The following is a 56,358-nucleotide window of genomic DNA, read 5'->3' as shown; positions in this document are numbered from 1 at the left end:
ATCACCGCTGGTAACGCTGTGCGTCCCCGGCAGCGGATGCGTACTTTACGGATTCGCTGCCGTCTTGGCAAGGCCTATTTATAAATAAGTGCAAAAAAGTTTTAAGATAGGCCGTTGTGTGTTTGAAAGCGCTTCGACGGCACTCTCTAGACGGTTACACTTACCCTAGCTTTATAGCACGTAACGCCCACTCCATTTTGAGGTCCGTGATGAGCCAGCACCTATTAACTGTCGATTCATTACAGCGCGAAAGCGTTGACCACCTGCTACGCGTAGCAGCGCGTATGGAACCTATTGCCAGTCGCCGCCAAGTTACTCGGGTGCTGGAAGGTGCTGTGCTTGGTAATTTGTTCTTTGAGGCGAGTACACGCACGCGCGTGAGCTTTCATGCCGCATTTTGCCGCTTGGGGGGAAGTGTGTGTGACACCACTGGCTTTACCTTCTCTTCTATGGCGAAGGGTGAGTCGCTGTACGATACCAGCCGTGTGATGAGTGGTTACTGCGATGCGATTGTTATGCGCCACCCCGATCAAGGGTCGGTAGCGGAGTTCGCAGCGGCCACTAATGTGCCGGTAATAAATGGTGGCGATGGCCCTGGTGAACACCCAAGCCAAGCATTGCTGGACCTCTATACAATTGATAAAGAGTTTCAGCGACTGGGTAAATCGCTTAGCGGCGCGCATATTCTACTGACTGGTGATTTGAAATATGGCCGCACCGTGCATTCGCTAATCAAGTTACTATCTCTTTATGATCCGCTGCGCATTACCCTGGTATCTCCACCGGGTTTAGAAATGCCGACCGCCCTGATTGACCTAGTGACATCTCGCGGGCATCGCGTTGAGCAGCGCGATTCACTGGCTAGCGACTTCTCAGACCTAGACGTGGTGTACACCACGCGTATCCAGAAAGAGCGCTTTACTGATGAAATGAACGAGAGCTTTCAGGGGCTTTCTGACGACTTTATGGTGAACCGTGACTTTCTTGATCAGCGCTGCAGCCAGAGCACCATTGTCATGCACCCACTACCCCGTGATAGCCGCCCAGGCGCTAATGACCTAAACGTGAACCTTAACGGAGACCCACGTTTGGCGATTTTCCGCCAAACCGATAACGGGATACCGATGCGTATGGCCATTTTTGCCACGCTCTTAAAGGTAGATGAACTGATTGAGAAAGACCTGCGGCCAGTGCGCTGGTTTGTGCCATCACAGGTCGGCACGCTAGACCGTTAAGACACGGCATCAGATTTAATGGGTGCTTCGCCCACCGGGCAGTCCTTCCTGGTGGGCAAACCAGCCTTCTAGAATAAGCACGGCAGCAATGCCATCAACGCTCTCTTCTCGGTAATTACCACGATGCCCTGCAGCATGGGCAATCTGCTTCGCTTCGCGAGTGGAGCCACGTTCGTCGACCATTTCACAGGGCTTACCATAGCGCCCATGCAGGCGGTTGCCGAACTTACGTGCCCGCGTACTCATCGCTGATTCAGTGCCGTCCATATTCAGCGGCAAGCCAACGACAAATAGATCAGGCTGCCACTCTTCTACTAACCGTGTGACAACGTTCCAGTCAGGAATGCCATCTCGAGCGGTTAGCGGCGTTAGCTCGCGTGCACTATTCAACAACTCGTTGCCTACCGCGACGCCAATACGCCGAGTACCAAAATCAAATGCGAGTATTAGCCGTTGCCCACGTTCAGCCATGAAACTCAACCGTCATGTTAATTGTCATGCATGTCCGGCGTTGCGGGTCATCAGGTTTAAATCAACACCAAGAATGCCAGCCGCAGCAGTTAAACGCTCCGTGGGGGGAGTATCAAACAGTACGCTGCTTTGACTTTCCACAGTTAACCACGTGTTCTCTTTTAGCTCGTCTTCTAACTGTCCGACATCCCAGCCAGCACAGCCTAGGCAAACCAAAAAATCGTCGGGGCCTGTGCCATCGGCAAGTGCCTGAAGAATATCCATCGAGGTGGTAAGCGCAATACCGTCTTCCACCTGAACACTGGAGTCCCACTCCTGGCTATCACCGACATGCAAAATAAAGCCACGATCCTTATGCATAGGGCCACCATAATAGACCGGTGCATTACGGTGTGGGCTGTCATCTCCCCCTAATGAGAGCTGCTCAAATAGGGCATCCAAGGTGATTTCAAGTGGGCGGTTGGCGATGACCCCCATGCAACCATTGTGGTCATGGTCACACAGGTAGATCAGGCTGCCAGCGAAATTGGGGTCTTCCAAGTGGGGCATAGCCATCAAAAAATGATGCTTAAAACTTTGCATGCGTCTCCTACGGCTCGCTGAACACTCAGCGAGCCTCGCGTTAATTAGGCGAATAGAACGTTTAACGGCATCGATTAGTGAAGACGACGTTCAATGGCGTCCAGCAGCATTCCGGCAATGTTCGTGCCACGCTGATCGTCGATTTCACGTACACAGGTGGGACTGGTAACGTTAATTTCAGTGATGTAGTCACCAATCACGTCTAAACCAACGAACATCAGCCCTTTTTCACGAATCATGGGCTGCACCTGCTGAATCAACCAGTGGTCGCGCTCGGTGAGCTCGCGACTAACGCCACGACCGCCCGCGGCGAGGTTCCCCCGGGTTTCACCCGCCGAGGGAATCCGCGCCAGCCCATAGGGCACGGGTTCGCCGTCAACCAATAAGATGCGCGTATCGCCATCCTTGATCTCGGATAGGTAACGTTGCGCCATAATTTGTCGCTGGCCACGCAGCGTCAATTGCTCAATCACCGCACCTATATTGCGGCCATCGGGGCCAATATGAAAAATACCAGTTCCGCCCATGCCATCAAGCGGTTTAAAAATCACATCACCGTGTTCCGCATGAAAGGCACGTAGCACGTCATCTCGGCTGGCAACAACGGTGGGCGCGCAGCACTGGGGAAACTGCTGAGCAAACAATTTTTCATTACACTGTAATAAGGCAGCGGTTGGATTCACGACCAAGACACCCTCCCGCTCAGCAAACCCCAATAGATGGACCGCATTGGTAAAGTCGGCATCGACAGGCGGGTCTTTGCGCATTAACACAACATCTAGCTCCACCAGCGGGCGCTGGGCCGCTTCACCAAGGTCATACCAATGATTTGGGTCGCGATGCACCGTTAGCAGGCGCATGCGCGCATACGCCTGTCCCGCGTTCAAGAAAAGATCTTCTTGCTCCATGTAGTGCAGGGTGTAGCCGCGCTCCTGCGCCGCCCACAGCATCGCCATGGTGGTATCTTTCTTGTAAGCGATGTCGCTGATGGGATCCATCACCACACCGAGATGCAACGTTGATTGGCTCATCGGGGTAACATCCATACATAAACAATAGGTAAGCAGTATGCCGCACTGCTTGCACAGCTCCAACCGCCGCTAGCAGTTACTCGGCTTGCTCGTCGGTTAGCGCGCCAGGCACAAGCCGGATAGCGCCAGGCTCCAGCGTGATTAACTGCTGTTTATACAGTCGCCCTATGGCCTGCTTGTAAGCACTCTTGCTAACCCCTAGACGCGTTTTAATGTCATGTGCTGAGCTTTTATCACCTAATGCTAGATAACCACCGCTTTGACGCAGCGCCTGCAGCACCTTATCGCCCACTACATCTAGACGCGCCACACCTGGAGGGAGCAAACAGATATCAACCCGGCCATCTTCGCGGCGCTGCTTTACATAGCCTTTCAGCGACTGCCCGCGGCGCAGCGGCTGAGTAATATCATCTTGATAAATCAGCCCCCAATAGCGGTGATTAACCACTACTTTCATCCCAAGGTCAGTACGGTCAGCCACCACCACAGCCACCTCATCACCTTTTTCTAGCGCCCAGGCGTCATCTGTCAAAAAGCGATCCAAGCGCATGGTAGCCACAGGACGCCCTTGGTCATCGCTATACAGCATTACCAGTACCCGCTTACCGGGATCGGGGCGAAAGCGCTGCTCGCTATAAGGCAGCAGTACATCTTTGGGCTGCCCCCATTGCAGAAACGCCCCAGTGCTATTAACCGCAGTCACGGTTAAATAGGCTACGTCACCCAATTGGGCAGCAGCGTCGCTTGCGGAACGGGGAGAAGAGTGTGACTCACGGACCATGGGTACCGTCCTTACAAAAAGTAGACCTTCAGTATGGTGCCTTGCGAACGCAAGGCAAAGCGCGGCCGTTATCAATCAATTCAGCAGCACAAAATAGCGACTACTACCGCTTAACATGGCAGCAGCCGATCAGTAAGCACTTACTCACAAAAATCTTTAAGAAACAGCCCCTAAAAATAGGTTCTTAAGAGCAAGTCTTTAAACTATAAGCTCTTAAAATAGAACTTCTTAAAATAGAAGTTCTTAAAATATAGCTTCTTAAAAATCAGCTTTTAAAATCGAATACTGGAAAGCGAGCGCTAAAAAGTGAGTACTTACACATCACCAAAGTGGTGCTGCAGCAGTGTTAGCGCAACAACAGGCGCTGTTTCAGTACGCAATACCCTTGGGCCGAGTGTCAGCGGCGTAAAGCCACCGGCGGTGGCAGCATTAATGTCTGAGTCACTTAAACCACCCTCTGGGCCGATTAAGAGCGCTACGGAAGTGGGACATGGCTGTTGCGAAAATACGTTGCCTGTTGCTAAGTGAAGCATCAAACGTAGTGGCTCTTGCCGCTCGGAAAGCCACTCATTCAGTGCTTGTGGAGGATAAACGGGCGGGACAACCGCTCGCCCACTCTGTTCACAAGCGCTAGCTGCAACTGCCTGCCAATGAGCCAGTTTTTTCTCTTCACGGTCGCCCTTGAGACGCACATCGCCCCGCTCGGTGTAGAGCGGGGTAATCGCTGCAACGCCCAGCTCAACGGCTTTTTGGATGGCATAGTCCATCCGGTCGCCTTTTGAGATCGCTTGGCCCAGGTGTACCGCCAACGGCGATTCGCCACTACCCAGCCAAACAGCCTCGATGGTCACTGTCGTTTGCTTACGTCCAACATCGGCTAAGCGCACGCCAGCCTCTTGGCCGTTGCCATCAAACAACATCAGTGGCGCGCTTTCGCCCAACCGTAGCACTCGCGTCACATGCCTCGCCGGGCCGTCAGGTAGGGTAATGGTTGTGCCCACTGCAAACTCAGCGGGCACATAAAGGCGGGGCATTTTGCCGTGTAAGGCAACCCAGTCAGCAGCATGCATACTTAGTGAGTATTCTCGGCTGCTTGCTGAGCCTGCTGCGCTTCACGCTGCTTGCGCTGAGCGTACATGGCTTCAAAATTCACCGGCGCCAGCATTAGCGGCGGGAAACCACCACGATTGACAAGGTTATCAACGCATTCGCGAGCATAAGGGAACAGCAGATTAGGGCAGAACGCACCCAGGGTTTGTTCCAACTGCGCCCCTTCAATGCCAGAAATACGGAACAGGCCAGCTTGCTCTACTTCTGCCAGGAACGATGTAGTGCCGGTTTCACTGTCGTTGACCTGAGCTGTCACCTTTACAACCACTTCATACTGGTCGTCGGCTATTTTCTGGCTAGTGGTGTTCAGGTCCAGGTTCACCTTGGGCTTAAACGCCTGCTTGAATACAGAAGGAGAGTTCGGCGCTTCAAACGAAATGTCTTTTACGTAGATACGCTGCAAAGAGAACTTAAGCTGAGGCTTTTCACCTTCTGTGGCGCCTGCCTGCGGGGTGTTGTTATCTTCCGCCATGGAAATACTCCTAATTGTTCATCTGATAAAAAGATGCGCGACAGCGCATAGCTTACTTACTGTATGTTTAATTGATTTCTACTTTACTTTTTCACCACCGGAAGACCATCCGCCTGCCACTGCACCATGCCACCTCTCAACTTATTGACACGCTCGAAACCTGCCTTAGCAAGTTTTGCCTGTGCAGCACCAGAGCTCTGGCCGTGCTTACATACCACGATGATCGGCTGGCTTTTCACTTTCTCCAGTTCATTCATGCGGCTGTCGAGGCTGCTTTGGGGAATATTGCGTGCACCGGCAATATGTCCCGCTTTAAAGTCTTTGCTTTCACGGATATCCAGCACCACCGCGTCTTCACGGTTAATAAGCTGAGTCGCCTGTGTAGAGGTCACAGCGTGGGTAGCGGCACTGCGCGCCTCGTACGCCACCCATGCTATTAATACCAGCAAAAACGCCCCGACAAGTAGGGGGTGGTTCATTACGAATTCGAACAGCTGATCGATCATCGTGAACACAATCTCTTGGTCTATGCAGAAAAAAGCGGCTTAGCCGCCTCCAGAAACGCAACAAGTATACACGTCACACGGCATACCGCGCAGGCCATGACGCCCAACGGCTGCCTGCGTTATGATGCCCCATGCGCGCGCCTGTCGCGACCCTGATTATAAGGTGTTGTCTGAAAACTGTTTGAGCAATCTTCACCAACGTTTCAAACAACACCTCATGTCGCTTGGCTGATCAACATAACGAGGTTTTCATGGCTACAACTGCACCGCGCCCCGTGGCGCTTATCATTTTAGATGGCTACGGCCACAATCCCGATAGCGCCCACAACGCAGTGGCCGCTGCTAATACGCCCAACATGGACAAGCTGTGGGCCAATCGTCCGCATGCCTTTGTGCACACTGATGGTCGCCACGTGGGCCTGCCTGACGGGCAGATGGGTAATTCTGAAGTAGGCCATATGAACATTGGTGCCGGACGCGTTGTGTACCAGGACTTTACCCGCATCACCAAAGCAATTGAAGATGGCGACCTAGACACCAACGAGGTGCTGACCAAGCCCATCGACGAAGCCGTTGCTAATGGCCGTGCTGTCCACTTGCTTGGGCTACTTTCTCCCGGCGGCGTACACAGCCACGAAGATCACTTTATTGCCATGGCTGAGCTTGCTGCCCGACGCGGCGCGCAGCGCATTTTTATCCATGCATTTTTAGACGGACGCGATATGCCGCCGCAAAGCGCGCTTCGCTCGCTTGAGCGCGCTAATGCCCGTTTATCGGAGCTGGTGGGCGCTGATAACGGCTTTATTGCCTCAGTCATTGGCCGCTTTTACGCAATGGACCGTGATAACCGCTGGGAGCGTGTTGAGCAAGCCTATCGCCTGCTGACCGAGGGCCACGCTGATTTTATTGCTTCTAGCGCTGAAACCGCCCTGCGTGACGCTTACCAGCGCGGAGAAACCGATGAATTTGTTGCCTCTAGCAGTATTCCGCTAAGTGATACCGCCATTACGCTACAAGACGGTGATGCGGCTATTTTCCTCAATTTCCGCTCTGACCGCGCTCGTGAATTAACTCGTGCCTTTACTGAACCTAACTTCAACGGCTTTGAACGGCGCGTATGCCCTACACTGGCTGGCGACGGTTTAGTCACGATGACCCAGTACGCCGCCAATATTCCAGCACCAGCGGCCTTCCCCCCTTCGGATCTCACCGACACCTTAGGTGAAGTGGTTGCTAAACGAGGCCTAACTCAGCTGCGTATTGCAGAAACAGAAAAATATCCCCACGTCACCTTTTTCTTCTCTGGCGGTAACGAGGCCGAATACGAAGGCGAAGAGCGCATCTTGGTCCCCTCACCCCGGGATGTTAAAACCTACGACGAAAAACCTGAGATGAGCGCCTTTGAGATCACCGATAAGCTGGTGGAAGCTATCGACAGTGGTCGCTTTGACCTAATGGTGTGCAATTATGCCAATGGCGACATGGTTGGCCACACGGGTGACTTCAATGCAGCCGTAAAAGCGATTGAAACCGTCGACACCTGCGTTGGCCGGGTAGTGGAGGCCATTGAGCGAGCTGGTGGTGCTTGCTTGATTACCGCTGATCATGGCAATGCTGAGCAGATGGTGCATCCAGAAACTGGTGCACCACAAACAGCTCATACCACCTTCATGGTGCCGCTGATTTACGTAGGCGAGCGGGCTGGCAGCTTGGAAGACGGACGCTTATGCGATTTAGCGCCGACGCTGTTAACCATGATGAACCAGACACAGCCCGACGCAATGACAGGTAAACCACTGATTCATTTTGATTGATGCTTATGGGCTGGACATTAGTTATCACGCTCATGCTGGCGTTAGGTTATGCGCCAGCAAGTGTTGCTCAGCCAGATGAAACAGCAGCACGCAAGCAGTTGGATGCGATTGGCCAAGAGATTGAGAATCTGGCCCAGCGTCTCAGTGCGACTGGGCAAGCACGGGACAGCGCCGAGCGCGAGTTGCGAGAGGTCGAAACAGAACTTGCCGAGACCCACCAGCGTTTAGACCAACTCCAGGCCGAGCGCCGCCAACTGGCCGACGAAACCACTCAGCTTCGCCAGCACCGAGAGCGCTTGGAAGGTGAGCGTGAAACCCAATACGCTGCGCTAAGCCAGCAGCTAGCGGCCCTTTATCGACTGGGGCCAACGCCCCAGTTGAAGCTGCTTCTTAACCAAAGCGACCCTGCCGAGCTAGACCGAATGCAGGCCTACCTAAATCGATTCACTCAAGCGCGCCAGCAACGCCTTACCGATATCAGCCGCCTTGATAACGCGCTGGCAGATACTGAGCTGGCGCTGGGTGAGCGCCAAGCACGCCTTGCTACATTAGCCGATGAGCTAGAAGAGCAAAGCGCCCTGCTCGCCCAGCGAACCGAGCAGCGGCGGGGGGTCGTAGCGACCTTGGATGATCGTTATGGCAGCGAAGAAGACCGCTTGGCCGATCTTAACCAAAGCCGTGAGCAGGCCGAGCAGCAACTAAGAGCGATTCAAGCCGAGCTGGCCCGCTTAGCCGAACCAACACCTACCACCCACATTACTCGCACTCAGGGCGATTTACCCTGGCCCGTTCAAGGAGCGATTACAGCAACCTTCCAGCGTAGAGATGGCGTGCACTACAACGGTATCGTGATTCAAGCAGACCCAGGCAGCGCAGTAGCTGCGGTGCATACGGGCCGCGTGGTATTCGCCGACTGGATGCGTGGCTTTGGCAACCTACTGATTATTGATCATGGAGATCAGATCATGACGCTCTATGCTCACTTGCAACATTTTAGCGCTCGGCCTGGGCAACAGGTGAGTCGCGGCACTGAAATTGGACGCGTCGGCAATAGTGGCGGGCAGACCCGCTCCGCGCTTTACTTTGAAGTGCGACGTAGCGGTGAACCAATTAATCCACAACGTTGGATTGCACGCCGCTGACGGGATAAGCTGACTTATATGCATTAACAATCATGTCTCAACCTGAGCAGCACCTTTTGATGCTGCCTTTCGCCTAGCGGAGTCCGCATGACGCTATCTGTTACCGAGGTATCGGCCCCTGCCAAGCGCTTTTTGGCTACCTTACTTCCGCTTGTGCTGCTGTCGGTACCGCTTCCCTTAGTGGCCCAGCCTGCAAATAGCGTTGCTGATGACCTGCCCCTTGAAGAGATTCAAACCTTTGCCGAAGTATTTGAGCGCATTAAACGTGGTTATGTCGAAGAGGTTGACGATCGCACACTATTACGCAATGCCATGCGCGGTATGCTTAGCGAACTTGACCCTCATTCAGCCTATTTAGACGAAGAAGAGTACCAAAGTCTGCGCGAATCGACTCAAGGTGAGTTTGGCGGGATTGGCATAGAGGTAGGCACTGAAAATGGACAGCTAATGGTCATCACTCCCATCGATGACACGCCGGCTTCCCGAGCAGGGCTATTATCTCGCGATGTGATTGTGGCTATCGATGGAACACCAACCGACAGTTTATCGCTACAAGAAGCCGTTAATCTAATGCGTGGTGAGCCAGGTAGCCAACTACGTATTTCCATTTTGCGGTCGGGTGAAGAGTCACCGAGAGAGTTCACACTCACGCGCGAGGTGATTCGTAGCGAAAGCGTTAAGCACGAAGAACTTGAACCAGGCTTCGGCTACTTGCGCATCAGCCAGTTTCAGTCGCGAACCCCTGAACAGGCACGCAGATCATTAGAGCGCATGGCTAGAGAACAGCCGCTTGAAGGGTTAATCCTCGACTTGCGCAACAATCCAGGCGGCGTATTACAAGCCGCCGTTGGCGTCGCAGACCTTTTCCTGGATGAAGGGCTAATTGTATACACTGAAGGACGGCTTTCTGATACTGAAATGTCGTTTTCAGCATCATCAGAAACTCCCGCCAGAGACGTACCACTGGTAGTACTGATAAACAGCGGTAGCGCCTCGGCAGCTGAGATTGTCGCTGGGGCGCTTCAAGACCAACGTCGTGGGGTGATCATGGGTACCGAGAGCTTTGGCAAAGGCTCCGTGCAGCAAATCATGCCACTTGGCAATGGTGAAGGCCTAAAGCTAACGACCGCGCTTTACTACACGCCCAATGGACGTTCAATCCAAGCGCAAGGTATCGAACCTGATGTAGAAGTAGTGCGTGGCCGCCTGGAAGTGGCTGAAGGTCAGCGCCGAATCCGTGAAGCTGACCTTGATGGCCACCTAAGCGGCCAAAACGCTATACCACGTGAGCGTGCAGAAATGTCTCAGCGCCTACGCGATGACTACCAACTCAGTGAAGCACTGAACCTGCTCAAAGCGCTAAATGTGGTAGATCGCCGCCGCCGTTAACGGCATGATTGCGGCAGGCGCCCACGCTCTCCGATCGCCTGCCGCATCACCAACCGTTTCAACGGAACTAACTGATTCATACCACTCATGCCAATATTACGCGCCAGCGTCAGGGCAGGCACTTCGCTACCGAAGAGTACTTTGAACCCTTTCATCAGTCCTAACATAGCACTATTATCTAAGCGTCTGCGTCGTTCATAGCGACTCAACGTGGACAGCGCTCCCCAGGGCGCGCCTCGCTGCCATGCATTAACCACCTCTTCAGCCAGCACCGCTGCATCCATAAAGCCAAGGTTAACCCCCTGCCCTGCTAGCGGGTGAATGCTATGGGCAGCATCGCCCACCAGTGCTAAGTTGGGCTGCACATACTGAGCAGCATGACGCTGGATAAGTGGAAAGCGATAGGCAGCATCGACGGCACTCACCTGGCCTAAGCGATAATCAAAGGCATCACTTAGGGCCTGCCCCAGCGCATCAGAAGAAAACTCCGTGAGTTGTTTTGCATGCTCAGGTGTGGTCGACCAAACAATCGAGCAGTAGCGATCGTCACCATTCACCGTTAGCGGCAAAAAAGCCAGTGGACGGCCAGCGATAAAAGCCTGACGAGCCGTGTCCCCATGGGGTTTTTCACACCTTACCGTGGTAACGACAGCCTCTTGCTGCATCGGCTCTTCAGCTACCGATATTCCTGCCAGCTCACGCATGGTGGAGTGAGCACCATCGGCCGCAATGAGTAACGGTGTATACAACTGACGCCCATCCTTAAGTACTAGCCAACGACCGTTATCCGATGTTTGTAAAGCCTCCACGCCAACTCCAAAGAAAGTACTAACCTTTGGCAACGCTAATACCTGCTCATTTAACGCGGCTAATGTCACCTCGTTTTCAACAATATGTCCAAGTACGGGTGCACCTGCTTCATCAGCGGAAAACTGAATGCTACCGCTCCCTTCTGCATCCCACACCTGCATATAACGGTAAGGCGTTATCCGCGTATCAGCCATTGCAGGCCACGCCTTCAAGTGCGAGAGCAGGCGCTGAGAAACCGGTGTCAATGCACTCACCCTAGGGGCCGGTGGATGATCGCCGAAAGCAGCTAAACGAAGTGGCTCTGCTTTGGTTTCTACTAACGCCACCTGCATGCCAGCATTCGTTAATAGCCCTACTAGCGCCGTGCCTACCATGCCAGCACCCACAATTATCGCGTCAAAATGTTCAACCGACGCATCTAACCCCGCTGCTTGCGTTTTCATACCGTTTCCTTCGTTACCTTTCTGAGACAGCTGTCACGCTCTGAGTCAGAAGTGATTGTCAGGTTAGCGCTCTAGCCCCATCGCTCGGCGTGCCAAGCTGCGGCGAAGCGGCCCCACTAAATTTAACCCCACCAGCCCAGCTGCTCGGGCATGGGGAAGTAAAGGCAGCGAATAGCCAAATAACCGTACTAACCCATCACTAAACCGAATCACATTGGAACGGTCTTGAGCTCGACGTCGCTCAAATGACTGCAGCGTTTGCATATCACCAAGGGCACGCTGATTTTCGGCGCCCTGCGCCAGCTCCTCGGCCAAGTCCATCACGGAGCGTAGCGCCAGGTTGAAGCCCTGACCCGCTACTGGGTGTAGCGCGTGGGCAGCATTACCCAGTACCGCCAGCCCTGGTCGAACCGGTTCTTCTGCGGTGATCAGCGAAAGCGGGTAGCTGAAACGCTGTCCCACCCGAGTAAAACGCCCTACTCGATCACCAAAGGCGGACTGTAGCTGGCGTAGAAATGCCTGATCAGAGAGCGCTAGCCGCGCCTGTTCAGTGCCACTGGTATGCGTCCAGACTAACTCCATGGCTTGACCTGGTAGTGGCAACAAGGCGATCGGCCCTTCTTCTGTAAACCGTTCATACGCTACCCCCTGATGAGACTGACTAATACCCACGTGCGCAATCAGCGCGGTTTGCTCATAAGAGCGGCGGCGACTACTAATCCCCAATTGCTCCTTCAGGCCAGACCGGCCGCCATCGGCAAGAATAGTCAACGCTGCAGTCAGCTCATTACCATCAGAAAGAATCAGGTGATGGCCCTCTGCTTGTGGCGTCAGTTGTGCCACGGTCGCAGGGCAGTGCCACTCAATCGGCAACTGCTGAAGATGATGGTGCAACACGCGCCCCATCCAGGCATTAGGTATGACATGCCCTAATGCCGGTACCCCTAGTTCCTGGGCGCTCAATCTCGTAGCACCTAAACGCCCGCGCTCGCTAATATGAATACGCTTGATCGGCGTTGCTTCACTACGCATCGCCTCCCACACCCCCAATTGGCGAAAGCGCTGAGCAGAGCCTTCAGCAATAGCGCTAGCGCGTGCATCGAAGCTAGGTTGCCACGACACCTCCTGCGCGCTTTCAGGTAAGGCATTGGACTCAATAATGGCCACCCGCCACCCATAGCGCTCAATAAGAGGAGCCAACGCACAGCCCAAGCTGGCACCTACCAAACCACCACCCACAATAACGATATCGTGAGTAAGCGCTTGTTTCTGTTGGCCTTGATTTGCCTGCTGTACACCGTGCATTGGCATCTCCTACAGGTTAAGCACGAACTATACAAACCGTAATTTCGTAATGTAAATTACATAATTTATTATCAGTGCTAATTTACTGGTTATTTATTAGCCATTAACTGCTCTATATCAGCAATCTGCTTTGGTACGGCTGATGTAAGCACCTCATGCCCATCCTGGGTCACCACAACATCATCTTCGATACGAATGCCAATACCGCGGTAGGCCACAGGAATATCGTCGTCACAAGGGATATACAGGCCAGGCTCAACGGTAACGACCATGCCACTTTCAAGCGGGCGCGGGGTCTCTTCATTGAGGCGGTAGGTTCCCACATCATGTACGTCCAGCCCTAGCCAGTGTGATGTAGAGTGTAGGTAGAAGCGTCGGTAGCTCTCGTCGTCAATACGCGCCTGCTCATCGCCCTCTAACAACCCAAGAGCAATTAAGCCTGCGGTCAAATCGCGCACCACGCCTTGATGAATATCTGCCAGCGTAGTCCCTGGCTTGATAGCATGCACCGCACGCTCCTGGGCAGCTAGTACCACTTGGTAAAGCGCTCGCTGAGCGTCATTAAACTTACCGCTAACCGGAAACGTGCGGGTGATGTCCCCAGCATAGAGATCAAACTCCGCGCCAGCATCAATCAACACGAGCGTATCGGCTTTCAACATGTCGCTATTTTCAATGTAATGCAGTACGCAAGCGTTTTCCCCACCCCCCACAATGGTGCTATACGCTGGCCCGCTGGCGCCTTGCCAAGCGAACTCATGTTCCAACTCCGCTTGCAGCTGATACTCGCTTAATCCAGCACGGCAGCTACGCATCGCGCGGATATGCGCCTGGGCAGAAATAGCCGCCGCATGGCGCAGTAAGGCAATTTCAGCTGGGCTTTTAATAAGCCGCATTTCATGAACAAGCGGACGACTATCCAGCCATCCTTTTAGCGCTGGCTTACCGTGGCGCAGACCCGCCTGGGCATGGGCTAGCGCCTCTTCTGCAATACTTAGCGCCTCGGGATTATCTAGCGGCAGATAGAGCAGTTCGCGACCAGCTAATAGCCCCGGCAACTGCTCTTCCCGCTGAGCATTTTCAAACGCTTGATCAATACCATGTTGTGCCTCTACGCCCTGGGCACCTAAACGCCGACCTGTCCAGGCTTCCATAGTGGCGTCGCGGTCTTGGCAAAACACCACGCTTTGGCCTGCCTCACGGCCAGGCAGCACAACAAGCAACGCATCGGGCTCTTGAATGCCGGTCAAGTAGTAAAAGTCACTCTGCTGTCGAAACGTGTATTCGCTATCGTGAGAGCGAGTTACCAATGCAGCGCTTGGCACCACAAGCGCTGCATTGACAGGCAGTTGGGCGATGAGCGCTTCTCGGCGCTGGCGGTACTCAGCAGGTGTAATAGCAGCAGACCTAGGTAGTGTCTCAGGCAACATAGATAACTCCTGTATTAATGAACGGGGGCGTCGGACTGCTCGACCTGAGGCATCCCCGGGTGCTGCTCGGTATAAAGCAGCATGGCCGCCATACGCGCGTGCTCCGTCAAGGCAAATAAGTCATTTTCATTTTCAGGGCTATCGTCGATATCCGTTTCGATCTGTACAAGTCCCGCTAGGTCATCGATGGCCTCTTGTAGCGTTTTGGACCAGCGCTCGCGAAGCGTCTCATCAGCCACATCCTCGACAACTTCCATAAAACCCTGCGTCCACTCTTTTAGGCCCTGGGCTTGCTCGGCGAGTGAAAAAAGCTCATCAGGCAACAGCGGCGCGTAATTCAAATCGCTGGCGCTCAGTGCTTCAAGCGTTTGTCGTCGCCAACCTAGCAGGCGTTCAGCGCTAGCAGGATCCCGAGGCTGCTCGACACCTAAGCTTAGGCAAACCTCTTCTAGCCATGCTTCAGCCGTCACATCACGTAGTGCTAATAGACCACTTAAGCGGCCATCCAAAAAAGCGGGAGACTGCATACTTCCATGAAGAAGAAAAACATCCGCAACGTCAGAAAAATCCTGGCGCTCATTGATTAAGGACATGGGCATTGCTCGCTATACAAAAATGGGGGTGAAACCGTCATAACAACGTATCAAAAAGACTGCCAAACGGTGGAAGGATGCTAACAGCACTCGTGGCTGTGCGTTGACCCCACACAAGCCGCTCTCTTATAGTGAATGCTAGCTACCCTTCCTATGCAGTGATGTTAACGCATTGGTCACTAAAATGACCTGTGCCGGAGTTTTTGATGAGTAACGCGAAGCGGCCAACCAAAGAAATCACCCTACTGGGTCGCAGCTATATGATTGCTTGCGACACTGGCGAAGAAACCCAGCTTGAACGCGCTGCTCGCTATTTAGATCGCGCAATGCACGGCATTCATGCTCAAAGTAATACCCTTGGCAGCGAACGGGTGGCCGTCATGGCAGCCCTAAACATCACCCATGAATTGCTCGAGGTGCTAGATGAACACCGTGCGAGCGAAGCGAATCTTAGCCGTCTAAACGACCGCCTTGAACGGGCACTTGCCAGCACTCGCCAACAAAAAGAACCCTAAGAACCTGCCACGCCCCTTTGGCATTATCACTGGCTCTGTTAAGATGAAGATGTTCTCTGGGGTGTACGCCAGTCGTTATAGTCCCTCGAGCCTATGCGAAGTACCCAGGGGGCCAAATGCTAGCCAAACCCGTGTGCATGTCCGTGCGTCGGAAAGCCTGACGGTTTGGCTGCGGCCACCCACCTGAACCAGTAGGTTCAGGGCCAGAACGACAGCGGCATTCTGGGGAACTCTTAGTCTATTCTGCGGAATAACTTAGTTAGCTCGTTATGAGTAGCTCGTTATGAACGACACTGCTGTCTTCAGTATATCCGGCGATAAAGTTGCGCTTCGCCGCGAGCTTAGACGCAGACGCCGTATCCTTTCCCTAGATCAGCAAAAACAAGCCGCTGCCGCCCTTTGCCAGCGCCTTAAACAGCTGCCTGAAATTCGTCGAGCGAAACGCATTAGCCTTTATTTACCGGTTAATGGCGAGATAGACCCGACACACTTAATACCGTGGCTTCGTCAGCGAAAAGTAAGTATTTACTTACCTGTATTACGCCCATTCTCGACTAATCGTCTTTGGTTTGTTGCCTACCACGAGTCCACCCCTATGGTTAAAAATCGCTTTGGCATCGCAGAACCATGCTCACGATTTGCCGCCGAGCGGCGCAATCGCATGCCGGCTTGGGCGCTAGATACGCTGATTGTTCCGCTAGTAGGGTTTGATAAGCAAGCAAACCGTATGGGCATGGGAGGTGGCTTTTATGATCGGAGCCTTGCTTTTATGCGCTATCAAGGACCCGCTCCAACGTTGATTGGCGTTGCACACGCCTGCCAACAGGTGGCTACGCTGCCCCTAGAGCCTTGGGATATTCCGCTGGACGTGGTGGTTAGTGACACGATGGTCATTCGGCCAATAAAAACGGGCTGATCGTTAAGATCAGCCCGTTTTACTATCAGCGTCCACTCGCTAGGTGCAGCGTTTAGGCTGAAAGCGCTGTGACTAACTTGAGAAGTTAACTCCCCGACAGCGCTTGCGCATAGCCAGTGGCGAGTACCCCAAGTAAAAACACCACCGTTAGCGCCATCACCATATCAGGCTTTTTCCGCCGCATGCCTCATCTCCAACGTCTTTCACAGTTGCCGAATGCCCTAAGTGCGTCATCTAGGCAGTACGTATGAAAAGATGACACACCTCATTAATTTCGCCCACGACTATAGGGCCATAGGGGACAACTGACAACTGCTTTCAGCGCTATTTTTAACGCTCTATTAAACGTTTCTAAAAGTTCATATTTCTTAGCAGCCCTGTATCCTGGGGTTAGCGAACACTTACAAATATTTACGCCATAAAAAGCCGATACGCTGGATTATCACTCTCCTGCCAATAGCGGTAACCAATCGCATCCAAGTACTCAGCTACATGCGTTCGATCGCTACTGGGCACTTGCATCCCCACCAGCACACGACCATAGGCAGCGCCGTGATTACGGTAATGAAACAGTGAAATATTCCAGTCATGGGGCAACTGGGTTAAGAAGTTCATGAGCGCACCAGGGCGCTCTGGGAATTCGAAGCGGTAGAGTTCTTCTTCAAAACGCTCGCTAGGCCGGCCCCCACTAAGATGGCGAATATGTAGTTTCGCCAGCTCATTATCAGTTAAGTCTTCCACCTGATAGCCACCTTCACGCAGCTTATCAATCACGGCCTGACGATCTTCCCCACCTGGTTTGACCTGAACACCCACAAAAATATGCGCTTCGCTATTATCCGCATAGCGATAGCTAAACTCGGTGACCATTCGCTTCCCTAGTGTGCGGCAGAATTTTTTAAAACTGCCTGGCTTTTCTGCAATAGTCACCGCTAAGATCGCTTCTCGCTGCTCACCCAGCTCGGTTCGTTCCGCAATATGCTGCAAACGATCAAAGTTAGTATTCGCACCAGAGTTAATACATATCAGCGTCTCACCTTCAGCGCCGGTTTGCTGCACATATTTCTTCAGGCCTGCTAGTGAAAGCGCGCCTGATGTTTCCGCCACAGCACGAGTGTCCTCAAAAATATCTTTCACCGCGGCGCACATTTCATCGGTATTCACCGTGATAACGTCGTCGATTAAGTCACGCACTAATGAAAACGGCACCTCGCCGATTTGCGCCACAGCCACGCCTTCGGCAAATACGCCTACCTGATCAAGTATGACTCGCTCACCAGCTTCTAACGCAGCTTTGAGGCACGCGCTATCTTCCGCTTCTACGGCGATGATTTTGATATCTGGGCGCAGATATTTCACATACGCTGCGACACCGGCTATTAAGCCGCCACCGCCGACAGGAATAAAAATAGCGTCTAAACGGCCGCTATGCTGACGCAGAATTTCTACTCCGATAGTGCCCTGGCCTGCGACCACATCAATATCGTCAAACGGTGGAATATAGGTATAGCCATGCTCTTTAATCAGTTCTTGGGCATGCTCAGCGGCAGCGGCAAACGCATCGCCTTTCAAAATGACTTTTGCCCCGCGGGCACGCACTGCCTGAACTTTGATATCGGGCGTGATGCGAGGCATAACAATGACCGCTTTAACGCCCATAAGCTTAGCCGCCATCGCTAGGCCCTGGGCATGGTTGCCCGCCGATGCCGCGATAACACCCTTGGCCTTCTGCTCTTCAGTCAACTGGGCCATTTTGTTGTAGGCACCACGAATTTTGAATGAAAATACTGGCTGAAGGTCTTCGCGCTTAATCAAAATTTGGTTATTGAAACGACGCGACAAAAAGGGAGCGGGAGAAATAGGGGTCTCACAAGCGGCTTCATAGACGCGGGCTTGGAGGATCTTTTTGACGGTTGCTTCGAGCATGCGGGAATCCCAGAAAAATATCGTGACCCTGACGGGTGAGAGCAAAGCCTTTATTGGTAGCAGATTACGCCTAGCGTCGTCTAGCGGCGTTTCCATCGGCAGTTGGCGCGAAGGCCGTTATACTAGGGAGCACTGCCTAACCCTGACGCAGGAAAATATGATGACCCAAGATGAATTGAAAGCGGCCGTAGCGGATGTTGCGATTAAAGAGATTGAGCCTCATCTCGAAAAGGACACCGTGCTAGGCATTGGCACAGGCTCGACCGCGAACCTGTTTATTGATCGTTTAGGACCGCTAAGAGATCGTTTCAAAGGTGCCGTTGCCAGCTCAGAAGCCAGTGCTAAACGCTTACAGGCGCTAGGCATTGAGGTGTTTGAGTTAAATCATGTGGGCGATGTACCTTTTTACATCGATGGAGCAGACGAAGTAAATGCTAACTTACAAATGATTAAAGGCGGAGGCGCAGCGCTTACCCGAGAAAAAATCGTTGCTGCCTGCGCTAAACGCTTTATTTGTATTGCCGATGGCTCTAAATATGTGGCTCAGTTAGGCAACTTTCCGCTACCTGTCGAAGTTATTCCGATGGCGCGCTCCTATGTCGCTCGGGAGTTAGTCAAACTAGGCGCAGACCCCGTCTACCGCCAAGGTGTCGTCACTGATAATGGCAATCAAATTATTGATTGTTTCGACTTTATGATTGACGACCCAGCGTCTATGGAAGCGCGTATTAATGCCATTGTGGGCGTGGTAACGAACGGGTTATTTGCTCAACGCAGTGCTGATGTGCTGCTACTGGGTACAGAGAGCGGCGTTGAGCGCACAGCCTTACGTTAGCCACTGACTGAGCCCATCTAACGTGCGCGCCAGCGCGCCTCGGTGGGTTTCAACGACATCTCGCCCAACATGCCCAATGTGCTGGGCATGTTGTGGGTTTGCCAATAACTCGGCTAGCGCATCAGCCAAGGCATCCGGTGTTTCCACCACGCTTAATGCGCCTGCTGCTATCAGCGGCTCAGCTACATCGCTAAAATTCTCAAGCGAGGAGCCGCAGAGTACCGGCTTACCCAACGCCGCCGGCTCCAACACATTGTGGCCGCCAACGGGTACTAAACTGCCACCGACATAAGCCACACTGCCCGCTGCATAGAGCATTGCCAACTCTCCTAGCGTATCCCCCAGGTAGACCTGCGTTTGCGGCGTCACGGCCTCTTGCTGGCTGCGACGGCTTAGTACCCAGCCGCTCTGGGCACACAGCTTGGCTACGTCGTCAAAACGCTGCGGATGACGCGGCACCAATACCAATAACGCAGTTGGAAAGCGCTTCAACAGCTGGCGGTGGGCCTTCAAGAGCAGTGCTTCTTCCCCGTCACGGGTGGAGCCCGCCACCCATACAGGGCGTGCGCTCCAGTTTTGAAGTAAGTGCTCACTCTTCTTTAGAGTTTTTTCTTGAGAAGGTATCTCAAATTTTAACGAACCAACGACACAGGTTACTTCTGCGCGACAACCCAGTGCTTGAAAACGCTCAGCATCTTGCGCCGATTTAGCAGCTAACCACGTAACGTTAGCCAAAGCGCCAGCCATTAGCGGACGCAGCCGCTGATAGCGTGCAAAGGCTCGCGGCGATAGCCGCCCGTTCACTACCGCGACAGGTACTGCTTGTTGGTGGCAAGCATGCAGCAAGTTGGGCCACAGCTCGGTTTCAAACAGAATGGCAAGAGTGGGTTGCACGCGGGTAATAAAGCGCTTGGCCGCTCCCGGAAAATCTAAAGGGAGGAAGCAGTGAGCAAGCCGTACTTGGTCCGTTGCGGTTTGTTCACTGGCGATCGCCTGAACCTGCTGGGCACCCGTCGCAGTCATTGTGGTCAGCAGCAGGCTGTGCTGAGGGTAACGCGCCAGCAAACCCTCTATTAGGGGTCGGGCAGAACGTACTTCCCCCACCGAAGCACAGTGCAACCAAATTCGCGGCGCTGGGGGAAGCGTACCCAAACGCATCCCAAGTCGCTGTAAGCGCGAGTAAGTAAGCACTTGCTCACGCCAGATGCGCCAGCCAATCAACGGAGACAAAACATAGAGCGCCGCTGAATAGAGCAGCCTCGGCCACATCGGTGACGCCATTACCCTTCGCGATCCAGGATGGAGCTAATCATTGCGGTGGTCGATACGCCATCTTCAAAGCCAAGTACTTTCACGTCACCGCCGTTGGCGATAACGGCTTCGCCACCGGCAATATCTTCAGGGCGGTAATCGCCGCCTTTTACTAAAATATCCGGCAAAACGGCTTCAATTAACGCTTGGGGCGTATCGTCACTAAATGGCACGACCCAATCGACAGCGCCCAGCCCTGCCAGCACTTGCATACGACGATTAAGCGGGTTTATTGGCCGCTTAGGGCCTTTTAAGCGGCCAATCGAGGCATCGTCATTTACCGCAACGATAAGGCGATCTCCCAGGCGTTTGGCTTGTTCTAAGTAGGCCACGTGCCCTGCATGGAGAATATCAAAGCAACCATTGGTCATCACTACACGCTCGCCGCGCAGCTGAGCTGCACGCACAGCGTCGACCAGCGGAACTTGGTCAATCACCCCAAACTCAGCTAGTTTGTCGCCATGTAACGCGGTGTATAGCTCGGCTATCGAAAGCGTCGCTGTTCCCGGCTTGGCAACCACCAAGCCTGCCCCCAAATTGGCCAGCATCATCGCTTCCGGCAGCGCGTGCCCCGACGCTAGCGCGAGGCCCATCAAACCAATCACGGTATCACCTGCGCCGGTGACATCGAACACTTCCTGGGCTCGAGTGGGCAAATGGAGCGGTGCGTGACCTTCGCGAATGAGGGTCATACCTTTTTCGCTGCGAGTGATCAGTAGCGCTTCTAACTCAAGCTCGGCGCGCAACGCTTCTCCGCGCTGAGCCAGAACATCGTCATTGGCGCAGTGGCCAACTACCGCTTCAAACTCGGTTAAGTTAGGCGTAATCAAACTCGCCCCACGGTACTTACTAAAATCTAGGCCTTTCGGATCAACTAGAACTCGCTTGCCGAAAGCACGAGCCATCTGAACTAATGACTCGACCTGGTTAAGCGTTCCTTTACCGTAGTCAGAGAGAATCATCACATCGCAATCGGGCAGCGCTTTTTCGACCTGTTCCAGCAGTGCTGTGGTATCGACGCTATCGAGGCGCTGCTCAAAATCCAGCCGCAGAAGCTGCTGATTACGACTCATCACACGCAGCTTGGTAATCGTTGGTATCTCTGGGCTTCTTTGAAAGTAAGTACTTACATTTGAAGCCGCCAAACGCGATGTCAGCAGTGCGGCATTGTCGTCCTCTCCCACCACTCCAGCCAGGGCTGCATGACCACCGAGAGAGGCTACATTCAGTGCCACATTCGCCGCGCCACCGGGACGATCATCAGCATCCTCTACACGTACCACTGGCACCGGCGCTTCGGGTGAAATACGCGACGTGCCACCATGCCAATAGCGGTCGAGCATCACATCCCCTACCACCAGTACGCGGGCATGTTCCAGGGCGGTTAAATCAACTCTCATCCGAAGGTCCTGTTGTTGGCTGTACTGCTGTAGATGCCAGCAGCGCGTCTAGCTTAGCAATTACGTCGTCGGCCTTGATTAAATCCATAGCGTCCGCATGACGCACTCGCTGCCCCCAGCTCACCTCATCGACGGATTTATTTAGATATGTACGAACCGCTTCAGGGTAAGCATTGACCGCAAAATCCCGCCAACAATAAGGCGCTGCACGCTGAGGATTGGTGGTCGCGTAGAGGCCAAGCGTGGGTGTACCCATGGCGTTGCCCATGTGCGCCGGCCCGGTATCTGGGGCAATGACCGCACGGGCATTGTCAATCAGCGCTAGTACGCCTTTGAGCGACGTACCGCCGATAGCATTAATAACGCTATCTGGCTGACACAGCGCCTCAATTTGATCGCCGATTTCTCGCTCTAAAGAACTACCACCACCGGTCAGCACGCTCTTCAAACCATGGTGTACCCAAGCATGTTCAATCACGCTGGCATAGCCTTCCACTGACCAATTACGAAAGTTGCGTAACCGCGCGTTGCTGCAAGGATTAATGACCAGATATGGCGTATCGCCACTGACCCCACGAGCTTCCTCATAGGCCAGCGGTGGTACGGCCAGATTCCATTCCAATCGATCATCTTCTACGCCGAGCAAGCGAGCAAAATCCATAAATGACTCTAGCACATGGGCATTCGCACGTGGGGCAAGCTGGTACTGGGTAAACCAATGTTGCTTATCTTTGGCGCGCGCCTTATCGAATCCCACCCGCGCATTGGCTTTGAGTCCAAGCGAAAGCACGCTAGCGCGTATCGCCTGCTGCATGTGTAGCAGTACATCGAAGCGGGTGCCAGAAAGCTCTTTCCAGAGCGCGCGCATACCCGCAAGACCAGTGGACTTGTCATAGACAATAAACTCGACCCCGGAAAGCCCCGCCAGTAAACTGTGCTCCCCCTTGCCGATTATCCAGGTAATATGAGCGTGCGGCCACTGGCGCTGCAACGCTCGCACCGTGGGCACGAGATTGCACACGTCTCCCAACGCGGAGAGGCGCAAAATGGCAATATGGTTAGGTTGAGCAGGCAGAGAGGGCTTCATGCGCTTAGCGGCACTCCGGCAGAAAAATTGGCTGATTTTACATGATTCAGACAGTGTAAGTGACGCCGCCGCGTCACACCAACTGTCACAACCACTGTTACCAACAGGGGCACCCCCTCTTCATCCTGCTCTCTTTTGTGAAGCCTATTGGCGTGAACGCAATTTAGTCATTGGCGAAGCACCAGGGCGTGGGAGCAGTTTATTTCTAAAAGCAGGCGATGCAGAGCAGTGGGTGCTACGCCCTTACCGCCGGGGCGGGTTGATTGCCAAGCTAAGTAAAAAACGTTACCTATGGCTAGGTGAAGAGCGCACTCGGGCTTTTCGTGAGCTTCGCTTAACGGCCACCTTGTATGACCAAGGGCTGCCCGTGCCACGCCCCGTTGCCTGTTGTGTTATGCGTTATGGTCTGACGTATGAAGCCGCGCTCATTACCGTCAGGGTTCCAGGTGCTAGGGCTCTAGCATCGTTACTTTCTACTCACGAGACGGATGAGGCTTTACTTCAGCGCGTAGGTGTAATGATCAAACGCTTCCATCAAGTGGGCCTTGATCATGTGGACCTTAACGCCCGCAATATTTTAATCGACTCTAACGGTGAACCCTGGCTGATTGACCTGGACCGCTGTCGCTTGCGGCCACAAGGAAATTGGCAGGAACACAATATAAAACGTCTAGTAAGGTCGCTAACAAAATTTCATTGCCATCATGTGTTGCCCACAATATTAAAAGGTTATAATAGTTAACCTTTAAATTTAAAATGCAACATCATATTTTAGAATTTTAGATATACACTTTATTATTTCGTCAGGAGTAACTGATGAAAGATCTGTTAGTGATTCAACGTAATCGCTATTATCTCTTTCAAGAAACCATTCAGACAGATATTTCTTAAAAATAACAACTTGGTTCGCCCCTAATATATGAGCAACATGGGATGGGCCACAATCATTACTGATAAATATTTTACAACTATTTATCAAGCTAAAAAGAGCATTTACATCAGGGCTATGAATAACAAAAAAACCTTCTTTTTCAAGAATCTCCTTTTCCTTTTCTTCTTTAGGCCCGGTTAGAAAAGCAATTTCTTCTGACCTTAACTCTGAAATTTTTCTGGCTAGCTGAATATAATTAGTAAGTGGCCATTTTTTTTCGCCTCCCCCCGCACCAGGAGCAAGTACAATTCTATTGTTTAATACTCCAGCGGATTCAATATCATTTTTCAAATATGGAGTGATATCCAACGTCGATGTCACTCCTAGAAGTGACAAAAAAAGGTCAGCTCTGTAGTTAGTTACATCAAGAGGTACTGAATACGTATAAAGCGCTCCGAATTTTTTAAACCCTATTCTATAAGGAATTCTCAGCTTTAACATTTGCAGAGAAGTCCCAACACTAGAAGGACGCAGATTAAAGCCAATATCAAACTTGTATTTCCTACTTAAGCTATCTGTGCCAAAGCCATCAATTACTTCAAGTGCATTTATAAAACCTGCTTCAACTAGAAAATCTGCCCCTGAGTTTTTAGAGACACCCACCAATGTAGCATTGGGATATCTTTCCTTAACTGCGACTAAAAAAGGAATATGAACTACATATGCACCAAAAAAAGGCCTGTTATGTAAAAAAATAGCGATGCATTTAACTTTTAAAAAATCGTTCATTTAAAACAGCTCCTTCATAGGCATCGAGATAACTTTCAGCCATTTTTTCTTTACTATAAAACTCTAAAAGATGACGTGCATTTTCAACAAAAGACTCTCTCATAGATTTATTTTTTACTAATTTCACTATCCAGCTCTCGATTTCCTCAGTACTCCCTGGCGTTACTAAAATGCCTGTTTCACCATTCTTAATTAAATCAGGAATACCACCAACATTACTAGCAATAATAGGTACATTTGCATCCATAACATCTAAAAGAACTGACCCTAGTCCTTCGTTGCGAGATGGGAAAACAAAAAGATCCAGCGCTGGAATGAAATCGCCAATGTTAGACTTAAAGCCTGCCCATACAACATTTTTTAAGTGACTGCTTTCAGAGTGAAGCGCTTCCTCATCCTCACCTCGACCAAAAAAAACGAACAGCACTTCGGGATGGCTATGCTGTAATCGTGCTGCAGCCTCAAGTAGTATCCGCTGTCCTTTATGACGATCAACTAATGCACCAATATGGCCCACAATAAAGCGACCTGGATAGCTAGCGCGAAAGTGAGCAGCTACTTCGGGATCCGCTGTAAACCCCGTCATCGCACTAGGAATAGTCAACACATCATGCTTACTCCAGCATGATAACTGTTGTCGAATAATCGATGAAATAGCCACACAGCAATCTGCATCACTATAGAACAGTCGATTCACCAATTTATCTTTAATCGGTGTATCTACTCGGCGAGTCAACACATAGGGCGTACCGTATATACGCTTATGCAACCACGCCCAGTGCACCGCTTTAGCTTCATGAGCATGCACTACCGATGCGTGGCCGGCTTGCCTATGCCCAGCAATCTGCTGGTTAGCATCCACAAATCTTAAGTTCTCAATGCATAGAAGTTCATTACGCAATGGAGAATCTTTCCTGCATACCAACGTTTGCTGATCTACATGACGTTGCAAGGCTTGAATTAACAGCGCTGTCTGGCGTTCTCCACCGCGGAAACCTTTAGCAAGATTAACGTGAATAATATGCAAATTTTCCTCATACAAATCGTTGCCATCACCCTGGTATAGTACTGTATCTACCAACCACCAGTGCAGGATTTAAATAAATGCCTATGGATGTGAGTGTCGTTATCATTACTCGCAATGCGGCTGCGACACTTAGCCGAACATTAGACGCCTTGACGTGCTATGACGATGTCGTGGTATATGACAACGGCTCCACAGACGAAACATGTAGTATTGTACAAGCCTACTCCAATACAACATTACACCATGGTGCATTTTTAGGCTTTGGCCTTACCAAACGTACTGCCGTATCGTTAGCAAAATATGATTGGATCTTATCAATAGATGCTGACGAAGCGCCGACAAAAGAGCTCAACGCTGCGATTAATGACTGGGTAGCCACTGCCACACCTCAACAGGCTGGTAAAATATTGCGTGAAAACTGGATGCTGGGTAAACCCGTTCGCCACTCCGGCTGGGGAAATGACTGGTTAGTTCGGCTGTTTAATCGTAACACATGCAACTTTAATGATGCTGCTGTTCATGAGTCAGTAAACTTAGAAAAAAATACAGAAGTTTCTCGGCTTAATGGAAAAATTGAACATCTTGCCATTAACGACCTCGCCCAGTTCCTTGATAAGATAAATCGCTATTCAGACCTTCGTGCATCATCAAAAAAACTCAAACATCATCCTTTTTCACTCATATTTCTCAAGGCTCTGTTTGCATTTATACGCACTTATTTTTTTCGCCTCGGCATACTAGATGGCTGGCGTGGACTTACCATATCTGTTGCTAATGCAAATGGTGTTTTTTGGAAATATGCCAAAAATAATGTTAATAGCCGCCTATAATACATTGTAAATTTTTCTATCACGACGTGTTGATATCACTAAAGATATCTCTACTACTGGGCAGTCTCCACCTGATCTTGTGATCAAGAGGCCCCGTATTTCTTTACTCTATCAACACTCGTTTCTGGAGACGCATGCCAGCACCAAGGTCACTCAAACTTACTCCATGGCTGCCACTGCTCGTTATCGGTATCTGTCTTGGCTATGCCATCACCGTCCTAACTCGGCTGCCTTGGTGGACGCTATTTTTCACAGCCGCTCTATGGATCAGCATTGGTCTTAAGCTGCGCTGGGGCGCGCCGCTAAACGCTCGCTATCGCCGGATGTGGCCTTGGTCGCTGATACCACTCAGCTTGCTAGGCGTCTATATCTATTTAGCTGATAGTTTTGGCAATGTCGATTTAGGCGCCGTGTTTTTCCACCTTCAAGCCGGCATGGCCGAGCATGGCGGTGCTGGAAAAATGATCACTGCGGTTATTTACACGGCGAGTGTGCTCGCCGTGCTGGCATCGGTTACCTGGATTACTCGGCATGATCAGCGTTGGCGACTAGCTGAACGTTTTGTTGCACTTCTCTTGCTAGCCGCAAATCCGATGCTATACGGTTTAGGGCAGCGCAGCGCAGCTATTGTAACGGATGATGGTGCTTGGTTAGATCGACGTTACGTGCCACCGCCCACGGAAGACCAAGTCAATGCGCCTAACCTATTGGTCATGTACTTGGAAAGTATTGAACGCACGTATAGCAATGAGCTATTTGGTGATGCTTACGCTGATTTAACCGCACTAGGCGAACGCGGGCTGGTCTTTGAGGGTATCCAGCAAATGGAAAACACTGGCTGGACCATGGCGGGTATGATTGCTAGCCAGTGTGGTGTGCCACTGATGCCTGCAGGGCTGTTACACGATAGTCAGTTCGATCCACTATCTAAAGTCGTTCCCGGGGTTGATTGCCTAGGCGATGTGTTAGCCGCTCAAGGCTATCGTCTTAGCTATTTGGGTGGGGCCAGCACCCAGTTTGCTGGTAAAGGCCTTTTCTACCGAGGCCATCAGTTTAATACAGTAAAAGGAAAGGAGGAGCTATCGGCGGAACTCGATGACCCAGAGTACGTTAATAGCTGGGGACTCTACGACGATACACTTTACGATTTTACTGTGGATGAGATTCGTCGTTTGAGTGAAGAGGATGACGGCCCCTGGGCAGTGGTTAATCTAAGCATTGCTGGTCATGCTCCTGGCGGCTTCCCCTCCCAAACGTGCCTAGACCGCCAGGGTGAGTTCGATGGTCAGGATATCTTATATTCGGTGAAATGTTCGGCTAGCCAAGCGCGCGATCTTATTGAGCGCCTTGAACAAGAAGGTCTACTCGAAAACACCTTAGTTGTCGTCCTTAGCGATCACCTCACGATGCGCGTGTCAGTTTGGGATCAACTGACAACACTTGAGCGAGACAATACGCTAATCATGCTAGGGGATGACATCACACCACTGACAGTGCGGCGGGGAGCGACAATGTTAGACGTATTCCCCACTATTTTGGATGCCATGGGACTACCACTTACTAACAACCGTGCAGGGCTTGGCGCGTCATTACTTAGCAATCAACCAACATTGGTAGAAACACATGGGCTTGAGGTGCTTAACGAGCGGCTCAGAGAAGAGACCGCGTTACAGCACCGTCTTTGGGAAGGACTGACTCCTCAACGACGTAAACCGCAAGATAATGAGAGTGCCGACCAACAGGTTATAGAAGCGCCTGCTGATCAGGCCGATGAAGTCGAGATTATGCGTTAACATTAACGCCGTTAGCGCGCTGACTATCGACACGCATCGCTCGGTATACTTGCTCTACTTCTAGCTCATTCAAACAGTTGGTATGCCCCAGCGGGCAGGTACGCTTAAAGCAAGGTGAGCAGGAAAGTGCTAAATAGTGAATGACGGCATTATCGGTTAGGGGCGGTGTGTAAGCAGGTGATGAAGAACCGTAAAGAGCGTGAATACGCACCCCCACCGCGGCGGCCACGTGCATTAAGCCTGAGTCGTTGGTAACTACTTGACGACAGTCTGCTAACAGATCAACGGCATCCGCCAATTGGGTTTTACCGCACAAGTTATGCGCATGGGGCAGTTCTTTTACAATGTTCTCACCTGCAGTATGGTCTTTAGGCCCACCAAACACACGCACTTCAAATCCGTCTTTGATCAGCCGCGCTGCTAACTCATGAAAATAACCTAATGGCCACTGCTTAGCAGGTCCGTACTCAGCACCAGGCATCATGCCAATCGCAGGTCGTGACGACAGCGCATGGGTAAGACGTAAGTTGACTAGGTTATCTCGATCAATCGTTAATCGCGGTGTGGGGATCGCAAATTCACCACGCATTGCCTCTTCCAGAGGTAGCCCCAAAGAAACAAACCGCTTCACCGTTTGGTTCAACACTTGTTTATCTAGCTTACGCCTCTCCTTCAACAAACCGTAACGGTGTTCACCCAAAAAGCCGATACGCTCAGGAATACGTGCCATAAAAGGAACTAGCGCTGCTTTCCAGGAGCGCGGAAGAACAATGGCACGATCAAAGCGCCCCCGTAAACGCACCGCCAGCTCACGGCGGTTGGCAAGACCAAACTCGCCATGCCCTACAGCCAATGAAAGCACTTCATCGACTTCAGGCATGCGCTCAAGGATAGGCTTTGACCAAGCAGGCGCCACTACGCCTAGGGTTGATCCTGGATAGCGTGCTTTAAGGGTGATGAACAGGCTTTGCGCCATCACCATATCGCCGACCCAGGATGGGCCGACCACCAATATGCGCTTGGCAGAATTAGCCATTTAGCCACTCCAAATAGGCTTTCACACCTTGGGCGACGGTCTTGAATTCGACATCACACCCTGAGGCACGCAGATTGCTAATATCTGCCCGAGTGTAGCTTTGATAGCGTCCTTTAAGCTCTTCAGGGAAAGGGATGTAGTCAATTTGCCCTTGGCCATAAAACTCAATCACCGCCTCGCCAATCGCTTTGAATGGCTCTGCACGTCCGGTGCCCAAATTGAAAATACCCGAGGCATGGGGGTTGTCTAAAAACCAAAGATTGACGTCAACCACATCACCAACATAAACAAAGTCGCGACTTTGCATACCAGCTTCGTAACCGCCGTAAGCGCCAAATAGCTTTAAGGTTTCACCATTACAAATTTGCAAATGGTTATGGTAAGCCACACTCGCCATCTTGCCCTTATGCTGTTCACGGGGACCATAAACATTGAAATAACGAAAACCCACTACTTGTGTCGTCAACTCATCCCAGCGAGAACGTACGTGCTGATCAAACAGCAGTTTAGAGTAGCCGTATACGTTGAGCGGTTTTTCATGCTCAGGCGCTTCTTTGAACACCTCACTGCCACCGTAAGTTGCCGCTGACGATGCATACAAAAACGGGATGCCAAACTTTTCACAGTAGTTCAACAACACCTTAGAGTACTCGTAGTTATTCTCCATCATGTAGTGCCCGTCCCACTCTGTCGTGTCGGAGCACGCACCTTCGTGGAAAATCGCATCGATGGTTGGTAGATCCACCGATTCACCTCGCAATGCAGCCTTTACTCGCGTTAAAAAGTCATCTTTGTCTAAGTAATCGGCCAGCGTGCAGTCAGCCAAATTAATAAACTTGGTACCATCACGCAGATCGTCGACCACCATTACATCATCGCGTCCGCGAGCGTTCAGCGCTTTGACAATATTGGCACCGATAAAACCGGCCCCGCCTGTTACCACGATCATCGCGTTCTCCTTACCAAAAGCGGCTCTGTTGGCTAACGTGCCTATAACCCATCTCTCTGTGATTGTATACTTGACGGCTTATGAATTCATGGCCAACGGTGCTTTCCGCGATGAGTGTCTCGACAAACCAATCGACACCTGATGTGTCGACCTTTCAAGGCTTGATCCTTGCTCTGCAACAGTACTGGGCAGAACAAGGCTGTGTCATTCTCCAACCTCTCGATATGGAAGTCGGCGCGGGCACCTTCCACCCTGCCACCTTCCTACGGGCAATTGGCCCAGAAAACTGGAATGCTGCCTATGTGCAGCCTTCCCGCCGCCCGACAGATGGCCGCTATGGGGAAAACCCCAATCGTTTGCAGCACTACTACCAATTCCAGGTGGTAATGAAGCCGTCGCCCAGCAATCTACAAGATTTATACCTAGGCTCACTAAAACGCCTAGGGCTCGACCCGCTTATCCATGATGTGCGCTTCGTGGAAGATAACTGGGAATCCCCCACCCTGGGCGCCTGGGGTCTTGGTTGGGAGGTGTGGCTCAACGGCATGGAAGTCACCCAGTTCACCTACTTCCAGCAAGCAGGCGGCATTGAGTGCTACCCCGTTACAGGTGAGCTCACCTATGGGCTTGAGCGTATCGCCATGTACCTGCAAAACGTCGATAGCGTTTATGACCTGGTGTGGGCCATCGCGCCTGACGGCAGCAAGGTCAGCTACGGCGACGTCTACCTTCAGAATGAACGTGAGCAGTCAGCCTATAACTTTGAGCACGCGGATGTTGATCAGCTGTTCGCCTCCTTTGACCATCAGGAAAAAGAGTGCAGCAAACTCCTAGCCGCCAGCCTGCCACTGCCAGCCTACGAGCAGGTGCTCAAAGCGTCTCACACGTTTAACCTGTTGGATGCTCGCCATGCGATTTCAGTGACCGAACGCCAGCGTTTTATTCTGCGCGTTCGCACCATGGCACGCGACGTTGCTACCGCTTATTTTGAGTCTCGTAAAGCAGCAGGCTTCCCCATGGCCCCCGAGGCCCTGCGCCGCGAACTACTAGCCGATCAGGGAGACGCATAATGGCTGTTGATACGCTTTTATTAGAACTAGGTGCAGAAGAGCTTCCCCCCACAGCGCTGGATGCGCTTTCTGACGCCTTTGCAGCCGGCATTGAAAAAGGCCTGCAAGAAGCCGAGATTCCGTTCCAAAGCGTCATTGCTTACGCGACCCCACGCCGTTTAGCGGTACAAGTTATTGGCCTTGAAGACAAACAGCCTGATCGTGAGGTTGAGCGCCGTGGCCCTGCCCTAGCCGCTGCATACAAGGATGGCGTGCCCACCAAAGCAGCCGAAGGCTTCGCGCGCTCTTGCGGCGTCAGCGTTGATGAGCTGATTCACCTGGAAACCGATAAAGGTACTTGGCTTGGTTTCCGCGAACAGCAGCAAGGCGAGACTGTACAGGCGCTACTGCCAGAGATGGTTCGCAAAACGCTGCAGTCGCTACCGGTACCTAAAAACATGCGCTGGGGCTCCTCTCGCGTTGAGTTCTCCCGCCCGGTTCACTGGCTGGTTGCGCTTTATGGCAGCGACGTTATTGCCGCCGAGGCGCTTGGCCTTCAAGCCAGCCGCACCACCTACGGCCACCGTTTCCACGCACCAGATGCTATACAGCTTGAGCACGCTGATGACTACCTAGCTGCACTTGAAAATGCCTATGTGCTGGCTGATCGCCAACGCCGTCGCGAGCGTATCCGAGAGCAAGTATTAGCCGAAGCCGAGGTACAAGAAGCCAACGCCGTGATTGATGAGGACCTGCTAGTTGAAGTTAGCGGGTTAGTTGAATGGCCGGTCGCGTTGACGGGTAGTTTCGATGAGCGTTTTCTGGAAGTGCCTGCCGAATGCTTGATCTCTTCTATGAAGGCCAACCAAAAATATTTCCACCTGCTGGATGATCAGGGCAATCTAAAACCGCTGTTTATCACTATTTCAAACATCGAAAGCCAGGATCCTGATCAGGTCATTTCCGGTAACGAAAAGGTTATTCGGCCACGCTTAGCGGATGCTGCCTTCTTCTATGACACGGATCGCAAGCAAACGCTTGCCTCGCGTATTCCTCAGCTAGAAAGCGTCGTATTCCAGCAACAGTTAGGCACGCTGGCAGATAAAGCCCGCCGCAGCACGGCGATTGCTACCTTTATCGCTGAGCGCATCAAGGGCGATGTGGAGCATGCCCAACGCGCGGTGGCATTGGCCAAGTGCGACTTGGTCACCGAAATGGTGCTCGAATTCCCAGAGCTCCAGGGCATTATGGGCCGCTATTATGCCGAGCAAGATGGCGAGCCTGCCGACGTTGCCCAGGCATTGGAGGAGCAGTACCTGCCCCGCTTTGCCAGCGACGACATTCCGCAGAGTCTCACCGGCCAAGCGCTAGCGTTGGCTGACCGGCTCGATACGCTTATCGGTATTTTCGGCATTGGCCAGCGTCCAACCGGTGCGAAAGACCCCTTCGCTCTTCGCCGTGCCTCCATTGGTGTGTTGAACATCCTGATCAAAGGTGAGCTAAACCTGGATCTCCGCGAGCTACTTGACGTGGCCGCAGAACAGCACCAGGGGCTACCCAAGGCGGATGGTTTAGTGGAAGACGTGCTGACGTATATGTTGGATCGCTTCCGCGCCTGGGGACAGGAAGAAGGCATTAGTGCAGAAATGTACTTAGCGGTTCGCGCTCGCCCGGTCACTAAACCACTGGATTTTGCTCGCCGCTTACGTGCCGTTAAAGCCTTTGCTCAACGTGAGGAAGCCGCTGCGTTAGCCGCTGCCAACAAGCGTGTTTCAAATATCCTGAGCAAGCAAGAACATAACGGTATTACCCAGGTTGATCAGAGCCTGCTTCAAGAAGATGCTGAGAAGACGCTATTCAATGCAGTAACAGCCAGCCAGCAACAAGTGGCTCCGTTATTTGCAGCAGGTGACTACCAGCAGGCGCTAGATGCGCTGGCGATGCTTCGCAAGCCTGTCGATGCTTTCTTCGATCAGGTTATGGTCATGGCCGACGACAACGCTGTTCGCCATAATCGCTTAGCGCTACTTGCCAGCCTGCAGGCGCTTTTTCTGGAAGTGGCGGATATTTCACAGCTGCCACAGTAAATACGCGCATCACAATCGGCTAATCCTGGTGTAGACACAGCAGCCCGGCTTCTCGCAAGCCGGGCTTTTTTGGCTTGTTACCACTATATTGTCGCTTTTCTCCAGACTAAACTCAGCGTTCTGCTGGCTGCTTGTTTCACGTGAAACACTCGCCCAATTGCTAAGCGCTTATTACTCTTATAGATGACCGTGGTGTGCTATTAAGGAGTTCTATGATCTCAGCTAACCAACTGGTGATACTCGATCGTGACGGTGTCATCAATCACGACTCCGATGCTTATATTAAATCACTAGAGGAGTGGATTCCCTACCCTTCTGCAATCGATGCAATTGCCCAACTGGCCCAGGCAGGGTATACCGTGGCAATAGCTACCAATCAGTCGGGTATTGCACGAGGCTATTATGATGAGGCAACGCTTCACTTAATGCATGAGCGTCTAACAACGCTAGTTGAAGCGAAAGGTGGGCATATTGCACATATTGCTTACTGCCCTCACGGCCCCGATGAACAGTGCGCTTGTCGAAAACCATTACCAGGATTGCTGTTGCAAATTCAGCAGCGATTAGGAATGGAGAGTATCATTGGCAGTTGGATGGTCGGCGACAGCCTACGAGATCTACAAGCCGGTGAAGCAGTCGGGTGCCAGCCAGTGTTGGTCAGAACAGGTAAAGGAGAGAAAACGCTAGCAAATCATAAAGGACTTGAGAACACGCTGGTTTATTCAGACCTAGCTGCGTTTGCAGATTGGCTATGCAAACAGTAGCAATTTATTTTTCTTCCAATTTATCCTATCTTATTTTCTCGATAGCAACGAAAAAACGCCGCTCCTTTTTAATAGGAGCGGCGTTTCGTTTTTCATCTACTGACGTTATAAATGCCTATCCAGCAACGTTCATGTTTCACGTGAAACGTTTATGGGCAAACACATTAGACATCAAGATTAGCGACTAGCGCATTCGTCTCAATAAATTCACGACGAGGTTCCACTTCATCACCCATCAACGTGTTGAACATCATATCAGCAGCAACCGCATCTTCGATGGTCACTCGCAGCATACGACGGCTGTCAGGATCCATAGTGGTTTCCCACAGCTGATCAGGGTTCATTTCCCCTAGCCCTTTGTAGCGCTGGAAGGACAGTCCACGCTGGCCCTCTTGCATCAACCAAGCTAGCACTTCAGAGAAGTGTGAAACCGGTTTTTGACGCTCCCCACGGGCAATGTAGGCACCCTCTTCAAGCAACCCGTTTAAGGTCTCGCCAAGGCCTGTAATGGACCGGTAGTCAGTGCTTTCAAAGAAATCCAATCCCCACACATATTCAGTAGTAACACCGTGGGCAATCAATGACACTGCTGGCAAGTGCAAACCACGCTCGCTATCTTCCTGCAGATAGAACTGGTAACGCGGACCGCCTTCATACGCCACCATGTCATCCATTGCTTTCTGCAGCTCAGCAATCCAGTTTTCCATGGTAATGCGGTCTTTGAGACTTACTTCACCCTGGAGTGCTGTTGCATGCACAACCTGTCTGAGCACCTCGATGGGATAGACACGAGCCAGTCGATCAATTCGTTTCATCACATTTCGGTATTGAGTAACCAGTGCCTCTAGCTGTGAACCGGTAATACCTGGCGCATCCGCGTTGACATATAACCCTGCTCCATCCAACGCCGTGGTGGTCAGATAGTCAGTCATTGCTTGTTCATCTTTCAGGTAGAGCTCTTGCTTGCCCCGCTTAATTTTATAAAGCGGAGGTTGAGCAATAAAGATATGTCCGCGCTCAATCAGTTCAGGCATCTGACGGAAAAAGAACGTTAACAACAATGTGCGAATGTGCGAACCATCAACATCGGCATCCGTCATAATAATGACAGAATGGTAACGTAACTTGTCAGGATTAAACTCTTCGCGACCGATACCGCAGCCTAACGCTGTAATCAGAGTGCCAACTTCTGCTGATGACAGCATCTTATCGAAGCGCGCTTTCTCAACGTTGAGTATTTTACCTTTGAGCGGCAAAATTGCCTGGGTGCGACGATCACGCCCCTGCTTAGCACTACCGCCAGCCGAGTCGCCCTCTACCAGATAAAGCTCAGATTGGCTTGGGTCTTTCTCTTGGCAATCGGCAAGTTTGCCCGGTAACCCAGCGATATCGAGCGCGCCTTTACGACGCGTCATATCACGCGCTTTACGAGCAGCTTCTCGTGCCCGTGCAGCGTCTAGCATTTTATTAACGATCGATTTAGCTTCGTTAGGCTTCTCAATCAAATAGTCAGCAAATAGGCGACCCATTTCCTGCTCAACCGCCGTCTTCACTTCACTGGAAACTAATTTATCTTTGGTTTGAGACGAAAATTTCGGATCAGGAACTTTAACAGAAATAATTGCGGTCAAGCCTTCACGAGCATCGTCGCCCGACGTGTTGACCTTAGATTTTTTTAACAGCCCCTGTGCTTCGATGTAATGATTTAACGTACGTGTTAGCGCTGCACGGAAACCAGCTAAGTGAGTACCGCCATCCCGCTGGGGAATATTATTGGTGTAGCAGAAAATGTTTTCCGTGAAGGCATCGCTCCACTGCATCGCGACTTCCACTTCGACACCATCTTCACGCACCGCATTAAAATGAAACACAGGATTTAGAACGGTTTTGTTCTTATTCAAGTGATCAACAAATGCTTTCAAACCGCCTTCATAGTGGAACAACTCCTCTTTGCCACTGCGTTCGTCCATTAAACGAATAGCAACGCCGGAGTTTAAAAATGAGAGTTCACGTAAGCGTTTAGCGAGGATGTCGTAGTGAAACTCGATATTTGCAAACGTGTTAGGTGAAGGACGAAAGTGCACACGGGTGCCACTCTTTTCGGTTTTACCTACTACGCCTAACGGTGCCTGAGGCACGCCATGGTGATAGACCTGCTCAAACACTTCACCTTGACGCCAGATGGTCAAACGCAGCTCTTCTGAAAGCGCGTTAACGACCGACACGCCTACACCATGTAAGCCGCCTGATACTTTATATGAATTATCGTCGAACTTACCGCCTGCGTGCAGCACTGTCATAATAACTTCTGCTGCCGAAACGCCTTCGCCTTCATGTAGCTCGGTAGGAACCCCACGGCCATTATCACTCACCGTTATTGATTCATCCGGGTGGATAACCACACGAATTTCACTACAGTGACCTGCCAGAGCTTCATCGATGGAGTTATCCACCAGCTCGAAAACCATGTGGTGCAGCCCGGTGCCATCGTCGGTATCGCCGATATACATGCCTGGGCGCTTGCGCACTGCGTCTAGCCCTTTGAGCACCTTAATGCTTGATGAATCGTAAGCCTGCTCGCTCATTGACCACTCCGTCGTGAAGTCTGTCTCGTTCCATGTCGTCTACCCGTCCGGTAGTAATTGGCTTAACCCTTGATCGGCGTGTTTCACGTGAAACATTTCAACCTCTGTTGAGGGTTCCCATATACCACGAAGCGCGGAGGGTTCGACGCTAGTAATAAATGCCTGACACTGCATCTTTTCAAGTAAATTACAAAATCTATCTCGGTACGTGCTATCGAGCTCTGCTGGCAGATCATCGATTAAATAAATGCAGTGCCGCTGTGTGGTACTTTCCAGAAGCCGCCCCTGGGCAAGCTTTAATGCACTAACCACCAATTTTTGCTGGCCTCTGGAAAGGATCTCAACTGCAGGCTGTTTGTTTAATCTAATTCGTAAATCAGCACGCTGTGGGCCCTGCTGTGTAAAGCCCATCTGCTGATCCGCTTGGCGACTATCATATAGCACGTCAGCAAGTCCACGCTGCTTATCCCAGCCTCGAGCATAACGCAGCGTTAAACCTGGCAAAGAAATCAACTCATTAAGGGTTTTATCAAATACTGGCAAGAACTCACTGAACCACGCCTGCCTGAGCATATCCATTCGCTCGCCCCAGATCGCTAACTCTTGCTCCCATACTGCTATTTCACTTGGCTCTATTCTACCACGCCTAAGAAGCGCATTCCGATGTTTCACCGCTCTGCGCGTTCGCTTCCACGCGTCAAGAAAGCAGTGTTTCACGTGAAACACCCCCCAATCGAGAAACTCTCTTCGACCCGCAGGAGCTCCTTCAAGTAAGCGGAAGGCATCTGGATTTATTACCTGAAGAGGCATCGCTTCAACCAGCTCCGCTAAGCGGACGCCTTTCTCTCCTCTAAGACGCAGCTCCAGCTCGCGCTGAGCACGCATTCTCCTTACCCCTAGCGTTACCTCAGGATCGCCTGTTAAACGTCCGTACAGCGTCATATAGGGCACTTCATTCTGTATCGCATGCTTTAGTTGGCGAGTGCGGAAAGAGCGTCCCATCCCTAAAATGTGAATACCTTCTAACAGACTGGTTTTACCGCTGCCATTATTGCCATAGATCACATTAATACGTGAAGAAGGACGCATTTCTAATGGCGCGAGATTACGCACGCCCTGAAAGTTGAGCTGCTTCACACTCATTAGCAGTTACCATCCAATAAGACCATATCACTTGTCATCCGTACTAAACGCGAAAACGGCGCTTCTGCTATCAGAAGCGCCGCCCTTATTAGTTATTGAAAGTAATTATAAGCGCATCGGCATAACAACATAGAGCGCATCGCCGCCACCAGGCTCCTCTAGCAATGCACTGCTGTTGGGGTCTGCAAGGGTAATCTGTACACGATCTTCATCTAGGACCGACAGTACATCCACTAAGTAACCAACATTAAAGCCAACTTCCATGGCGCCACCGTTGTACTCAACGGACACGTTCTCTTCGGCTTCTTCCTGCTCAGGGTTATTAGCCATTACCTTAAGATTGTTTTCCTCAAGATACAGGCGTACACCGCGATATTTTTCATTAGAAAGAATAGCTGTACGTGAAAGCACCTGACGCAATTCAGCACGTTCAGCAATCAGTACTTTATCGCCATTACGAGGCACAACACGCTCATAGTCAGGGAACTTGCCGTCAATCAGCTTAGAGGTAAACGTAAAGTCACCTGTATGAGCCCGTACATGGGTTGAACCCAAGGTGAGGCTGACAGGTTCATCACTGTCATCCAATAGGCGGGAAAGCTCTAAAATGCCTTTACGCGGCACAATTAGCTTTTGTGCTTGATCTACAGCAACATCAATTGGACGTGAGCACATAGCTAAGCGGTGCCCATCAGTTGCTACGGTGCGTAACAAATTGCTTTGAATTTCAAGCAACATGCCGTTTAGATAATACCGTACATCTTGCTGAGCCATTGCAAAAGACGTTGACTCAATCAAGTGCTTCAATGTGCCACGAGGCACACTAAGCTCTTGACTACCATCCGCATCTTCAATATTCGGAAATTCGGCAACAGGTAGCGTCGATAGGGTAAAACGCGAACGACCACTGCGCAGCACAGCTCGTCCCTCTTCTACCGCTAGCTGGATCTCCGCCTGATCAGGCAGCGATTTACAGATATCCATCAGCTTACGCGCAGGCACCGTGGCAGCACCCTCTTGATCTACTTGGCTAGCCACAGTACGGCCTATTAGTTCTACTTCTAAATCGGTACCGGTTAATGCTACCTGATCCCCTTCTACTTGGATCAGTACATTAGAAAGTACTGGCAGCGTTTGGCGCCGTTCGACTACGCCCGCCACCAGAGTCAGCGGGCGAAGCAGTGCCTCTCGGGAAATAGTAAATTTCATCGGTACTCCGGTTTCTATCCTGAAAGGCCCGCCAGTGCAGGCCCAAACGATAACGGTTAACTAGTTAGCAGGCGAAGAAGGTTCTTATAATCTTCACGAATATCCGCATTCTCTTCTTGCAGCGCTTTTACCTTACGACAAGCATGCAACACAGTCGTATGATCACGGCCACCAAAGGCATCGCCTATTTCCGGCAGACTATGATTCGTCAACTCTTTCGCTAACGCCATAGCAACTTGCCGCGGCCGCGCAACGGAACGTGAGCGACGCTTAGACAGCAAATCAGCGACTTTAATTTTGTAATATTCAGCGACCGTTCTCTGAATATTATCAACGCCTACCTGCTTATCTTGTAACGCTAATAGGTCTTTAAGCGATTCGCGAATAAAGTCCTGAGTAATGGTTTTACCCATAAAATGTGAGTCTGCAATGACTTTTTTCAGCGCCCCCTCAAGCTCGCGAACGTTCGAGCGAATTTTCTGCGCAATAAAAAAAGCAGCGTCGTGCGGGAGATCGACTTTTGCTTGATCTGCTTTTTTCATCAAAATCGCTACACGGGTTTCAAGCTCCGGTGGCTCAATCGCAACGGTCAGCCCCCAGCCAAAGCGAGACTTTAATCGTTCTTCAACGCCGCTAATCTCTTTTGGATAGCGGTCAGAGGTTAGGATCATCTGCTGCCCGCCCTCTAACAGTGCGTTAAAAGTATGGAAAAACTCTTCCTGGGAACGCTCTTTGCCAGCAAAAAACTGAATATCATCAATTAATAGCGCATCAACACTGCGATAAAAACGCTTGAAGTCGTTGATCGCATTTAACTGTAATGCTTTCACCATATCAGCGACAAAACGCTCGGAGTGTAGATAAACCACACGAGCATTTTCACGGCGGCCAGCTAAAGCATTACCTACGGCATGCATCAAGTGTGTTTTACCTAAACCAACGCCCCCGTATAAAAACAGCGGGTTATACGCGCCGCCAGGGTTTTCGGAAACTTGACGAGAAGCCGCACGAGCAAGTTGGTTCGATTTACCTTCAACAAATGTGTCAAAAGTAAAATTAGGATTAAGGCCGCTACCATGTTTAAGGCTGCCCTCAACCTGTACCTGGCGTTCATTACCGCGCCGACCCGATGACTCTTCCCGTAACTTATCGATTTCTCGCTCATCAGCAAGGTCTCCCCTTGGCAGTGTATGAACCGCAGGCGATGCTTGCCTTGAAGGAGATGCTGAGACCGGATTACCTAAATCTCTCGGCTGCGGAGCAGGTGCTGCGACACGGCGGCTGCCTACTGTCAAACTGACTTTGGGAGGCTTGGATGGCGCAAGTTCGCGCATCAGTTCACTGATACGCTTTGAATACTTATCACTCACCCAGTCGCGCACAAAGCGATTCGGCGCCAACAAGCGAAGCTCATTGGTCTCTCCTTCTTCTGCCTGCAGCGGACGTATCCAGGTATTGAACTGCTGTGAATTCAGTTCGTCCTGCAGGTAGTCCAGGCACTGTTGCCAAAGCGCGAGTGACACTCATCTCACCATCGGTTGAAAACGGCCGACCATTGTAGCGCCCAACGGAGCGGTTATCCACACGCACTCAAGCCTCTTTTTGCCCTGTGGACAACTACTCATGAGATATAGGGAAAAGCTGGTAATCGATCAAGCACAAACCTGTTTTGATGTATTTTATAACCTGTTGAGCACACCTAATTAACAGCTTATTTAAGGCTTATCCGAAGGTTATGCACAGATTTTTTATGATTTTAAGCTCTTGATAAAAATAAGCTAAAATAGCTTATCCACAATTAGTATCCCCACTATTAATAACAGTAGGTTTTAAGTAACTTCCTTAGTAATAATAGATTCATAGTAAGAAGCAATGCTAAACGTATACAAACAACCGCCATTGCCTTTTTCATGCTTTTTATGCAAGGAAAAATTGCACCTGACGCGGGAAGTCTCTACAATTTCCGGTCTTGAATTAAAACTCCCCGGCTAGTTCCTCACTGGACCGGGTATTTTGGAATTCACTTTCCGTCCTAAACCACGTGGGAATAACGAGTTATGAAACGCACTTTTCAACCCAGCGTTCTCAAGCGCAAGCGCGCGCATGGCTTCCGTGCTCGTATGGCAACCAAAAATGGCCGTGCTGTTATTGCACGCCGTCGCGCCAAAGGCCGCAAGCGTCTGAGCGCCTGATCTCGGATTGCGTGTGCCGCATCAAGGCTTTCCCCGGTGCTTACGTTTGCTAAACGCTGGGGATTTTAGTCACGTGTTTGAACAAGCAGACCTGAAGGTTCATGGCAAAGGTATGATGGCGTTAGCGCGTTTGAGTACCCGGGGTCACCCCCGCGTTGGACTGGTGGTCAGCAAAAAAAATGTGAAGCTCGCTGTTGATCGCAACCGCTTTAAGCGACTTGTTAGAGAGTCTGTTCGTCTCCGCCAAGATCACTTGCCCTCTGTGGATATTGTGATATTGGCAAAACGCGGCGTTCAAGATATCGACAACGAAACGCTTACACGCCAGTTAAATGGCATGTGGAAACGGCTTCAGAGAGACGCACAGGCGGTGTCTGTATCTTCCCCGCCTAATGGCGTAACACGTGACGCTTGACGACACACCTCGCCGCTCGACCTCGGCCTGCCGCCTGGCAGGCTTTCGTGTGTCATGGGTCGAGTAAATGAGGTCGAGTAGATGACACTGCGCCATTAGCATGTTCACCACCCATCGGGCAGAACCCTCATGGACGTAAAACGACTTTTATTACTGATTCCACTGGCAGTACTTGCCTATCTATTGGTTGTACAGTGGAATCAGGATTATGGGCAAACAAGCGTCGATTCGACGCCTGAGATTACCCAAAGCAGCAACGGCTCACCTATCAATAGTAATGATAGCGATGATTTATCGGTGCCAAGCTCGTCAGCTCCTCAGAATGCCATTAGTGAAGGTATGCCTGGGGAAATGGAAAGCAACGCATCAAGCCGAGACTTTATTGCTGTTACAACCGATGTTCTCGACGTGCGTATTGACCCGCACGGTGGCGATATCGTGTACGCCGCCCTACCGCAGCATAAGTTAACGCTGGACTCAGATCGTAACTACGTATTGCTTTCTGATAACTCATCACGCAGCTACGTCGCCCGTTCAGGTCTTCAACTGGACGGTCAGGCTAGCCGCATTGCCTTCACGCCCGAGCGTACCGAGTACCGCTTAGGTAACAATGAAGAGCAGCTAAGTGTTGATTTAACAGCGGAAGTTAACGGCGTCGAAGTTATTAAGCGCCTGACGTTTGAACGCGGCAACTACGCGGTCAACGTTAGCTACTATTTAGCTAATAACACCGAATCACCGGTTAGCGCACGCTTTATAGGTCAACTTGCCCGCGATAACAGCCCCGATCCTTCTAGTGGCGTTGCCATGGGCATGAATTCCTATCTTGGGGCTGCTTACTCTACTCCGGACGCACGGTATGAAAAGATCGACTTTGATGCTATTCAGAGCCGTAACTTTGAAAACCGTGAAGCTCAAGGTGGTTGGATTGCCATTATCCAACACTACTTTGTGTCTGCCTGGGCGCCTGCTCAGGATCAGCAAAACCTTTACTATGTCACTACCGATTCACGTGATCGTAATGTCGTAGCATTTGCTGGCCCCACGAGCAGTGTGGCCGCTAATGGCGAGGCAACGCTAAGCGCAACGCTGTACATGGGGCCCAAAGTTCAAGATTACCTTGAGCAAGTCGCTCCCAACTTACGCTTAACCGTCGATTATGGTTGGCTGTGGTTTATCGCCAACCCGCTGTTCTGGTTGCTGGACAAGATCCACGACATCGTTGGCAACTGGGGTTGGTCGATTGTCTTACTGACCGTACTAGTGAAATTGGTGCTGTTCCCGCTATCTGCTAAAGCCTACAAGTCAATGGCGCGCATGCGTAAGCTTGGTCCGGAAATGCAGCGTCTCAAAGAGATGTATGGCGATGATCGCCAGAAAATGTCTCAAGAGATGATGAAGTTCTACCAGAAGGAAAAGATTAATCCTTTGGGTGGCTGTTTACCGATCCTTGTCCAGATGCCAGTGTTCATTGCCCTTTATTGGATGCTGCTTGAATCTGTTGAACTGCGCCATGCACCGTTCATATTCTGGATTCAAGATTTGTCAGTGAAAGATCCGTACTTTATCTTGCCAATTCTGATGGGGATCTCGATGTTCGTTCAGCAGATGCTGAACCCAACACCGCCCGATCCCATGCAGGCGAAGATTATGAAGATGTTGCCGATTATCTTCACCTTCTTCTTCTTGTGGTTCCCAGCAGGTCTAGTTATCTACTGGGTCGTCAACAACATCATCTCGGTGGCGCAGCAGTACCTCATTACGCGTAATATTGAGAATGATCCGAACGTCGGCAAAGGGTTGCGAACCAAGTAACACGCACCCTTCTCCTACTCCCAGACCCCCGCCTTAGCGGGGGTCTGGCGTTTTAGGATGAACAACGCGACAATCTTCGCCATACACCAACGAGAAGCGCCATGGCCGACCGACTTTACACCCAAGACACCATTACCGCTCTAGCAACGCCTCCTGGCCGCGGCGGTGTTGGCATTATTCGCGTGTCAGGTCCTGCCTGCCACGATATTGCCACCGCCATACTTGGCCACTGCCCTTCCCCTCGTTACGCTCACTATGGCCCGTTTCACGCCGCTGAGAGCATTATTGATGAAGGCATAGCCCTACTGTTCAACGGGCCTCACTCATTTACCGGCGAGGACGTGCTTGAACTGCAAGGACATGGCGGGCCAATCATTATGGATATGCTGCTTGAACGCTGCCTACAGCTTGGTGCACGTCTAGCACGCCCGGGTGAATTTTCAGAACGAGCCTTTCTAAACGACAAGTTGGATCTGGCCCAGGCCGAAGCCATTGCCGATCTGATAGATGCCACTTCCCGTTCCGCTGCCGAAAATGCGGTACGCTCGTTGCAGGGCGAGTTTTCTCAGCGCATCTCGGCATTAGTGGAACGCCTCATTGAGCTGCGGGTTTACGTCGAAGCGGCGATTGATTTCCCAGAGGAGGAAATCGACTTTTTAGCCGATGGCCACGTCGCCAACCGTTTAGATAGCGTTCAGCAAGCGCTGACAGCGGTACGCAAAGCCGCAGGCCAAGGGGCACTATTACGCGAAGGAATGAGTGTGGTGATTGCTGGACGACCTAATGCCGGTAAGTCTAGCTTGCTCAATGCACTGACCGAACAAGATACTGCCATTGTGACGGATATTGCTGGCACCACGCGTGACGTGCTGAGGGAATATATTCATATTGATGGCATGCCACTGCATATTATCGACACCGCAGGGTTACGCGATACTCCCGATGCCGTAGAGAAAATAGGCGTTGCCCGCGCTTGGGAAGAGATAGAAAAAGCCGACCGCGTGCTGCTATTGGTAGATGCCTCCACGACTGATGCGACCGATCCTATGACTATTTGGCCGGAATTTGTCGCCAGACTCCCCGATCAAACGCGTCTAACGCTAGTGCGAAATAAAATTGATACAAGTGCCGAACAAGCTGGCATTGATTTATCCACAACCACACCAACGATAAGGCTATCCGCGAAAACAGGTGTGGGTGTGGATAACTTAAAATCTCATTTAAAAGACATCATGGGATTTTCTGCGACTACTGAAGGACGATTCTCAGCCCGTCGTCGTCATTTAGACGCCTTAGACCGCGCCATGATTGCGCTGGAAACTGGACGCACCCAGCTAGATGGCTACGGTGCAGGGGAATTGTTAGCCGAAGACTTGCGCGATGCTCAGCAGGCGTTAGGCGAAATTACCGGTGAATTTAGCGCTGACGACCTGCTCGGCGAAATCTTTGGCAGTTTTTGTATCGGGAAATAATCATCTGCTTCGGTCAATAACAGGCAGTGACTAACAAGCTATTCGCCTACCAGCCACTCTGATCGATAGTCACTGTCAGTGCCTAGCAGCGGCGTAAGGTGGCCCATTGCCGCCGCTAGACGCTCATCTAATCCCCAGGGCGGGTTAATCACCAGCATTCCACTACCGTACATGCCATGGCTCTGCTCGTTGGGCGTATAACGTTGAAGCTCACTGCGCCAAATTTTACGGATGCCACTTTCCCTCAAGCCATTTAGCAGCGAGTGGTGGTTGCCTGCTGGTAGCAATGGGTACCACACCAGTAACACCGCATGTCGCACTTTTGCCAAGCTATAAGCCACCGCATCAACCACCTCTAGATATTCCGCTTTACGTTCGTAGCTAGGGTCAATCAACACGCATAAACGCGGTGTTGCAACAGGCACTAGCCCACTCAAGCCTGCCAGGCCATCTCCATAGATTCGTTGCGCCTGAGGAGACAGCGACTGTGCGCTTAAGTGCTCATGCTCACCTGGGTGAAGCTCAAATAGCGTCAGGCGATCTTGCTCACGCAGCGGCTGAGAAAGCCACCACGGTGAACCAGGATAATGGGTTAGCTCGGAAGCATTGGGCTGGGCAGTGCCCAACGTGGTTAGCCAACTGTTTAGTAAAGGGTCCGTTAGCTGTCCACGTGCTTGCCATAGAGGCCAAATGCCCTCGCGGTACTCTTGAAGCCGCTGAGTCTCTTTGGTGTTAAGGGGATAAAGACCCCGTCCCGCATGAGTATCTACATATGTAATGGCAGTTTTTTTACGTAATAAATACTCAGCCACTGCGTAAAGCGTCAAATGTTTCTGCACATCGGCAAAGTTACCGGCATGGTAAGCGTGTTGGTAAGACAGCATAGTCGCTCGCTAACAGAGAATCGAAAAAAGCCCGCTATGTGAGCATAGCGGGCGTTTATCGGCAATGCCGAGGTTACAAATCGTTAGCGTTGGCCTTGTCCATCTCCCGTCGGAGTCAAGGTGATTTCAACGCGGCGGTTTTGTGCACGCCCCTGTTCAGAGTCATTACTAGCCACCGGCTGATTCGCACCGTATCCCCTAGTGTTTAATCGGGCAGATGAAACGCCATTTTGGCTAAGATAATTACCAACAGACTGGGCACGACGCTCAGATAGACGCTGGTTATAACTTGCATCACCTGTGCTATCGGTGTGGCCAGCAATGTTGACGCGAGTATCCTGATACTGGGTCAGTACATTCGCTACTTGGTTAAGTGAGTTACGTGCTTCGCTGGTAAGGTCGGCTGAGTCGAAACCAAAGGTAACGCCACTAGGCATATTAAGCACAATATCGTCACCACGACGGTCGATCTCAATGCGTGAGCCCTGGAGATTTTCACGCAGCTGTTGTTCCTGACGATCCATGTAAACGCCCACACCGGCACCCGCTGCCGCACCCACCGCCGCACCAATTAAGGCACGATCGCGACGGCTAGTACTGCCATCACCAGACAGCGCACCAGCAGCAGCGCCAATGGCAGCACCAATGCCAGATCCCATCGCCGTGCTAGAGCGCTGCGTCTGACCGCCATAAGGGTCTGAGGTAGCACAGCCAGCTAACAAAATGGCTGCCGCTAGCGGGGTCAGTAGTCGAGAAATACGCATCACTCACTCCTTGATAGTCTTCAGGGTAATTACTTTATATATCGCTGATCACTCATCGCTTATTAATGTCAGCAATTCATTCAAGAATAATAGACCTTGAGGCGATGCACGCAGCTTTTCGGGCATTTCCATTAAAAGTCCTTTTTCATAGGCGCTGTGTAACCGTGCAAGTAACATGGCTGGGGGCTGCCCTGTGTAAGCCGTCCAGACATCCATGGAGACGCCATCGATTAAACGTAACGCATTCATCGAAAATTCAAGGGGCAGCTCTTGTGTTGCTATCGGCTGCTTGCCGGCCACAAAGCCACGCAGATCATTTGAACGGCGTAAATAAGCCTCTGGCTGACGTGTTTTCCAGCGCCTTTCAATATGCCGCTGCCCCTGACTGTCAACCGTCGTCAGCTTTCCATGAGCCCCCGCCCCAATACCCAAGTAATCGCCAAACTGCCAATAATTAATATTGTGCCGACTTTGTTGCTCTACTCGCGCGTAGGCGGAAATTTCATAGCGTCGTAAGCCAGCTTGCTCAAGGCGTTGATGCCCAGCTTCTTGAATGTCCCAGAGTGCCTCTTCTTCTGGTAACACAGGCGGCTGAGAGAAAAATGCCGTATTAGGTTCAAGCGTTAACTGATACCAGGAAAGGTGCTCTGGTCCCAGATCCAATGCTTGATTAATATCCTCCATCGCTTGAGCCGGGGTTTGCTTGGGTAACCCATGCATCAAATCAATATTGAGATTATCAAACCCAGCTTCACGGGCCTGGCGAACAGCATTCACAGCTTCTTGGCCACTATGAATACGCCCCAACGCGCTAAGCTGTTCAGGGCGAAAACTCTGAACTCCTAAAGACAGACGATTAATGCCAGCTTCTCGATAACCAATAAACCGCTGCTGCTCGGTCGTGCCAGGATTGGCTTCTAGGGTAATTTCTATAGTAGAAGAGAAAGGCAGCCGAAGGCGTATCTCTTTGAATAATTGATCATAAAAAGCTGGTGATAAGAGACTTGGTGTACCCCCACCAATAAATATGGTTTGAATCTCTCTTTCATCCGCTAACGATAAATCACCATCTAGATCATTGAGCAGGGCGGTGAGATAAGCGGCTTCAGGCAGCTCCTCAGTGCTTGGCTCATGGGAGTTAAAATCACAGTAAGGGCACTTACGCACACACCATGGCGTATGTATGTAAAGAGATAAGGGTGGCAATAGCTCAGCCATGTGCCACCTTCAACAGTTCTACCAAACCTTGTAATGCCCGTCCGCGATGACTAAGCCGGTTTTTAGTTTCACTGGGCAACTCGGCAACACTCATTCCTTGATCCGGTAGCCAAAAAAGGGGGTCATAACCAAAACCACCGTTACCGCGAGGATGTGCCAGAATTTCACCTTCCCAACTGCGTTGCACAATAACAGGCACAGGATCTTCTGGGTGGCGTAAATAGACTAATACACACCAATAACGCCCGCTACGTTGACCTTCAGCATAGGGGCTAAGCGACGTTAATAACTTTTCATTATTTCGCTCATCACTTTTAGGTTCTCCAGCATAGCGTGCTGAGTAGATACCTGGCGCACCATTGAGTGCGTCTACTTCAAGGCCAGAGTCATCTGCTAATGCAGGCAATCCACTCACATTACTTGCTTCACGAGCTTTCAGTAATGCGTTTTCTACAAATGTAAGCCCCGTTTCATCAACCTCTTGCACACCAAATTCAGATTGTGGGCGAACATCTAACCCCAAGGGAGTAAGCAACTGATTGAATTCATTTAACTTCCCAACATTATTGCTGGCTAAAACCAGCGTCTTAATAGATGACATCCGTATGTCTCCAAATAAAAAAGCATCAGTTTACGCAGGAAAAGTGGAGGGTATAAATTCCAGAAAATGTTACCAAAGGTAATCGAGCGAATGAATCTCAAAATACTAATTTAGTAAATAAAATATTTATTAATCAATTAATTGCATGTTTATATAAAAAATGAATAACGATATTCAAATTTATTTTACTAGTTTCATAGTAACATAACTTTACGAAATGTATCTCATAGGCAACAATCAAAGGCAGACTTATTCACGCTTTCTTTCCATGAGGACTAACCAATGCCGCAGGAAAAAACCACAGGTCTGGTGTATATCATTACTGAAAATAGTCCGCAATTGCAGCTATTTGTAGACTATTTACAAACGCAGACGGGCTGCAAAATTAATACCTACACACCTGATGCCGTACTTCCACCAACAATCGCTGGCAAGTTACTTATTCTTATAGACAGCGACCACATTGATGCCGATACATTACCAAACTAGCAGGAAAAGCTTCCTGACGCACTGGCAAAAGCACCGCTAGCGGCCTTCAATATTCGCGATATGGATCACGCGTTAGAGTCACTTTCTTGCGCTCAACTAAAAGGGATTTTTTACCGTAACGAAAGCTTAGAGGTATTTTGCAAAGGCATTCACGCCTTATTAGATAATGAGCTGTGGATGTCTCGTGAACTGATGGCAAGGTTAATACTTTTCTACCGTAAGTACCAAAGTAATGCTTTCAGACCTGCCTGTGGCTTAACGAACCGAGAAATGGAAATTATCTCTTTATTAAGCGCCGGCTCATCTAATCAACAAATTGCCGAAAAACTGTTTTTAAGCGAACACACCGTCAAATCTCATCTATATAACATTTTCCGTAAAATTAATGTACACAACCGCATTCAAGCACTTAATTGGATTCATCAAAACCTTGGCCCCATTCTACCTAACATAGAAACCGCACGTAGTTTACAACGCCATCGGTAGCTTTCAAAAGGACCCTATCGCCATGTATCTACTTTATCAATTACCTCGCTCTGTATTACTTACGTTTGTCGTCTATTTCGCGCTGCTAACAAGCGTCTTAGCTAACGAGCCTAGTTCTTTACCCGCCAGCGAACAAGAAGAAGTAGATGCAATTAATCAGCTATCAAGCCCCGATGGCCCAGAAATCCAATCCCGACAAAGCGGCAGTAGTGAACTCACTGGCGTCATGGTGGACCGTACGGTAACCATGGCTGGCAAGACCTTCTATCGTGCTTTCAGCCAACGAGCCATGGATAGCCTACTAATAGGCAACGCCACCATTACCATTCAGGAGCGCCCCGATGCACGTTGGGGTAGTCAGGTTGCCATTATGGAAGGCAACCGCATGTACTTTAGGACACAGCTCTCTCCCAGGATTAGCGAAGCTGACCGCATAGCCGGAGAAGCTGTACAAGTTGTGGAAGAGGCACTTCTCCAGCAGCAGCTGGCATCTGCCCTTATATCAGATAAAGACCTGGGAAAAGAGGAGTTATTCTAATGAACATTCGCGTAAAAATTCGCTGCGCTACGTTAATAGCAGTAATGGGCATAGGAACAAATGCATACTCGGGAGAATTAATTTACCAACCGATTAATCCCTCTTTCGGTGGTGATCCATTTGCCGGTAGTTATTTATTGGGCAAAGCTCAAGCACAAGATACTAATAAAGACCCAAATACGCGCAGCGTGCAATCACTATCTTCCACAGATCGACTGCTACAAAGTTTAGAAAGCCGCTTGATATCACAGCTTATCTCTGATGTTAGCCGCGGTGAAGTTAGCGAAGGTAGTTTCGATAGTGATGAGTTTGGCGTTGTGGTGAGCGATAACAGTGGCCAACTAGTGGTTAGAGTAGTTGATAAGGTAACGGGTGATGTCACTGAAATAAGCGTTGGTGGTTTATTTAATCCTTAACAAAAAAGCAGAATAAATAGCCAACAACTGAGAATAAAGCTTAACGCTAACTGCTTCATCAGGGGATCACTATGAAAATCATTGCCTCACTTATCATTGTCAGCTTGCTGAGCGGCTGCGCAGGGGTGGTAGCCACATCAGAAAATTTAGAAGGTGCTGAAGCAACCTTAACACCACGAGGCTCAACCTATCAGGATCTTGTTGCGCTACCGCCGCCAGCGGGTAAGATTTTTGTTTCCGTATATGACTTCCGCGACCAAACAGGTCAATACCGGCCAGCCCCTGCAAGTACCTTCTCTACAGCGGTGACCCAAGGGGCAGCGGCAATGCTTACCGGCGCCCTCTCAGACTCTGGCTGGTTTATTCCCCTAGAGCGGGTTGGGTTACAGAACTTATTAACCGAACGTCGTATTATTCGCGCAGAATTCGAGCGGTTTGGTCAGCCTGATACGTTACCATCGTTAAGGGCAGCCTCGGTAATGCTTGAAGGGGGCATTATTGCCTACGAATCCAACATACGAACCGGAGGCGCCGGTGCGGAATATTTCGGCATAGGTGCATCAGGCCAGTACCAAGTGGATCAGGTGACGGTTAATTTACGTGCCGTCGAAATATCAACCGGCGAAATATTGGCCAACGTCACGACCACCAAAACGATCTACTCCAAAGAGCTAAGAGCTGGGGTTTATCGCTTTATCGACTTTAGCCGATTATTAGAAGCCGAGGCAGGTATCACTACCAATGAGCCTGTGCAGCTAGCGGTTATGTCGGCGATTGAGTCTGCGGTCATCCATCTTATTGCTAGAGGTATAGAAAACCGGCTATGGAATCTAGCGCCAGGGGCCAGCCTACAAGAATCTATCTTAGACGAATACCTTAACGCCCCCATACCCATGCTGTAGGCATGGCATAATTAAATCAAGGGAACACCACATAAAATATAAACGTTTTAATGGCCACTCATAGAGTGGCCATTTTTTTAATTTTCGTCGTTTACCCATGTAATTTTATCGTAATGATTTATCTAATCAATGGGGTGTGAATTTATTAGCTAGTAATTTAATAGAAAAACCAAAAATTTAGTCGCAGCAACAATAAAACTTCTTATGGCGACTTTCTTCAAATAGTCCAAACTAAATATACGAAACATAAAGATACAAAAAGTTTCAAAAGGGGTAAGAAATGAAACCTTCAAGCCTGACTAAGAGCAATGCAAATCATAAAAGCTGCATAGCTTTGCTTTTAACGATTGGCTTGCTGGGAATGAATATGATTGCTCAAGCAGATAACTCAAGAGTTGCTCAGTATGTAAGTGAGATAGACACCTCATTTTTACAAGGCAATATTAGTGTGATTGAGCAACAGGGTAACAGTAATAAAGCCAGTGTTACTCAATCACGTTCAGCTAGTTATCAATTCGCTAATTTTTCTCATATTCATCAGCGTGGTAATAACAATCATGCTGAGATAGTACAAAGTAATGGCAATAATATCGGCGTTATATGGCAAGTCGGTAATAATCATTCTGCCAATATTAGTCAGCAAGGCAATGCGTTTTCACTAAGAGCAGATATATATCAAACGGGTTTTAGCGGCGATATTACGATTTCACAATCGGGCAGTGGCTTACGCGGCATTAGTGTCCAGCAACAAAATAATTCGGGCAGTGCACGTCCAGTCACTATCGATACCTATTGAGCCGCCATCTGCAGCTCAATAGACAACCAAAAGCAAGATGGTCGAAAAAAGGGGAAACAAAATGAAGACTCAAATGACTGCTCTAGCCGCTGCTGTAACCATCACAATGAGCGGTATGGCTTTTGCACAGCAACTACCTCTTGATAACAGTGTTTCTTGGGGGGTTGATAACCCTAATACCAACATTGACAATGATGCTTGGGATAATGTTCAACCTGCGGTGCCCAGTGGCAGCAATATTCTTAATGCTTTAAACCTTCTTGGTCCAACCTCTGATACTAGCCAAAATGTATCTGATATTGATCAGACAGGATCAGGTAGCAATGCTAACGAAGCAAGTGTTCAGCAAGGCGGTGGGGTTGGTAACCAGTCAGACGTTATTCAAGTAAAAGCTTCCGGTTCAGGCGGCCCTAATGAAGCATATGTTGATCAATTCGGTACAAATAACGTTTCATATGTTTCCCAAGATTTAGATTCTGGCCTTGCAGAAGTATTGCAAAACGGTACAAATAACCAAGGCAGAGTTGAACAAGGTGGAAACCAAAATAATAGTGCCTTTATTGACCAAACTGGTATCAACAATCGCTCAGTAATTCAGCACGGCTCTTCAGATAACGTTGCATCATCCGTTCAAGCAGGCTTTTCACAAGATAGTGTTATTCGCCAAACCGGGGATGCTAACAACGCCTCTGCTACACAGTTAGGTGGAAATGGTGAAAGTGCTATCGCGCAAAACAGAGGGCTAAACCAAGCAACGTATCTTGATCTAGGTTTCGATAACACATCCTATATGCGCCAACGTCGTATTGGCCCAGATGGCAATACTGCTGACGTATTTCAAGGAGGTTTCGATAACTTCTCTGAGTTAGGTCAAGATGGCAGTGGCAACGATGCAGTTGTAACACAAGTTGGTGCTTTCAGTGATTCAGACATCCAGCAAGAGGGTAATGACAACTCTGCTACGTTATTCCAGGTTAGTGGAGGTTCAAACTCTTATATAAGCCAATTTGGCGATGATAACATCGCAAATGTCACTCAGACAGGAACATTTGGTTCAAATGAATCATATATTCTTCAGTCTAACAATGACCATGAAGCAACTGTTACACAAGCACGCGGTTTTGGTTTCGGTGGTCTTTTCGGAAGTGCTAACATCTCGACAGTAACCCAAGTAGGCTCAGTAGGAAGTTCTGCAAGTGTGACCCAAAGCGGTACTGGTAACTGGGCCTCTACCATCCAGTACTAATCCTTGGTTAGCCAATGCTCTCAAACCGCCCCGGAAGGGGCGGTTTTTTATGTTTCTATATTAATATTAACGTACCACAACCGTTAGCGTACCGCCTTTGCCTTGGGTCGAAGAGCGTGAGCGGTTACTGCCTTTCACGATATCTACTTCTAAACGCTCGTCATCGCTAAGTAGCTTTACCGTACCTTCTAGCGTAGTGCCTTCGAAAGTGAATTCAGCGGGTACGGTGCCTCGGGTTTCAGGGTGCTCGATGGTTTCATCGTTGTGGGTGATACGCCACTGGGCTGAAAATTCTGCGCCGGGTGTGCCGCCCATGGTGATGTGGATCTGGGTCATATCCTGCTCCTGTGCGGCCATTCCTGTTAATGGTAGGCCAAGGGTGAGAATGGCGGTTAACAATACGCCGTTAAAACGTGAAGAGTGCCAAGCCGACTGCCGTTTCATGGGTTGTTTACCTCACTAACCACAAGAGCCGCTCAATTAGAGCGGCTCTTGAAGTGTAGCAGGCAGTAGGCGTGCTTGTTACCTAGCGTTACATAACAGCAAAGGCTTTTTCGGCTGCGTCTAAGGTGAGCTGAATATCTTCTGGGGTGTGAGCACTCGACATAAAGCCCGCTTCATAGGCAGAAGGTGCAAGATAAACACCGTGGTCTAACATGGCACCAAAGAAGCGACGGAAAGCATCAGGATTACAGGCGGTCGCCTGAGCAAAGTTATCCACACGGGATTGCGAGGTGAAGAAAATTCCAAACATTCCGCCAGCAGACTGGGTCATCATCGGTACGCGCGCTGCATTAGCTCGCTCTTGCAAGCCAGTACACAGGGTTTGCACCCGTTGGGTCAGGGCATCGTGGAAGCCCGGTACCTGCAGTTTGGTTAGCAGGGCAACGCCAGCCGCCATGGCCAAGGGATTACCAGACAGCGTACCTGCTTGGTAAACCGGCCCCAACGGCGAGATATTCTGCATAATCTCTCGTTTACCGCCGAACGCCCCAACTGGCATGCCGCCACCGACAATTTTACCTAAGCAGGTAAGATCGGGCGTAACGCCGTAATGTGCCTGTGCTCCACCTAACGCAACACGGAAGCCGGTCATCACCTCATCAAAAATTAAAATGCTGCCAGATTCATTGCACACCCGGCGCAATGTTTCTAAGAAACCAGGCTGGGGTGGAATACAGTTCATATTACCCGCGACCGGCTCCACGATAATGCAGGCAATCTGCTCACCAATCTCAGCGAAGCAGGCTTCTACCCCATCAGGGTCGTTATAGGAAAGCGTAATGGTGTGCTCAGCAAGTGAAGCAGGCACGCCTGGTGAGCTAGGCTCCCCATGGGTGAGCGCCCCCGAACCCGCTTTAACAAGCAGTGAGTCCGAATGGCCATGGTAGTTACCTTCAAACTTAACAATCTTGTCGCGCCCTGTTGTTCCACGCGCCAAGCGAATCGCCGACATTGTCGCTTCGGTGCCCGAGCTGGTCATGCGTACCATTTCCATGGAAGGAATCATGCTGCAGATCAGGTCGGCCATGGTGGTTTCAACCGCTGTCGGCGTACCAAAGGAGAGGCCGTTATCTAACCGTGCACGCACGGCGGCCAATACATCTTGATCAGCGTGGCCGGTGATCATCGGCCCCCAGGAGCCGATATAGTCAACGTAGCGGTTGCCTTCCACATCGAACAAATAGGCACCCTGGGCACGCTCCATGAAAACTGGCGGACGATGGAGGCCTTTAAAAGCACGCACCGGGGAATTAACGCCACCCGGAATATGACGACTGGCGAGGTCAAACAGTTCTGCAGATGTGGTCATGGCATCCTCAATAGTAATGGCTTACTGCCCATGAGATCAAAAGCGTACGGGGCGTGGCAAGCGTTTCGGTAAACACTGGCCGCTAGGCGGCTGATAACCGTGAGACAAACTCTCCCAAGTAAAGTGCTGGGCTTGCTCACAAGCGGTTGGTAAGCGCTCACCAACAGCCAAGCGGGCTGCAAGCGCTGAGGCTAAGGTACAGCCAGACCCGTGAAAAACATCGGGCAAACGTGGCCACTGCCATTGGCGCGTAGTGTCAGGGGAGTGCAGCGTATGCACCACCTGTTGCGTATTACCTGGCAGCGGGTCGTCGGTGGCCGTGACTAATACACCTTGGCAACCCTGCGCCAGCAGCTCAACGGCTCGGGCGGTATCATCAAAAGGATCGGTTATATCAGGCGTCAGCGCCGCAAGTTCAAACCGGTTGGGCGTTACTATATCCACAAGTGGTAACAAACGATCACGATAAAGCTGCTGTAAGGCGGGTGTGGATAACATAGTACCGCCCCCCGCTTTTAATACCGGATCTGCAACCACCGGAATACCAGGAAAACGGCGGATAATTTGTTCCGCTGCACGCAGCGTCGCTTCATCTGCCAACAGCCCCAGCTTAATAGCCGCAATGTGCATATCGCTTAATGCTTCCGCCATTTGCCTCATGGCTGCTGGATCTGCAGGCAAAATGCGTATTACGTTATGACAATTTTGAACGGTTAGTGCAGTTGGAATTGTCACCGCCCAACCACCGCAGGCGGCGATTGCTTCACTATCGGCGACCAGTCCAGCACCGCCGGTGGGGTCGTGACCGGCTAACACTAAAACAACGGGAGGAAGAGGTTGGCGCATCAAAAGGGCTTCACCACCGCCAGGATAATAATCGCGATTAACGCAATCACGGGTGCTTCGTTAAACCAGCGGAAAAACACATGGCTTTTGGTGCAGCGGGCGTGATCAAACTGCTTCAAATATATTAAGCATACGTGGTGATAAGCAATCAAAAGAGCAACAAGCAGCAGCTTAGCGTGCATCCAGCCTTGGCTAAACCAAGCCGGTACAAGATAAAGCATCCAACCGC

General features: G+C 50.7%; 55 protein-coding genes and 1 other RNA gene (1 of these 56 running past the window's edge). 25 read left to right on the top strand and 31 right to left on the bottom strand.

What is annotated here, in order from left to right; translation table 11 throughout:
* The first annotated feature begins 209 nt into the window (after positions 1–209).
* Entirely contained in the window at positions 210–1,235 is a 1,026-nt protein-coding gene (pyrB, locus tag CR46_RS0108185; protein WP_030071733.1) for an aspartate carbamoyltransferase, read from the top strand.
* Positions 1,236–1,250: 15 nt separating this feature from the next.
* On the opposite strand, the gene ruvX is transcribed toward pyrB, so the two are convergent.
* The 7 genes from ruvX to CR46_RS0108150 all read right to left on the bottom strand — a co-directional run bounded on the left by ruvX (position 1,251) and on the right by CR46_RS0108150 (position 6,188).
* On the bottom strand, positions 1,251–1,706 hold the full coding sequence (gene ruvX / locus CR46_RS0108180) for a Holliday junction resolvase RuvX (RefSeq protein WP_030071731.1): 456 nt from the start codon (positions 1,704–1,706) through the stop codon (positions 1,251–1,253).
* A gap of 24 nt (positions 1,707–1,730) precedes the next feature.
* Positions 1,731–2,288, bottom strand: coding sequence for a YqgE/AlgH family protein (locus CR46_RS0108175; RefSeq protein ID WP_030071728.1), 558 nt, complete (start codon positions 2,286–2,288; stop codon positions 1,731–1,733).
* A gap of 74 nt (positions 2,289–2,362) precedes the next feature.
* Entirely contained in the window at positions 2,363–3,319 is a 957-nt protein-coding gene (gshB, locus tag CR46_RS0108170) for a glutathione synthase (protein ID WP_030071726.1), read from the bottom strand.
* 76 nt (positions 3,320–3,395) lie between these two features.
* A complete protein-coding gene (locus tag CR46_RS0108165) occupies positions 3,396–4,100 on the bottom strand; it encodes a CvfB family protein (RefSeq protein WP_030071723.1) in 705 nt (234 codons plus the stop codon).
* A 314-nt stretch (positions 4,101–4,414) separates the two neighbouring features.
* On the bottom strand, positions 4,415–5,170 hold the full coding sequence (locus tag CR46_RS0108160) for a 16S rRNA (uracil(1498)-N(3))-methyltransferase (protein ID WP_084180407.1): 756 nt from the start codon (positions 5,168–5,170) through the stop codon (positions 4,415–4,417).
* 2 nt (positions 5,171–5,172) lie between these two features.
* Complete coding sequence (secB, locus tag CR46_RS0108155) at positions 5,173–5,682, bottom strand: protein-export chaperone SecB (protein WP_030071718.1); 510 nt, start codon at positions 5,680–5,682, stop codon at positions 5,173–5,175.
* 83 nt (positions 5,683–5,765) lie between these two features.
* Positions 5,766–6,188: a rhodanese-like domain-containing protein gene (locus CR46_RS0108150; RefSeq protein WP_030071716.1), complete on the bottom strand. Its 423-nt coding sequence runs from the start codon at positions 6,186–6,188 to the stop codon at positions 5,766–5,768.
* A 251-nt stretch (positions 6,189–6,439) separates the two neighbouring features.
* On the opposite strand from CR46_RS0108150, the gene gpmI reads away from it, so the two are divergent.
* The 3 genes from gpmI (at position 6,440) to CR46_RS0108135 (ending at position 10,533) form a co-directional block, all read left to right on the top strand.
* Positions 6,440–8,002: a 2,3-bisphosphoglycerate-independent phosphoglycerate mutase gene (gene gpmI / locus CR46_RS0108145; protein ID WP_030071714.1), complete on the top strand. Its 1,563-nt coding sequence runs from the start codon at positions 6,440–6,442 to the stop codon at positions 8,000–8,002.
* The gene (locus CR46_RS0108140; RefSeq protein ID WP_084180405.1) at positions 8,002–9,144 is read left to right on the top strand and encodes a murein hydrolase activator EnvC family protein; all 1,143 of its coding nucleotides are present in this window, start codon (positions 8,002–8,004) and stop codon (positions 9,142–9,144) included. Before gpmI ends, CR46_RS0108140 begins: the two co-directional genes overlap by 1 nt.
* An 87-nt stretch (positions 9,145–9,231) precedes the next feature.
* Positions 9,232–10,533, top strand: coding sequence for a S41 family peptidase (locus CR46_RS0108135; RefSeq protein ID WP_030071709.1), 1,302 nt, complete (start codon positions 9,232–9,234; stop codon positions 10,531–10,533).
* Here CR46_RS0108135 and CR46_RS0108130 read toward each other — a convergent pair.
* The 4 genes from CR46_RS0108130 to CR46_RS0108115 form a co-directional block, all read right to left on the bottom strand.
* Positions 10,530–11,786: a UbiH/UbiF/VisC/COQ6 family ubiquinone biosynthesis hydroxylase gene (locus CR46_RS0108130; protein ID WP_030071707.1), complete on the bottom strand. Its 1,257-nt coding sequence runs from the start codon at positions 11,784–11,786 to the stop codon at positions 10,530–10,532. The genes CR46_RS0108135 and CR46_RS0108130 overlap by 4 nt on opposite strands.
* Positions 11,787–11,849: 63 nt before the next feature.
* Positions 11,850–13,091: a 2-octaprenyl-6-methoxyphenyl hydroxylase gene (ubiH, locus tag CR46_RS0108125; RefSeq protein WP_030071705.1), complete on the bottom strand. Its 1,242-nt coding sequence runs from the start codon at positions 13,089–13,091 to the stop codon at positions 11,850–11,852.
* An 89-nt stretch (positions 13,092–13,180) separates the two neighbouring features.
* Positions 13,181–14,521 (bottom strand): Xaa-Pro aminopeptidase, encoded by a 1,341-nt coding sequence (gene pepP, locus CR46_RS0108120; protein WP_030071702.1) that lies wholly within the window; start codon positions 14,519–14,521, stop codon positions 13,181–13,183.
* Between the two features lie 14 nt (positions 14,522–14,535).
* Positions 14,536–15,114 carry a UPF0149 family protein gene (locus CR46_RS0108115; protein WP_030071700.1) on the bottom strand — a complete coding sequence of 193 codons (579 nt, stop codon included), beginning with the start codon at positions 15,112–15,114 and terminating at the stop codon, positions 14,536–14,538.
* A gap of 206 nt (positions 15,115–15,320) precedes the next feature.
* On the opposite strand from CR46_RS0108115, the gene CR46_RS0108110 reads away from it, so the two are divergent.
* From CR46_RS0108110 to CR46_RS0108105, 3 genes are all read left to right on the top strand, one after another.
* Positions 15,321–15,629, top strand: coding sequence for a cell division protein ZapA (locus CR46_RS0108110; RefSeq protein ID WP_030071698.1), 309 nt, complete (start codon positions 15,321–15,323; stop codon positions 15,627–15,629).
* A 50-nt stretch (positions 15,630–15,679) separates the two neighbouring features.
* Positions 15,680–15,862: non-coding RNA, 6S RNA (gene ssrS / locus CR46_RS18115), on the top strand.
* Positions 15,863–15,912: 50 nt separating this feature from the next.
* Positions 15,913–16,545 (top strand): 5-formyltetrahydrofolate cyclo-ligase, encoded by a 633-nt coding sequence (locus CR46_RS0108105; RefSeq protein WP_030071696.1) that lies wholly within the window; start codon positions 15,913–15,915, stop codon positions 16,543–16,545.
* A gap of 411 nt (positions 16,546–16,956) precedes the next feature.
* Here CR46_RS0108105 and ilvA read toward each other — a convergent pair whose 3' ends face one another.
* The gene (gene ilvA / locus CR46_RS0108095) at positions 16,957–18,471 is read right to left on the bottom strand and encodes a threonine ammonia-lyase, biosynthetic (protein WP_030071695.1); all 1,515 of its coding nucleotides are present in this window, start codon (positions 18,469–18,471) and stop codon (positions 16,957–16,959) included.
* 160 nt (positions 18,472–18,631) lie between these two features.
* Here ilvA and rpiA point away from each other — a divergent pair, with 160 nt between their 5' ends.
* The gene (gene rpiA, locus CR46_RS0108090) at positions 18,632–19,306 is read left to right on the top strand and encodes a ribose-5-phosphate isomerase RpiA (RefSeq protein WP_030071692.1); all 675 of its coding nucleotides are present in this window, start codon (positions 18,632–18,634) and stop codon (positions 19,304–19,306) included.
* On the opposite strand, the gene waaA is transcribed toward rpiA, so the two are convergent.
* The 3 genes from waaA to CR46_RS0108075 are packed head-to-tail and all read right to left on the bottom strand — an operon-like array spanning position 19,298 to position 23,104.
* The gene (gene waaA, locus CR46_RS0108085; protein ID WP_030071691.1) at positions 19,298–20,587 is read right to left on the bottom strand and encodes a lipid IV(A) 3-deoxy-D-manno-octulosonic acid transferase; all 1,290 of its coding nucleotides are present in this window, start codon (positions 20,585–20,587) and stop codon (positions 19,298–19,300) included. The genes rpiA and waaA overlap by 9 nt on opposite strands.
* Entirely contained in the window at positions 20,587–22,017 is a 1,431-nt protein-coding gene (gene hldE / locus CR46_RS0108080) for a bifunctional D-glycero-beta-D-manno-heptose-7-phosphate kinase/D-glycero-beta-D-manno-heptose 1-phosphate adenylyltransferase HldE (RefSeq protein ID WP_030071688.1), read from the bottom strand. The genes waaA and hldE overlap by 1 nt, the downstream gene beginning before the upstream one ends.
* The gene (locus CR46_RS0108075; protein ID WP_030071686.1) at positions 22,007–23,104 is read right to left on the bottom strand and encodes a glycosyltransferase family 9 protein; all 1,098 of its coding nucleotides are present in this window, start codon (positions 23,102–23,104) and stop codon (positions 22,007–22,009) included. Before CR46_RS0108075 ends, hldE begins: the two co-directional genes overlap by 11 nt.
* Between CR46_RS0108075 and CR46_RS0108070 the strand changes: the two genes are divergently transcribed.
* Positions 23,103–23,846: a 3-deoxy-D-manno-octulosonic acid kinase gene (locus CR46_RS0108070; protein ID WP_030071685.1), complete on the top strand. Its 744-nt coding sequence runs from the start codon at positions 23,103–23,105 to the stop codon at positions 23,844–23,846. The two genes, CR46_RS0108075 and CR46_RS0108070, sit on opposite strands and share 2 nt — an antisense overlap.
* Before the next feature lie 9 nt (positions 23,847–23,855).
* On the opposite strand, the gene CR46_RS0108065 is transcribed toward CR46_RS0108070, so the two are convergent.
* Positions 23,856–24,764 carry a glycosyltransferase family 9 protein gene (locus CR46_RS0108065; protein WP_030071684.1) on the bottom strand — a complete coding sequence of 303 codons (909 nt, stop codon included), beginning with the start codon at positions 24,762–24,764 and terminating at the stop codon, positions 23,856–23,858.
* Positions 24,742–25,791, bottom strand: a complete 1,050-nt coding sequence (locus tag CR46_RS0108060) for a glycosyltransferase family 4 protein (RefSeq protein WP_030071682.1) — start codon at positions 25,789–25,791, stop codon at positions 24,742–24,744. Before CR46_RS0108060 ends, CR46_RS0108065 begins: the two co-directional genes overlap by 23 nt.
* Before the next feature lie 77 nt (positions 25,792–25,868).
* On the opposite strand from CR46_RS0108060, the gene CR46_RS0108055 reads away from it, so the two are divergent.
* Together CR46_RS0108055 and CR46_RS0108050 are read left to right on the top strand one after the other, a co-directional pair.
* A complete protein-coding gene (locus CR46_RS0108055) occupies positions 25,869–26,621 on the top strand; it encodes a glycosyltransferase family 2 protein (protein ID WP_030071680.1) in 753 nt (250 codons plus the stop codon).
* A 134-nt stretch (positions 26,622–26,755) separates the two neighbouring features.
* Positions 26,756–28,414, top strand: coding sequence for a sulfatase-like hydrolase/transferase (locus tag CR46_RS0108050; RefSeq protein ID WP_035536395.1), 1,659 nt, complete (start codon positions 26,756–26,758; stop codon positions 28,412–28,414).
* Here CR46_RS0108050 and waaF read toward each other — a convergent pair.
* On the bottom strand, positions 28,404–29,450 hold the full coding sequence (gene waaF, locus CR46_RS0108045; protein WP_030071675.1) for a lipopolysaccharide heptosyltransferase II: 1,047 nt from the start codon (positions 29,448–29,450) through the stop codon (positions 28,404–28,406). The two genes, CR46_RS0108050 and waaF, sit on opposite strands and share 11 nt — an antisense overlap.
* Positions 29,443–30,399, bottom strand: a complete 957-nt coding sequence (gene rfaD, locus CR46_RS0108040) for an ADP-glyceromanno-heptose 6-epimerase (RefSeq protein WP_030071673.1) — start codon at positions 30,397–30,399, stop codon at positions 29,443–29,445. The genes waaF and rfaD overlap by 8 nt, the downstream gene beginning before the upstream one ends.
* A 110-nt stretch (positions 30,400–30,509) precedes the next feature.
* Between rfaD and glyQ the strand changes: the two genes are divergently transcribed.
* From glyQ to gmhB, 3 genes are all read left to right on the top strand, one after another.
* A complete protein-coding gene (gene glyQ / locus CR46_RS0108035; RefSeq protein WP_030071671.1) occupies positions 30,510–31,469 on the top strand; it encodes a glycine--tRNA ligase subunit alpha in 960 nt (319 codons plus the stop codon).
* Complete coding sequence (glyS, locus tag CR46_RS0108030) at positions 31,469–33,535, top strand: glycine--tRNA ligase subunit beta (RefSeq protein ID WP_030071669.1); 2,067 nt, start codon at positions 31,469–31,471, stop codon at positions 33,533–33,535. Before glyQ ends, glyS begins: the two co-directional genes overlap by 1 nt.
* 212 nt (positions 33,536–33,747) lie before the next feature.
* Positions 33,748–34,299, top strand: a complete 552-nt coding sequence (gene gmhB / locus CR46_RS0108025; RefSeq protein WP_030071667.1) for a D-glycero-beta-D-manno-heptose 1,7-bisphosphate 7-phosphatase — start codon at positions 33,748–33,750, stop codon at positions 34,297–34,299.
* A 164-nt stretch (positions 34,300–34,463) separates the two neighbouring features.
* Here the strand turns inward: gmhB and gyrB are convergent, their stop codons facing one another.
* The 4 genes from gyrB to dnaA all read right to left on the bottom strand — a co-directional run bounded on the left by gyrB (position 34,464) and on the right by dnaA (position 40,759).
* A complete protein-coding gene (gene gyrB / locus CR46_RS0108020; RefSeq protein ID WP_030071665.1) occupies positions 34,464–36,884 on the bottom strand; it encodes a DNA topoisomerase (ATP-hydrolyzing) subunit B in 2,421 nt (806 codons plus the stop codon).
* A 39-nt stretch (positions 36,885–36,923) separates the two neighbouring features.
* Positions 36,924–38,027: a DNA replication/repair protein RecF gene (gene recF, locus CR46_RS0108015; RefSeq protein ID WP_030071663.1), complete on the bottom strand. Its 1,104-nt coding sequence runs from the start codon at positions 38,025–38,027 to the stop codon at positions 36,924–36,926.
* A 105-nt stretch (positions 38,028–38,132) separates the two neighbouring features.
* Positions 38,133–39,236, bottom strand: a complete 1,104-nt coding sequence (gene dnaN / locus CR46_RS0108010; protein WP_030071660.1) for a DNA polymerase III subunit beta — start codon at positions 39,234–39,236, stop codon at positions 38,133–38,135.
* A gap of 56 nt (positions 39,237–39,292) precedes the next feature.
* Entirely contained in the window at positions 39,293–40,759 is a 1,467-nt protein-coding gene (gene dnaA, locus CR46_RS0108005) for a chromosomal replication initiator protein DnaA (protein ID WP_030071658.1), read from the bottom strand.
* Positions 40,760–41,293: 534 nt separating this feature from the next.
* Between dnaA and rpmH the strand changes: the two genes are divergently transcribed.
* The 4 genes from rpmH to mnmE all read left to right on the top strand — a co-directional run bounded on the left by rpmH (position 41,294) and on the right by mnmE (position 45,130).
* Entirely contained in the window at positions 41,294–41,428 is a 135-nt protein-coding gene (rpmH, locus tag CR46_RS0108000; protein ID WP_009723348.1) for a 50S ribosomal protein L34, read from the top strand.
* A 13-nt stretch (positions 41,429–41,441) separates the two neighbouring features.
* Positions 41,442–41,843 carry a ribonuclease P protein component gene (gene rnpA / locus CR46_RS0107995; protein ID WP_030071655.1) on the top strand — a complete coding sequence of 134 codons (402 nt, stop codon included), beginning with the start codon at positions 41,442–41,444 and terminating at the stop codon, positions 41,841–41,843.
* Positions 41,844–41,972: 129 nt separating this feature from the next.
* Positions 41,973–43,658, top strand: coding sequence for a membrane protein insertase YidC (gene yidC / locus CR46_RS0107990; RefSeq protein ID WP_030071653.1), 1,686 nt, complete (start codon positions 41,973–41,975; stop codon positions 43,656–43,658).
* Between the two features lie 101 nt (positions 43,659–43,759).
* Entirely contained in the window at positions 43,760–45,130 is a 1,371-nt protein-coding gene (gene mnmE, locus CR46_RS0107985; protein WP_030071651.1) for a tRNA uridine-5-carboxymethylaminomethyl(34) synthesis GTPase MnmE, read from the top strand.
* Between the two features lie 38 nt (positions 45,131–45,168).
* Here mnmE and CR46_RS0107980 read toward each other — a convergent pair whose 3' ends face one another.
* The 4 genes from CR46_RS0107980 to rdgB form a co-directional block, all read right to left on the bottom strand.
* Entirely contained in the window at positions 45,169–46,014 is an 846-nt protein-coding gene (locus CR46_RS0107980; RefSeq protein WP_030071649.1) for a 23S rRNA (adenine(2030)-N(6))-methyltransferase RlmJ, read from the bottom strand.
* A gap of 83 nt (positions 46,015–46,097) precedes the next feature.
* On the bottom strand, positions 46,098–46,778 hold the full coding sequence (locus tag CR46_RS0107975) for a YiaD family glycine zipper/OmpA-like lipoprotein (RefSeq protein WP_030071646.1): 681 nt from the start codon (positions 46,776–46,778) through the stop codon (positions 46,098–46,100).
* A 48-nt stretch (positions 46,779–46,826) separates the two neighbouring features.
* Entirely contained in the window at positions 46,827–47,996 is a 1,170-nt protein-coding gene (gene hemW, locus CR46_RS0107970; protein ID WP_030071644.1) for a radical SAM family heme chaperone HemW, read from the bottom strand.
* Entirely contained in the window at positions 47,989–48,597 is a 609-nt protein-coding gene (rdgB, locus tag CR46_RS0107965) for an RdgB/HAM1 family non-canonical purine NTP pyrophosphatase (RefSeq protein WP_030071642.1), read from the bottom strand. Before rdgB ends, hemW begins: the two co-directional genes overlap by 8 nt.
* A 282-nt stretch (positions 48,598–48,879) precedes the next feature.
* Here rdgB and CR46_RS18665 point away from each other — a divergent pair, with 282 nt between their 5' ends.
* The 7 genes from CR46_RS18665 (at position 48,880) to CR46_RS0107935 (ending at position 53,470) form a co-directional block, all read left to right on the top strand.
* Complete coding sequence (locus CR46_RS18665) at positions 48,880–49,086, top strand: hypothetical protein (RefSeq protein ID WP_332245071.1); 207 nt, start codon at positions 48,880–48,882, stop codon at positions 49,084–49,086.
* A gap of 177 nt (positions 49,087–49,263) precedes the next feature.
* On the top strand, positions 49,264–49,572 hold the full coding sequence (locus CR46_RS18660) for a response regulator transcription factor (RefSeq protein ID WP_332245070.1): 309 nt from the start codon (positions 49,264–49,266) through the stop codon (positions 49,570–49,572).
* A gap of 22 nt (positions 49,573–49,594) precedes the next feature.
* Positions 49,595–50,110 carry a CsgE family curli-type amyloid fiber assembly protein gene (locus CR46_RS0107955; RefSeq protein WP_030071641.1) on the top strand — a complete coding sequence of 172 codons (516 nt, stop codon included), beginning with the start codon at positions 49,595–49,597 and terminating at the stop codon, positions 50,108–50,110.
* Positions 50,110–50,526 (top strand): curli assembly protein CsgF, encoded by a 417-nt coding sequence (locus CR46_RS0107950; RefSeq protein ID WP_030071638.1) that lies wholly within the window; start codon positions 50,110–50,112, stop codon positions 50,524–50,526. The genes CR46_RS0107955 and CR46_RS0107950 overlap by 1 nt, the downstream gene beginning before the upstream one ends.
* Positions 50,527–50,597: 71 nt before the next feature.
* Entirely contained in the window at positions 50,598–51,428 is an 831-nt protein-coding gene (locus CR46_RS0107945) for a CsgG/HfaB family protein (protein WP_030071637.1), read from the top strand.
* A 280-nt stretch (positions 51,429–51,708) separates the two neighbouring features.
* Complete coding sequence (locus CR46_RS0107940; protein WP_051690140.1) at positions 51,709–52,224, top strand: hypothetical protein; 516 nt, start codon at positions 51,709–51,711, stop codon at positions 52,222–52,224.
* A gap of 61 nt (positions 52,225–52,285) precedes the next feature.
* Positions 52,286–53,470, top strand: coding sequence for a hypothetical protein (locus CR46_RS0107935; RefSeq protein ID WP_198023703.1), 1,185 nt, complete (start codon positions 52,286–52,288; stop codon positions 53,468–53,470).
* 66 nt (positions 53,471–53,536) lie between these two features.
* Here the strand turns inward: CR46_RS0107935 and CR46_RS0107930 are convergent, their stop codons facing one another.
* From CR46_RS0107930 to hemJ, 4 genes are all read right to left on the bottom strand, one after another.
* Positions 53,537–53,914 carry a hypothetical protein gene (locus CR46_RS0107930; RefSeq protein WP_030071631.1) on the bottom strand — a complete coding sequence of 126 codons (378 nt, stop codon included), beginning with the start codon at positions 53,912–53,914 and terminating at the stop codon, positions 53,537–53,539.
* An 88-nt stretch (positions 53,915–54,002) separates the two neighbouring features.
* Positions 54,003–55,283, bottom strand: coding sequence for a glutamate-1-semialdehyde 2,1-aminomutase (hemL, locus tag CR46_RS0107925; RefSeq protein WP_030071629.1), 1,281 nt, complete (start codon positions 55,281–55,283; stop codon positions 54,003–54,005).
* Between the two features lie 36 nt (positions 55,284–55,319).
* Positions 55,320–56,129 (bottom strand): bifunctional hydroxymethylpyrimidine kinase/phosphomethylpyrimidine kinase, encoded by an 810-nt coding sequence (thiD, locus tag CR46_RS0107920; protein ID WP_030071626.1) that lies wholly within the window; start codon positions 56,127–56,129, stop codon positions 55,320–55,322.
* On the bottom strand, positions 56,129–56,358 hold the 3' portion of the coding sequence (gene hemJ / locus CR46_RS0107915; protein WP_030071624.1) for a protoporphyrinogen oxidase HemJ. 202 nt of this gene lie beyond the right edge of the window; 230 of the gene's 432 nt are visible here — the last part of the coding sequence; its start codon lies beyond the right edge, outside the window; its stop codon occupies positions 56,129–56,131. Before hemJ ends, thiD begins: the two co-directional genes overlap by 1 nt.

Source organism: Vreelandella neptunia, assembly GCF_000712975.1.
Lineage (GTDB): Bacteria > Pseudomonadota > Gammaproteobacteria > Pseudomonadales > Halomonadaceae > Vreelandella > Vreelandella qaidamensis.
The sequence above is the reverse complement of the archived record's forward strand: the minus strand, read 5'-3'. Positions and strand labels throughout refer to the sequence as shown.

Bases quoted from the DNA above. Each gene is read 5' to 3' on its own strand.
- dnaN (WP_030071660.1), bottom strand. From the start codon at position 39,236: ATGAAATTTACTATTTCCCGAGAGGCACTGCTTCGCCCGCTGACTCTG.
- secB (WP_030071718.1), bottom strand. From the start codon at position 5,682: ATGGCGGAAGATAACAACACCCCGCAGGCAGGCGCCACAGAAGGTGAA.
- CR46_RS0108110 (WP_030071698.1), top strand. From the start codon at position 15,321: ATGAGTAACGCGAAGCGGCCAACCAAAGAAATCACCCTACTGGGTCGC.
- ubiH (WP_030071705.1), bottom strand. From the start codon at position 13,091: ATGCACGGTGTACAGCAGGCAAATCAAGGCCAACAGAAACAAGCGCTT.
- gyrB (WP_030071665.1), bottom strand. From the start codon at position 36,884: ATGAGCGAGCAGGCTTACGATTCATCAAGCATTAAGGTGCTCAAAGGG.
- CR46_RS0107930 (WP_030071631.1), bottom strand. From the start codon at position 53,914: ATGAAACGGCAGTCGGCTTGGCACTCTTCACGTTTTAACGGCGTATTG.
- rpiA (WP_030071692.1), top strand. From the start codon at position 18,632: ATGACCCAAGATGAATTGAAAGCGGCCGTAGCGGATGTTGCGATTAAA.
- CR46_RS0108055 (WP_030071680.1), top strand. From the start codon at position 25,869: ATGCCTATGGATGTGAGTGTCGTTATCATTACTCGCAATGCGGCTGCG.
- CR46_RS0108070 (WP_030071685.1), top strand. From the start codon at position 23,103: ATGCGCTTAGCGGCACTCCGGCAGAAAAATTGGCTGATTTTACATGAT.
- CR46_RS0107980 (WP_030071649.1), bottom strand. From the start codon at position 46,014: ATGCTGTCTTACCAACACGCTTACCATGCCGGTAACTTTGCCGATGTG.
- mnmE (WP_030071651.1), top strand. From the start codon at position 43,760: ATGGCCGACCGACTTTACACCCAAGACACCATTACCGCTCTAGCAACG.
- CR46_RS0107940 (WP_051690140.1), top strand. From the start codon at position 51,709: ATGAAACCTTCAAGCCTGACTAAGAGCAATGCAAATCATAAAAGCTGC.
- CR46_RS0108065 (WP_030071684.1), bottom strand. From the start codon at position 24,764: ATGAACGATTTTTTAAAAGTTAAATGCATCGCTATTTTTTTACATAAC.
- CR46_RS0108130 (WP_030071707.1), bottom strand. From the start codon at position 11,786: ATGAAAACGCAAGCAGCGGGGTTAGATGCGTCGGTTGAACATTTTGAC.
- CR46_RS0108165 (WP_030071723.1), bottom strand. From the start codon at position 4,100: ATGGTCCGTGAGTCACACTCTTCTCCCCGTTCCGCAAGCGACGCTGCT.
- CR46_RS0108075 (WP_030071686.1), bottom strand. From the start codon at position 23,104: ATGAAGCCCTCTCTGCCTGCTCAACCTAACCATATTGCCATTTTGCGC.
- CR46_RS0108150 (WP_030071716.1), bottom strand. From the start codon at position 6,188: ATGATCGATCAGCTGTTCGAATTCGTAATGAACCACCCCCTACTTGTC.
- glyQ (WP_030071671.1), top strand. From the start codon at position 30,510: ATGAGTGTCTCGACAAACCAATCGACACCTGATGTGTCGACCTTTCAA.
- pyrB (WP_030071733.1), top strand. From the start codon at position 210: ATGAGCCAGCACCTATTAACTGTCGATTCATTACAGCGCGAAAGCGTT.
- CR46_RS18665 (WP_332245071.1), top strand. From the start codon at position 48,880: ATGCCGCAGGAAAAAACCACAGGTCTGGTGTATATCATTACTGAAAAT.
- CR46_RS0108160 (WP_084180407.1), bottom strand. From the start codon at position 5,170: ATGCATGCTGCTGACTGGGTTGCCTTACACGGCAAAATGCCCCGCCTT.
- ruvX (WP_030071731.1), bottom strand. From the start codon at position 1,706: ATGGCTGAACGTGGGCAACGGCTAATACTCGCATTTGATTTTGGTACT.
- CR46_RS0107955 (WP_030071641.1), top strand. From the start codon at position 49,595: ATGTATCTACTTTATCAATTACCTCGCTCTGTATTACTTACGTTTGTC.
- CR46_RS0107975 (WP_030071646.1), bottom strand. From the start codon at position 46,778: ATGCGTATTTCTCGACTACTGACCCCGCTAGCGGCAGCCATTTTGTTA.
- gshB (WP_030071726.1), bottom strand. From the start codon at position 3,319: ATGAGCCAATCAACGTTGCATCTCGGTGTGGTGATGGATCCCATCAGC.
- CR46_RS0108105 (WP_030071696.1), top strand. From the start codon at position 15,913: ATGAACGACACTGCTGTCTTCAGTATATCCGGCGATAAAGTTGCGCTT.
- waaF (WP_030071675.1), bottom strand. From the start codon at position 29,450: ATGGCTAATTCTGCCAAGCGCATATTGGTGGTCGGCCCATCCTGGGTC.
- gpmI (WP_030071714.1), top strand. From the start codon at position 6,440: ATGGCTACAACTGCACCGCGCCCCGTGGCGCTTATCATTTTAGATGGC.
- CR46_RS18660 (WP_332245070.1), top strand. From the start codon at position 49,264: ATGTCTCGTGAACTGATGGCAAGGTTAATACTTTTCTACCGTAAGTAC.
- CR46_RS0108135 (WP_030071709.1), top strand. From the start codon at position 9,232: ATGACGCTATCTGTTACCGAGGTATCGGCCCCTGCCAAGCGCTTTTTG.
- yidC (WP_030071653.1), top strand. From the start codon at position 41,973: ATGGACGTAAAACGACTTTTATTACTGATTCCACTGGCAGTACTTGCC.
- ilvA (WP_030071695.1), bottom strand. From the start codon at position 18,471: ATGCTCGAAGCAACCGTCAAAAAGATCCTCCAAGCCCGCGTCTATGAA.
- CR46_RS0108175 (WP_030071728.1), bottom strand. From the start codon at position 2,288: ATGCAAAGTTTTAAGCATCATTTTTTGATGGCTATGCCCCACTTGGAA.
- recF (WP_030071663.1), bottom strand. From the start codon at position 38,027: ATGAGTGTGAAGCAGCTCAACTTTCAGGGCGTGCGTAATCTCGCGCCA.
- CR46_RS0107945 (WP_030071637.1), top strand. From the start codon at position 50,598: ATGAAAATCATTGCCTCACTTATCATTGTCAGCTTGCTGAGCGGCTGC.
- hemL (WP_030071629.1), bottom strand. From the start codon at position 55,283: ATGACCACATCTGCAGAACTGTTTGACCTCGCCAGTCGTCATATTCCG.
- glyS (WP_030071669.1), top strand. From the start codon at position 31,469: ATGGCTGTTGATACGCTTTTATTAGAACTAGGTGCAGAAGAGCTTCCC.
- hemW (WP_030071644.1), bottom strand. From the start codon at position 47,996: ATGGCTGAGCTATTGCCACCCTTATCTCTTTACATACATACGCCATGG.
- thiD (WP_030071626.1), bottom strand. From the start codon at position 56,129: ATGCGCCAACCTCTTCCTCCCGTTGTTTTAGTGTTAGCCGGTCACGAC.
- CR46_RS0107935 (WP_198023703.1), top strand. From the start codon at position 52,286: ATGAAGACTCAAATGACTGCTCTAGCCGCTGCTGTAACCATCACAATG.
- rfaD (WP_030071673.1), bottom strand. From the start codon at position 30,399: ATGATCGTGGTAACAGGCGGGGCCGGTTTTATCGGTGCCAATATTGTC.
- hldE (WP_030071688.1), bottom strand. From the start codon at position 22,017: ATGAGAGTTGATTTAACCGCCCTGGAACATGCCCGCGTACTGGTGGTA.
- rdgB (WP_030071642.1), bottom strand. From the start codon at position 48,597: ATGTCATCTATTAAGACGCTGGTTTTAGCCAGCAATAATGTTGGGAAG.
- CR46_RS0107950 (WP_030071638.1), top strand. From the start codon at position 50,110: ATGAACATTCGCGTAAAAATTCGCTGCGCTACGTTAATAGCAGTAATG.
- CR46_RS0108050 (WP_035536395.1), top strand. From the start codon at position 26,756: ATGCCAGCACCAAGGTCACTCAAACTTACTCCATGGCTGCCACTGCTC.
- CR46_RS0108140 (WP_084180405.1), top strand. From the start codon at position 8,002: ATGCTTATGGGCTGGACATTAGTTATCACGCTCATGCTGGCGTTAGGT.
- pepP (WP_030071702.1), bottom strand. From the start codon at position 14,521: ATGTTGCCTGAGACACTACCTAGGTCTGCTGCTATTACACCTGCTGAG.
- CR46_RS0108115 (WP_030071700.1), bottom strand. From the start codon at position 15,114: ATGTCCTTAATCAATGAGCGCCAGGATTTTTCTGACGTTGCGGATGTT.
- rpmH (WP_009723348.1), top strand. From the start codon at position 41,294: ATGAAACGCACTTTTCAACCCAGCGTTCTCAAGCGCAAGCGCGCGCAT.
- gmhB (WP_030071667.1), top strand. From the start codon at position 33,748: ATGATCTCAGCTAACCAACTGGTGATACTCGATCGTGACGGTGTCATC.
- waaA (WP_030071691.1), bottom strand. From the start codon at position 20,587: ATGGCGTCACCGATGTGGCCGAGGCTGCTCTATTCAGCGGCGCTCTAT.